General features: G+C 59.5%; 33 protein-coding genes. 17 read left to right on the forward strand and 16 right to left on the reverse strand.

The annotated features are described in order from the left end of the window. Positions 1-119: 119 nt before the first annotated feature. Entirely contained in the window at positions 120-560 is a 441-nt protein-coding gene (locus tag AC07Y2_RS25395) for a carboxymuconolactone decarboxylase family protein (protein ID WP_039773270.1), read from the reverse strand. Positions 561-870: 310 nt separating this feature from the next. Between AC07Y2_RS25395 and pdxR the strand changes: the two genes are divergently transcribed. The 5 genes from pdxR to AC07Y2_RS25420 all read left to right on the forward strand — a co-directional run bounded on the left by pdxR (position 871) and on the right by AC07Y2_RS25420 (position 5,777). Beyond that, positions 871-2,307, forward strand: coding sequence for a MocR-like pyridoxine biosynthesis transcription factor PdxR (pdxR, locus tag AC07Y2_RS25400; RefSeq protein ID WP_103387188.1), 1,437 nt, complete (start codon positions 871-873; stop codon positions 2,305-2,307). A gap of 120 nt (positions 2,308-2,427) precedes the next feature. After that, complete coding sequence (locus tag AC07Y2_RS25405; protein ID WP_039773274.1) at positions 2,428-2,721, forward strand: putative quinol monooxygenase; 294 nt, start codon at positions 2,428-2,430, stop codon at positions 2,719-2,721. Positions 2,722-2,924: 203 nt separating this feature from the next. Further along, the gene (locus AC07Y2_RS25410) at positions 2,925-3,347 is read left to right on the forward strand and encodes a cupin domain-containing protein (protein WP_103387187.1); all 423 of its coding nucleotides are present in this window, start codon (positions 2,925-2,927) and stop codon (positions 3,345-3,347) included. Between the two features lie 210 nt (positions 3,348-3,557). Then, a complete protein-coding gene (locus AC07Y2_RS25415) occupies positions 3,558-4,790 on the forward strand; it encodes a hypothetical protein (RefSeq protein WP_134333943.1) in 1,233 nt (410 codons plus the stop codon). Positions 4,791-5,063: 273 nt separating this feature from the next. Then, positions 5,064-5,777: an ATPase gene (locus AC07Y2_RS25420; protein WP_103387186.1), complete on the forward strand. Its 714-nt coding sequence runs from the start codon at positions 5,064-5,066 to the stop codon at positions 5,775-5,777. Positions 5,778-5,955: 178 nt separating this feature from the next. On the opposite strand, the gene AC07Y2_RS25425 is transcribed toward AC07Y2_RS25420, so the two are convergent. Continuing rightward, positions 5,956-10,842 carry an NAD-glutamate dehydrogenase gene (locus AC07Y2_RS25425; RefSeq protein WP_103387185.1) on the reverse strand — a complete coding sequence of 1,629 codons (4,887 nt, stop codon included), beginning with the start codon at positions 10,840-10,842 and terminating at the stop codon, positions 5,956-5,958. 516 nt (positions 10,843-11,358) lie between these two features. Between AC07Y2_RS25425 and AC07Y2_RS25430 the strand changes: the two genes are divergently transcribed. The 7 genes from AC07Y2_RS25430 (at position 11,359) to AC07Y2_RS25460 (ending at position 18,769) form a co-directional block, all read left to right on the forward strand. Further along, a complete protein-coding gene (locus tag AC07Y2_RS25430; protein WP_039766815.1) occupies positions 11,359-11,712 on the forward strand; it encodes a hypothetical protein in 354 nt (117 codons plus the stop codon). A gap of 211 nt (positions 11,713-11,923) precedes the next feature. After that, a complete protein-coding gene (locus AC07Y2_RS25435; protein WP_011334589.1) occupies positions 11,924-12,883 on the forward strand; it encodes an AAA family ATPase in 960 nt (319 codons plus the stop codon). 5 nt (positions 12,884-12,888) lie between these two features. Further along, complete coding sequence (locus AC07Y2_RS25440) at positions 12,889-13,833, forward strand: DUF58 domain-containing protein (protein WP_007959332.1); 945 nt, start codon at positions 12,889-12,891, stop codon at positions 13,831-13,833. Then, the gene (locus AC07Y2_RS25445) at positions 13,830-14,327 is read left to right on the forward strand and encodes a DUF4381 domain-containing protein (RefSeq protein WP_039766825.1); all 498 of its coding nucleotides are present in this window, start codon (positions 13,830-13,832) and stop codon (positions 14,325-14,327) included. Before AC07Y2_RS25440 ends, AC07Y2_RS25445 begins: the two co-directional genes overlap by 4 nt. Further along, on the forward strand, positions 14,320-15,399 hold the full coding sequence (locus AC07Y2_RS25450) for a vWA domain-containing protein (protein WP_085610528.1): 1,080 nt from the start codon (positions 14,320-14,322) through the stop codon (positions 15,397-15,399). The genes AC07Y2_RS25445 and AC07Y2_RS25450 overlap by 8 nt, the downstream gene beginning before the upstream one ends. Then, positions 15,396-17,132, forward strand: a complete 1,737-nt coding sequence (locus AC07Y2_RS25455; protein ID WP_103387184.1) for a vWA domain-containing protein — start codon at positions 15,396-15,398, stop codon at positions 17,130-17,132. The genes AC07Y2_RS25450 and AC07Y2_RS25455 overlap by 4 nt, the downstream gene beginning before the upstream one ends. Further along, entirely contained in the window at positions 17,129-18,769 is a 1,641-nt protein-coding gene (locus tag AC07Y2_RS25460; protein ID WP_103387183.1) for a BatD family protein, read from the forward strand. Before AC07Y2_RS25455 ends, AC07Y2_RS25460 begins: the two co-directional genes overlap by 4 nt. Before the next feature lie 114 nt (positions 18,770-18,883). Here AC07Y2_RS25460 and AC07Y2_RS25465 read toward each other — a convergent pair whose 3' ends face one another. From AC07Y2_RS25465 to AC07Y2_RS25490, 6 genes are all read right to left on the reverse strand, one after another. Continuing rightward, positions 18,884-19,432 carry an SMI1/KNR4 family protein gene (locus tag AC07Y2_RS25465; protein WP_219737006.1) on the reverse strand — a complete coding sequence of 183 codons (549 nt, stop codon included), beginning with the start codon at positions 19,430-19,432 and terminating at the stop codon, positions 18,884-18,886. A 131-nt stretch (positions 19,433-19,563) separates the two neighbouring features. Then, on the reverse strand, positions 19,564-19,926 hold the full coding sequence (cdiI, locus tag AC07Y2_RS25470; RefSeq protein WP_074688559.1) for a ribonuclease toxin immunity protein CdiI: 363 nt from the start codon (positions 19,924-19,926) through the stop codon (positions 19,564-19,566). A 557-nt stretch (positions 19,927-20,483) separates the two neighbouring features. Next, positions 20,484-20,930 carry a PM0498 family protein gene (locus tag AC07Y2_RS25475; RefSeq protein ID WP_064381157.1) on the reverse strand — a complete coding sequence of 149 codons (447 nt, stop codon included), beginning with the start codon at positions 20,928-20,930 and terminating at the stop codon, positions 20,484-20,486. 454 nt (positions 20,931-21,384) lie between these two features. Further along, positions 21,385-21,567 (reverse strand): hypothetical protein, encoded by a 183-nt coding sequence (locus AC07Y2_RS25480; RefSeq protein ID WP_103387182.1) that lies wholly within the window; start codon positions 21,565-21,567, stop codon positions 21,385-21,387. A 69-nt stretch (positions 21,568-21,636) separates the two neighbouring features. Beyond that, positions 21,637-22,167 carry a hypothetical protein gene (locus AC07Y2_RS25485; RefSeq protein WP_246883804.1) on the reverse strand — a complete coding sequence of 177 codons (531 nt, stop codon included), beginning with the start codon at positions 22,165-22,167 and terminating at the stop codon, positions 21,637-21,639. Positions 22,168-22,601: 434 nt separating this feature from the next. Then, positions 22,602-35,555, reverse strand: a complete 12,954-nt coding sequence (locus tag AC07Y2_RS25490; protein ID WP_103387181.1) for a hemagglutinin repeat-containing protein — start codon at positions 35,553-35,555, stop codon at positions 22,602-22,604. A 414-nt stretch (positions 35,556-35,969) separates the two neighbouring features. Between AC07Y2_RS25490 and AC07Y2_RS25495 the strand changes: the two genes are divergently transcribed. From AC07Y2_RS25495 to AC07Y2_RS25505, 3 genes are read left to right on the forward strand one after another with little or no spacing between them, the layout of a single operon-like run. Further along, positions 35,970-37,214, forward strand: coding sequence for an exonuclease SbcCD subunit D C-terminal domain-containing protein (locus AC07Y2_RS25495; protein WP_007959327.1), 1,245 nt, complete (start codon positions 35,970-35,972; stop codon positions 37,212-37,214). Beyond that, complete coding sequence (locus tag AC07Y2_RS25500) at positions 37,211-40,852, forward strand: AAA family ATPase (protein ID WP_103387180.1); 3,642 nt, start codon at positions 37,211-37,213, stop codon at positions 40,850-40,852. Before AC07Y2_RS25495 ends, AC07Y2_RS25500 begins: the two co-directional genes overlap by 4 nt. After that, positions 40,849-41,433, forward strand: coding sequence for a glutathione S-transferase (locus tag AC07Y2_RS25505; protein WP_103387179.1), 585 nt, complete (start codon positions 40,849-40,851; stop codon positions 41,431-41,433). The genes AC07Y2_RS25500 and AC07Y2_RS25505 overlap by 4 nt, the downstream gene beginning before the upstream one ends. A 5-nt stretch (positions 41,434-41,438) precedes the next feature. Here AC07Y2_RS25505 and AC07Y2_RS25510 read toward each other — a convergent pair whose 3' ends face one another. From AC07Y2_RS25510 to AC07Y2_RS25545, 8 genes are all read right to left on the reverse strand, one after another. Then, positions 41,439-41,696 (reverse strand): hypothetical protein, encoded by a 258-nt coding sequence (locus AC07Y2_RS25510; RefSeq protein WP_103387178.1) that lies wholly within the window; start codon positions 41,694-41,696, stop codon positions 41,439-41,441. Continuing rightward, a complete protein-coding gene (locus AC07Y2_RS25515; protein WP_064380404.1) occupies positions 41,693-41,905 on the reverse strand; it encodes a hypothetical protein in 213 nt (70 codons plus the stop codon). Before AC07Y2_RS25515 ends, AC07Y2_RS25510 begins: the two co-directional genes overlap by 4 nt. Positions 41,906-42,161: 256 nt before the next feature. Then, positions 42,162-42,341, reverse strand: a complete 180-nt coding sequence (locus AC07Y2_RS25520; protein WP_007941320.1) for a hypothetical protein — start codon at positions 42,339-42,341, stop codon at positions 42,162-42,164. A 156-nt stretch (positions 42,342-42,497) separates the two neighbouring features. Continuing rightward, entirely contained in the window at positions 42,498-43,673 is a 1,176-nt protein-coding gene (locus tag AC07Y2_RS25525; RefSeq protein WP_103387177.1) for a lactonase family protein, read from the reverse strand. Then, positions 43,670-43,978, reverse strand: a complete 309-nt coding sequence (locus AC07Y2_RS25530; protein WP_103387189.1) for a DUF5629 family protein — start codon at positions 43,976-43,978, stop codon at positions 43,670-43,672. The genes AC07Y2_RS25525 and AC07Y2_RS25530 overlap by 4 nt, the downstream gene beginning before the upstream one ends. A gap of 196 nt (positions 43,979-44,174) precedes the next feature. After that, positions 44,175-45,755, reverse strand: coding sequence for an aldehyde dehydrogenase (NADP(+)) (locus AC07Y2_RS25535; protein WP_103387176.1), 1,581 nt, complete (start codon positions 45,753-45,755; stop codon positions 44,175-44,177). A gap of 9 nt (positions 45,756-45,764) precedes the next feature. Continuing rightward, positions 45,765-46,757 carry an AraD1 family protein gene (araD1, locus tag AC07Y2_RS25540; RefSeq protein ID WP_039766864.1) on the reverse strand — a complete coding sequence of 331 codons (993 nt, stop codon included), beginning with the start codon at positions 46,755-46,757 and terminating at the stop codon, positions 45,765-45,767. A 35-nt stretch (positions 46,758-46,792) separates the two neighbouring features. Then, complete coding sequence (locus AC07Y2_RS25545; RefSeq protein WP_007957417.1) at positions 46,793-48,115, reverse strand: MFS transporter; 1,323 nt, start codon at positions 48,113-48,115, stop codon at positions 46,793-46,795. 193 nt (positions 48,116-48,308) lie between these two features. On the opposite strand from AC07Y2_RS25545, the gene AC07Y2_RS25550 reads away from it, so the two are divergent. Continuing rightward, complete coding sequence (locus tag AC07Y2_RS25550) at positions 48,309-50,045, forward strand: IlvD/Edd family dehydratase (protein ID WP_064380416.1); 1,737 nt, start codon at positions 48,309-48,311, stop codon at positions 50,043-50,045. Positions 50,046-50,259: 214 nt separating this feature from the next. Then, positions 50,260-50,979 carry a FadR/GntR family transcriptional regulator gene (locus tag AC07Y2_RS25555; RefSeq protein ID WP_011334609.1) on the forward strand — a complete coding sequence of 240 codons (720 nt, stop codon included), beginning with the start codon at positions 50,260-50,262 and terminating at the stop codon, positions 50,977-50,979. Positions 50,980-51,192 lie beyond the last annotated feature (213 nt).

Below are 51,192 nucleotides of genomic sequence, written 5' to 3' on the forward strand. Positions count from 1 at the left end.
GCAGTCCGTGACGCTCTGCGTCACTGGACGCGGAGCGTCCCCAGAGGCATTCCCACGCGGAGCATGGGAACGATCACTGTGTGGGGCGTGGGAGCGTGGGAACGATCGAGGTCTGGAGTTCAGTCGCTGGGAATCTGGCGGAAGCTCACCGCCAGGCGATTCCAGCTGTTGATGGTGCTGACGGCCATGGTCAGGTCCACCAGTTCGGTCTCGTTGAACTGTTCCCGCGCCTGCTGGTAAACATCGTCAGGCACCCGGCTGTCCGCCAGCAGCGTCACCGCCTCGGTCCAGGCCAGCGCCGCCCGCTCGCGCAGGCTGAAGAAGCCGCTGTCGCGCCAGACCGCGATGGCGTACAGCCGTCGATCCGTCTCCCCAGCCCGCCGCGCTTCCACCGAATGCATGTCGGTGCAGAATGCGCAGCCGTTGAGTTGCGAGGCGCGGATCTTGATCAGGTGCAGCAGCGGCGGTTCGATGCTCAGGTTGCTGGTCAGCGCTTCCAGGCCAATCATCGCTTTCATCGCTTTGGGCGATGCGCTGTAGTAATCCAGACGCGGGGACATGGGCGGGCCTCGGGCAGCAGAAGAGTGATTTCACGGTAAGCGCTGGTTGGGCAACGTTACAGCCCCAATTCCACGAAAAAATGGCAGACCACTGATTCAAGTAAAACAACATTCCTGTGGGAGCTGGCTTGCCAGCGATGGGGCAATCACATTCAACATAGATGTCAGCAGATACACCGCTATCGCTGGCAAGCCAGCTCCCACAGGGCCCTATGCCAATTTGCGGGATTTGCACTACGCAACTTCTGTCGATACTGCATTCGGGAGTAATCTGGCCGGCACACTCAATCGCCCGGAGCGCCCCGTCGGTATGGAACTGCATGTCGTGATCAATGGCCGCAAGGATCTGGCCGGTCAGTTGTACCAGCAACTGCGCGGCGCCATTGAATCCGGGCGTCTGGCCGCCGGCACCCAGTTACCGCCCAGCCGTTTGCTCGCCGAGCAACTGGGGATCTCGCGCAAGACCATTTCCGACACCTACGCGCAGCTCACTTACGAGAATTTCCTCACCGGCGTGATCGGCAAAGGCACTTACGTCAACGCGCGCCCGGCGACCATCGAGCGCAAGCAAAATCACAGTGACCTGGCGAGCGCCGAAGTGATCGAGAGCTGGCGCAATCTGCCGGTGTTCCTGCGCCACCCGACGCTCGAGGGCTCGCTGCGCTACGACTTCATCGGCGGCGCCACCAGCAAGGGCCAGTTTCCCCAGGATGACTGGCGCCGCTGCGTCGCTCACGCGCTGCGGCAGATGGCCAATTCCAAAGGCTTTTACAGCGTGCCGGAAGGACTGCCGGCGCTGCGCAATGCGATTGCTCGGCACATCGCGTTTTCCCGTGGCGTGAACTGTCAGGACGAAGACATCGTGGTGTGCAACGGCGCGCAGCAGGCGCTGGATCTGATCACCCGCGTGTTGATTCGCCCCGGCAGTCTGGTGGCGATGGAAGATCCCGGCTACCCGCCGGCGCGGCTGCTGTTCGGCACTCACGGGGCGACGGTGGTCGGTGTGCCGGTGGATGCCGAGGGCATTCAGGTCGAGCGGATTCCCGAGGGCACGCGGCTGATTTACGTAACGCCGTCGCACCAGTTTCCGCTGGGGATGCCGATGAGTCAGGCGCGGCGCGAAGCCCTGCTTGAGCGGGCCCATGAGTTGGGCGCGATCATCATTGAGGACGACTATGACAGCGAGTTCCGCTACGAGGGCCGCCCGACGGATTCGCTGCACAAGCTCGATCAGCGCGGCATCGTCGCCTACGTCGGCACCTTCTCGAAAACCCTGCTGCCAGAGCTGCGATTGGGCTACGCGATCCTGCCGCCGGCGATTCTCGAAGCGGTGATCCGCGCCAAGCAGCTCACCGACCTGCACGCCTCCACCCTGCCGCAATGGGCGCTGGCCAAGTTCATCGCCGAAGGCTGTCTGCTCAAGCACATCCGCCGCTGCCACACCATTTATGCCCAGCGCCGCGAGCGGATTCTGGCGCGCATGGCCACCGACCTGTCGCCGTGGCTGGAGGCCGTGCCACCCAGCGCGGGTTTTCACATGGCGGTGTTCTGCAAGGTGCCGATCGATTTGCCGCTGGTGATCGAACTGGCGAAAAAAGTCGAAGTCGGGCTGTATGCCATCGACGGCTTCTATTATCAGCAGCCGGCCAGAAGCGGGATGTACTTCGGTTTCGGTGCCATCGAGACGCTGGACATCGACATCGCGCTGGACCGCCTGCGCGACATTCTGCAACAGGTCGTTGATTAAATTGGCCTAAGCGATTAACCGCCGATTGGTTATTGGTGATCCGGGGGGGCAGGCCTATCCTGCACAAGCGTTATCCCTCAATGAGCAGGATTCGTCCGGCCTGATTCAGGAGTGTGAGCAATGTCCAACGAAGTGATCAACACCGTACAGGTGCAGGCTGCAGCCGGCCGATCGGAGGAGCTGGGCAAGCAGTTGCAGAAGATCGTCGAAACCCTGCGCCAGACGCCGGGCTGCGATTCCTACATGGTCGACCGCTGCCCCGAGGACAGCCACCGCTGGACGGTCAGCGCCCGCTGGCAATCGGAAGCGGCGATGCAGGCGCATTTCAATCGCCCGGAAGCCCAGGGCTTCATCGACCTGATCGACAGTCGTCTGGCCAATAGCGTGGATTTCAACTCTTTTCCGATCGTTTGACCTTAAAGACCCCATCGCGAGCAGGCTCGCTCCCACATTTGAATACGGTTGAATGTGGGAGCGAGCCTGCTCGCGATGGCGTACTCAAAAGCGCTGATATCCCCCAGATTGGTCACCCAAACTTCCCGAACATTGGCCGTTTGAATACCCCGGCCCGCGGACTACTGTGATCACCGACTCCCCCACTTCATCAGGTGATCACCATGAAAATCCTGCGCTTGCTTGCCGCCCCGCTCGCCGCTCTGGCCCTCACCATCAGCGCTTCGGCACTGGCCCACGGCACCGATTCGCCGTCCGAGAAAATCTCGGTGCTGCAGGATCAGATGCTGAAAAACGTCCCGGGCAAAAAAGCCATGATGATCGAAGTCGATTACAAACCCGGCCAGTCCTCGATCGCCCACAAACACGACGGCACCGCCATGGCGTACGTGCTCGAAGGCGAGATCGTTTCCCAGGTCAAGGGTGAACAACCGATCACCTACAAGAAAGGCCAATACTGGTACGAGCCGGCCGGTTCCGAGCATTTGATCTCGAAAAATGCCAGCAAGAGCAAGCCGGCCAGGTTGCTGGTGTTCATGGTGCTCTCGCCTGATGACAAAGTTCTGATTCCGCTGAAAAACGACTGAGACAGCACGAAAATTCAGAAGGGCCAATTGAACAGGGCCCTTCTTGCTTTCCGCTGCTACTCATTGGAATAAGGTTGATGGCGAATTCGAAGATAGCCATTGCGCCACCTTTAAATTAACGACCTTGTCTACTGTCAAGTCTTACAGTAGACAGCAATAGTGAAAAGCTAAATGATCCTCAGGAAGTTCCAAATCAATGAGGATCTGAAAATGTCCGGCAACCGCTCTCCCGCACATCTGGATGAAACTTTCGGCGAGAGGGGGAAAGTGACCATTCACATACCCGGCCCCAATAGCGGGCTATCGAGAATTCAGGGATTGGTCACTGACTCAAAAGACCGAACACTGTTGGTCAGCAGCACTGCTGATAACTTTGTATTGGGTCGCATTGCAGCCGATGGCACCACCGATGAAAGCTACGCAAATCATGGATTTGTACTGGACAAATTTGCCAACGAAGGAAAATCATCAGGATTAAGTATCAGGCTGCTGGAAGATGAAAGCATATTGCTTCATGGCTCACATCAGAACGACGGCCAGGCGATGGCCGCCCTTGCCTGCTTCAACAACCACGGAAATTACAAAACTGAGTTTGGCAAGAGTGGGAAGATCGTTATCCCGCTCCCCGTCTCTCCTGCGACGTCATCCCTGCCCGCACCATCATCGGAAGGTGGACACTCTTCAAGTGCGCCTATCGTATTTCCTGACGGAAAAATACTGTTCATCCACAACAACTACCTCATTCAAATTTTAAGCTCTGGTCAACCCGACAATGATTTCAACAATGGCAAGCCCTACATTGATATCAGGCACCCGGATTACCCAGCAAACATTTACAAAATTATTAAAGTTTCCGACAACCTGATCGGCGTAGCAGGCAACGCAAACGTCGACAACAGATGGGTGGGGTTAGTGGCCATGTATACGGCAGCCGGAGAACAAGTACGTAACTTTGCAGACAATGGATATCTGCTGCTCAAGCACTTAAACTTCCCAAACAATATTGTTTCCATTGCAAAGTCAAACTCGGGAACACTGCTCATTGCCGGTCAAAAAATGGGTTTCCCCAATAAAGGTTACATTACGAGCGTCACTCACTCGGGAGACATTGCGCAAGACTTCAATGAAGGTAAACCTGTTCTCACTCCTAACGACGAAAGCAGAAGTCTCTCTTGGCACGATAGCTTGATCGACCAACAGGGCAGGATTATCGCTACCGGTAATTCGATGGAATCGGGGACAGCGCCATCCTACCTTCCACTTGCCCGAATCCTGCAGAATGGCAAACCTGATTTGAGCTTTAACAAGGAGGGGTTGTTTACGCTGGATGACGTCCAGCTTTCGGAGGCAATTGCAATCGACAGTCAGGAACGGCTTCTGGTAGGCGCCATCATCAAGGTAAACTCGGAACTGAAACCGGTATTGATGCGAATTCTGGCTTAAGTCATCAAACGATGAACGCCCCTATTACTGAGCATTAACAATTCAATAGAAAAACTCGTTCATTCATAAGTAAAAAGCTCAAATCAGGATTTGAGCTTTTTTTATTTCCCGTCGCAATTAGAAAACCAAGAACACGCCAAACAAGACTATTGCCCTGCCAAACTTCACCTGGATCCCCATTTAATATAATTTTTGTCGGGGTAACATGAATCAGTGGCCGACAGCACGGCTGCCCAGGATTTTCTACTCAAGTTGTCTCACGGGAGAAACACCATGAAACCTGTGTTCGCCAGCATCTTGACCATTTCACTGCTGACACTGACTGCCTGCTCGATCCCCACCGCGCCCAAAGCGGTATCGTCACTCGACACCCTGCTGCCTCACCCGGTTGGCCGCAGCAGCATGACCACTGTGAAGGCCGGCCCGGCCGTGTCACTTGGTGTGATTTACAGCCCAAGCACCCAGACCAACCGCGACTACCTGCGCAACTACAAGGCCAACGCCGGCACCGGTTTCGGCCAGAGCCTGCTGGTGCAGCCGATCCACGACGCCTACGTCGCCACCTCGCAACCGGACATGGCGGTGGATTGGGTGAAAGCCTCGCTGCAACGCCAGTTCGGTTCGGTCACGGTGTATCCGGACATGCAAAGCCTGCGCGCGGCCAACCCGGATGTGGTGGCGATCGTCGACACTCACAGCCAGTTGATTACTTCACGCAGTTCGGACGTCAAGGCGGATGTGAGTGCTGATTTTTATGACGGGAAGTTCAACTATATCGGCACGGCCAAAGGGACGGATGCCAGAGCGCTGAGTCCGTTATGGGCGGATTACAAGCGTTCGGAAGATATCGTGGCGGATATTAATGAACAGCAGAACGTGCAAGTTCGGGCGCTGCATAAGTTTGACCAGTCGCTCAGTAATTTATTGACCAGATCGGCAGGTAATGTGTCGATGCTTGAGCGTAAACAAGTACTTAAATTGCAGTGACTCTAATACCGCTATCGCGAGCAGGCTCGCTCCCACAGGGAAATGCGTTCCAAGTGTGGGAGCGAGCTAGCTCCGGGCGGCGTTCCGACGAAAGGGCCGGAACAAACAACACGAATCCAACAGACATAAAAAAGCCCCGGCATCTCACAATGCAGGGGCTTTTTCATTCAACGGCTACTCAAGCAAGCTCAAGCTCCGCCGTCGCCGCAGCAGGCACGACCGCCTGACCGCTCAGCGCCACGTCGTTCAGCTCACGGTTGGCCACCGCGTACATGGCGTAGTCGGTGCCGCTGGCGGCACGGATTTCCACCAGCATGGCGCGCCAGCGCTGGATCATCGCGTCGTGTTGCGCCATCCACAGCGCCAGACGCTCTTCCACGTCCAGGTTACCGCCGCCCGCTTGCAGAACGGCGATGGTGATCGCGCGTTGCTGCCAGTCGACGTCGTCGCGGAACGCTTCACGGGCCAGGGCCTGCCAGTTGTTTTCAACCGGCAAGGCGCTGATCTGCGAAATGTACCAGGTGATGTCCAGCGCGCTGCCCACGGCGAAGTACGCCTTGGCCACTTCGGCTGGATCCTGACCGGTCACGTCGGCCGCTTCGATGATCGGCAGCAGCGTGTAGAGGTGGGTAGTCCCCGCCACCATACGCGCCAGCAGTTCCGGTACACCGGCGGCGACGTATGCCTGATAGCGCGCCTGCCAGTTTTCGCGGATTTCGCCGCTCAACAGTTCATCCAGCTTCAGGCCCAGCTCTTTGAGGTGCGGACCGAAATGCGCGACGTCACGGGCAGCGTTCTGCTCGTTGCGGCGGGCACGCAGGAACCAGCGCGTGGCGCGACGGCCCAGACGCATCAGCTCGTCCATCAGCTCCAGTTGCACGTCAGCGCTGACCTGGTAGTCCAGCGCTTCGATCTGACGGAACCAGTGCGGGAGGTGGAAGATGTCGCGCACGATCACGTAAGCGCCAGCCACGTTCGCCGGAGTCATGCCGGTGGACTCTTTGAGTCGCTGAACGAAGGTGATGCCCATGTGGTTGACCAGATCGTTGGCGATCTGGGTGCTGACGATCTCGCGCTTCAGGCGGTGACGACGCATGGCTTCGGAGAACTTGCTGACCAGGGTCGGCGGGAACGCCGTTTCCATGTCGCGGGTCAGGTAATCGTCGTCCGGCACCAGGGAGCCCAGCAGCTGCTCCTTGAGGTCGATCTTGCTGTACGAGATCAGCACCGACAGCTCAGGACGGGTCAGACCATGGCCTTCAGCAACGCGTTCGGCCAGTTGCTCTTCGGTCGGCAGGAACTCGATGGCGCGATCCAGCTTGCCACGGCCTTCCAGGTCGCTCATCAGACGCTTGTACTCAGCGATGCGCGCGTAAGCACGGCGGGCCGCCAGGGACAGAGCCTGTGTCTGCTTGTAGTTGTTGCCCAGCACCAGACCACCGACTTCGTCGGTCATGCTCGCCAGCAACTGGTTGCGTTGCTTGTCGGTCATGTCGCCGGCCTGAACCACTTCGTTCAGCAGGATCTTGATGTTCACTTCGTGGTCGGAGCAGTCCACGCCACCGGCGTTGTCGATGAAGTCGGTGTTGGAACCGCCGCCATTGAGACCGAACTCCACACGACCCAGTTGGGTCATGCCGAGGTTACCGCCCTCGCCCACGACTTTGCAGCGCAGCTCGTTGCCGTTCACACGCAGCGCATCGTTGGCCTTGTCGCCCACATCGGCGTGGTTCTCGGTGCTGGCTTTCACGTAAGTACCGATACCACCGTTCCACAGCAGATCCACCGGCGCCTTGAGCAAGGCGTTCAGCAGTTCGGTCGGGGTCAGCTTGTCGGCCTGGATGTCGAAGCGCTCTTTCATCTGTGGCGAGATGGCGATGCTCTTCGCGCTGCGCGAGAAGATGCCGCCGCCTTCGGACATGATGCTGGTGTCGTAGTCGGACCAGGCCGAACGCGGCAGATCGAACATGCGCTGACGCTCGGCGAAGCTGGTGGCCGGATCCGGATTCGGATCGATAAAGATGTGCATGTGGTTGAACGCGGCAACCAGTTGCAGCTTGTCGGACATCAACAGGCCGTTACCGAACACGTCACCGGCCATGTCACCCACGCCGACCACCGTGATGCTGTCTTCCTGGACATTGATGCCGCGCTCGCGGAAGTGGCGCTGTACGCCAACCCACGCGCCCTTGGCGGTGATGCCCATTTTCTTGTGGTCGTAACCGGCCGAACCACCGGACGCGAATGCGTCACCCAGCCAGAAGCCGTAGTCGATGGCGATGCCGTTGGCGATGTCGGAGAAGGTTGCAGTGCCCTTGTCCGCCGCGACCACCAGGTACGGGTCATCGTCGTCATGACGCACGACGTTGGCCGGCGGTACCAGTTTGCCGTCCTTCAGGTTGTCGGTGATGTCCAACAGGCCCGAGATGAAGATGCGGTAGCAGGCGATGCCCTCGGCCGCAATCTCGTCACGGCTGCCGCCCAGTGGCAGGCGACGCGGCAGGAAGCCGCCCTTCGCACCCACCGGCACGATGACCGAGTTCTTCACTTGCTGGGCTTTTACCAGACCGAGGACTTCGGTACGGAAGTCTTCTTCACGGTCGGACCAGCGCAGGCCACCGCGAGCGACGTTGCCGAAGCGCAGGTGCACGCCTTCGACGCGTGGCGAGTAAACGAAGATTTCGAACTTCGGCACCGGTTTCGGCAGCTCAGGGATCAAGTGCGGGTTGAACTTGAAGCTGAAGTACGACTTGTTCTGGCCGTTGGCGTCGGTCTGGTAGAAGTTGGTGCGCAGGGTCGCTTTGATCAGGTCCAGGTAACGACGCAGGATGCGGTCTTCGTTGAGGACCTGAACGTCGTCCAGCGCGGTCAGGATCGCCTGTTCCAGACGTTGTTGCTTGTCGTCCAGATCATCGCTGCCGAGCTTGCGGGCCAGGTAGAAACGGGTCTTGAACAACCGGGTCAGTTCGCGAGCGATGTCGGTGTGGTTGTTCAGGGTGCTGGCGATGTAGCCGAGGTCGAAGCCCAGGCGGATCTGCTTCAGGTAACGAGCATAAGCACGCAGCAGGGCCACGTCGCGCCATGGCAGGCCGGCGGTCAGCACCAGACGGTTGAACGCATCGTTCTCGGCATCGCCACGGACGATGTGGACGAACGCGTCCTGCAGGGTGTCGTTGAGTTGCTGGATGTCCAGGTCCAGGCCTTCGGCGGCGGTGAACGCGAAGTCGTGAATCCAGAACTCGCGGCCGTTGGTGTGGCGCAGACGGTACGGGAATTCACCGAGCACGCGCAGGCCGAGGTTTTCCAGGATCGGCAACACGTCGGACAGGGCCAGCGGGGTATCGGCGTGATACAGCTTGCAGTGCAGCTCGCGTGGGCCGGAGGCCAGCGGCTGGTAGAAGCTCATGGCCAGCGGCTTCTTCTCGCTCAGATTGAGCAAGTGCTGCATGTCGACCACGGCCGAATGCGCAGCGAAACGCTCGCGGTAGCCGGCCGGGAAGCCTTTCGGGAAGTCGGCCAGCACGTTGGTGCCGTTGGCTTCGCCGAAGGTTTCGACGGTCAGTGCAGCGTAGTCGTCCTGCCAGCTCCGGCAGGCCTGGATCACTTCGTTTTCCAGTTGCAGCGGGTCGATGTCGATGCGGTTTTTCGGGTCGACGCGCAGGATCAGTTGCACGCGGGCCAGCACGGACTCGGAGAAGAACGTCCAGAACTCGCAGTCGGAGGCTTTCAGGCGCTCCATCAGCACTTGCTGGATCTTCTGGCGAACTTCGGTGGAGTAGATGTCGCGCGGCACGTAGGCCAGGCAGTAGCAGAAACGGCCGTACGGGTCTTTGCGCAGGAACACGCGGATCTTGTTGCGTTCCTGGATCTGCACGATCGACATCACGGTGCTGAACAGTTCGTCGACCGGAGTCTGGAACAGGTCGTCACGCGGCAGCACTTCAAGAACCTGTGCCAGTTCCTTGCCCAGGTGAGCCTTGGACTGGAAGCCGGAACGGCGCTCGATTTCCTCGACCTTGCGACGGATGAAAGGAATCACACGTACGCTCTCGCCATACACCGACGAGGTGTACAGGCCCATGAAGCGGTGTTCCTTGATCACTTTGCCGTCGGCATCGATTTCGCGAATCGACACGTAGTCCGGGTAGGCCGGACGGTGCACGCGGCTCGGATGCGCGGCCTTGGCGAACGACAGCAGTGTCGCTTCGCGCAGGTAGTTCACGGCATAGTCTTCGATGTGGCGGTCTTCATTGGTCAGACCGGTACGCAGCATCTTGGTCAGGCCGAGGAAGGAGTTCTGGTCGTATTCGATATGGCCGCCATCGGCCTGATCGACAACGGTGAACTCTTCGTAGCCAAGGAAGGTGAAGTGGTTGCCCACCAGCCATTCCAGGAAGCTCTTGATTTCGGTCTTCTCGTCGGCATCGACGGGGAATGCGCTGTTATCGAGCTTGGTGAGGATTTCCTGCACCTTGGCCTTCATCGGCTCGAAATCGGCGACCGCGACGCGGACTTCACCCAGGACCTGTTCCAGTTCCTTGGACAGCACATTCAATTCGGCCGCGTTGGCGCAGCGGTCGATTTCCAGGTACATCAGCGACTCGTGCAGTACGCCTTCGCCGGTGGTGCCTTTTGGCAGGATTTCCAGCAACTCGCCCTTGCTGCCACGACGCACGCTGAGCACGGTGGTCTGCAGGGTGTGGATGCTGTAGCCGCGACGGTTCAGCTCGGTACGCACCGAGTCCACCAGGAACGGCAAGTCATGGTGCAGCACTTCGACCGCGGTGTGGGTCGACTGCCAGCCGTGACGTTCGTAATCGGGGTTGTAGACGCGCACTTGCGGTTGCGCGTGATCGAAGCGCTCAAGCAGGCGCCACGCAGAAAGAGTACAGCCAGCGAGGTCGGAGAGGCGACGTTGGGTCAGCTCGTCCAGGGAAATGATGCCGAAGAATTGTTCAGCGAACAGCGCCACTTGTGGCAGTGCCTGTTCACTGATGTGCTGCGCCAGTGCCGCTTGCAGTTGGTGCTGGAAGTCGGCTTTGCTGGCTGCGGTGAAGAACGCCATCTGTGGTACTCCGCTTGGGCTTGTTATTGATGGAAAGCGTCGCGTGCAAAACCCCTTTCGGGGCGTTCCGTCGCCCTGTTCCTGAATCTCGGGCAGAGGAAACAGGGTGACAGGTGGGTGAAGCTGGACGAGACACTCAGGTCACATTCACCTTCCATGAATGGGCATCTGCAAAAACGACTGCCCGGCGCCGCTCGCGGGGCCCTGGCAATGCCTTTACGGGTGCTCATCCGTTGCGCAGCTTAATGGGTGCGACAATGTGTCTGCTTGCGGTGCTGCGACATATTCGGTCATTGGCACGTAAACCAAGGCGTGCGCATCGGTAAACACTAGCATTCATGGGGCGAAACGCCGGTCTGAATCCCCGTTTTTACGGTACAGGCGTGCCAGGAATGACCATTGACCTGTGTCGCGTTCACGACACATGCTCTGACACTCTCACATGCAGAAATTCCCGGGGGCTGGCAGAATCGCGCCCAATTGCGACCAACACGCCCGCCGAGGCAGGAATTTCCCATGCAAATGACCACCGCCCTTTTGATCGTCAACCCGTGCGACGAAGAAGAAGACAACATGGCCATGCTCTGCTGCCACAGCGACAAGGGCGAAATGTTTCTGATGAGCCGCTATCCGGACGAGGATGAGCTGGAGATCACCCTGGATGGCGAGCCGTCGACCCTTGATGGCGTGAAAGTCACCCTGGCCAAAACCCTGCTGAAGATCGAAATCGCGGCCGCCGATGCCGATGCGTTGAATGGGGATGATGTGCTGGAAATCACCTTCAATCCGGACATGGTGGATCTGGCCGAGGTCGAGGAAACCCTGAAGAACATTCTTGATGGCACTGGCACCTATATCAGCCAGATTTGATGGCATCTGGGCCGGCCCTTTCGCGAGCGAAAGGGCCCGAAAGAACACCGCACCTACCCCACCCTACAAAATTCCAACAAATCCCCCGGTCATTTCCCGCACTTTGCGCAAAATGCCGTTAGTCGCCACCCCCTGCGATGGATTAAAGTAACGCCCCCAGCCCCGGCGTTATCCGAACGCCTGTGGCCTCCCTTTCCAGGAACAGTCATCGATGGAACATCGTGAAGCGCTGCTGGCGCTGCGAACCTTTCTTTCAACGCAGATTCTCGGCCAGGAAAAACTCATCGAGCGCTTGCTCATCGCCCTGCTCGCCGACGGCCACATGCTGGTCGAGGGTGCTCCGGGTCTGGCCAAGACCAAAGCGATCAAAGAGCTCGCCGAGGGCATCGAAGCCCAGTTCCATCGCATCCAGTTCACCCCGGACCTGCTGCCGGCCGACATCACCGGCACCGAGATCTATCGCCCGGAAACCGGCAGTTTCGTGTTTCAGCAAGGGCCGATCTTCCACAACCTGGTGCTGGCGGACGAAATCAACCGTGCCCCGGCCAAGGTTCAGTCGGCATTGCTCGAAGCCATGGCCGAGCGTCAGGTCAGTGTCGGGCGCAGCACTTACGAGTTGTCGCCGCTGTTTCTGGTGATGGCCACGCAGAACCCGATCGAGCAGGAAGGCACCTACCCGCTGCCCGAAGCGCAGCTCGACCGCTTCCTGATGCACGTGAAAATGGGTTTCCCGGACGCGGCCGTCGAACGCCGGATCCTGCAACAGGCCCGGGGCGAAGCCCTCAACGGCGAAACCAAGCCCGAACGCCGGGTCAGCCAGCAGGCGATCTTCGCCGCGCGCAAGGAAATCCTCGGGCTGTACATGGCGGACGCCGTGGAGGAATACCTGGTGCAACTGGTCATGGCCACGCGCAACCCGGCCAAGTTCGACCCGGAAATGGCCGAGTGGATCGCCTACGGCGCCAGCCCGCGCGGCTCGATCGCCCTCGACCGCTGCGCCCGCGCCCACGCCTGGCTGGCCGGTCGCGACTTCGTCAGCCCGGAAGACATCCAAGCGGTGCTGTTCGACGTGTTGCGTCACCGCATCATTCTGTCGTTCGAGGCCGAAGCCGCCGGCATCGACCAGGATCGGGTGGTGCAACGGATTCTCGACGTCGTAGCCGTCGCTTGACCCCGATGAACGCCTCCCTGCCGTCCGAACCGGGCATCCGCATCAGCCTCGCCGAGCTGATCGAGATGCGTCACCGCGTGCGCGAAGTGCAGCTGTTTTCCACGCCGAGCCAGCGCAGCCCGCTGATCGGCCTGCACCACTCGAAATTTCGTGGTCGTGGTGTGGACTTCGATCAGGTGCGGGTCTATCAGGCCGGCGACGACGTGCGCACCATCGACTGGCGCGTCACCGCGCGGACGCAGGAGCCGCACACCAAACTGTTCCATGAAGAACGCGAACGGCCGATTTTCATCATGGTCGAGCAAAGCACGCGGCTGTTTTTCGGCTCCGGGCTGATGTTCAAATCGGTGCTCGCAGCGCAGGCTGCGGCACTGATCGGCTGGGCTGCATTGGGTCATAACGATCGGGTTGGCGGGCTGGTGTTCGGCGACAACGAGCACTACGAAATCAAACCGCGCCGCAGCAAGCAGAGCCTGTTGCAACTGCTCAACCGGCTGGTGAAGGTCAATCAGTCGCTGCACAGCGAGCGGGAGCCGGATCGCGATGCGTTTGGCGTGGCGTTGCGCCGGGCCCGCGAGGTGCTGCGACCAGGCAGTCTGGTGATCGTGATCTGTGACGAGCGCGCACTGTCCGACAGCGCCGAGCAACAGTTGAGCCTGCTGTCGCGCCATTGCGACCTTTTGATGCTGCCGCTTTCCGATCCGCTGGACCACGCCCTGCCCGCCGCCGGGCTGCTGAGATTCGCCGAACGCGGTGCGCAACTGGAACTCGACACGCTGAATTTCGACCTGCGCCAGACCTACCGCGCCCAGGCCGAAGCGCGGATCGCTCGCTGGGAACTGCTCGCGCAGAAGCTGCGCGTGCTGCTGATGCCGCTGAGCACCCAGAGCGAAATGGTCGAGCAAATGCGCGAATTTCTTAACCCGCAACGCCCGGGGAAAGGTCGATGAACGGCCTCGAACAACTGCAACCGCTGATCTCCCCGCCACCGATCGCCTTCTGGCCACCGGCGCCGGGCTGGTGGCTGCTGCTTTTGCTGCTGCCGGTGATCGGCTTTGCGGTCTGGCGTCTGCGGCGTTTCATTCCGATCAAGAAAAAACCGGTCGTGCGCGCCGAACTGCCGCTCGATCCGGTGCGCATCGCTGCACTCGCCGAACTGGCGCAGATGCCCAAACCCTACGACGGCGCCCCGGCCGGAGCCTGGCTGCAGCAGCTCAACGGCCTGCTCAAGCGCCTGTGCCGCAACCATTACCCCTACAGCCAGAGCCATACCCTCAACGGCCGCAAATGGCTGGCGTTTCTCGACAACCGTTGCCCCGCCGCCGGCCTGACCCGCTGGATGGTGCTCGTCGAAGGCGCCTACAAACCCGAGTGCAAACTCGACGACAAAGCCATCGCCGGCCTGACCCAGGCAGTCGACACCTGGATCCGCAAACATGTTTGAGTTCGCCTGGCCGTGGATCTTTCTGCTGTTGCCGCTGCCGTGGCTGATGCGCCTCGTGCTGCCGGTGGCCGACAGCGGCGAGCCGGCGCTGAAAGTGAGTTTCCTGGGCGACCTCGAAGGTCTCGCCCGCCGTCGCGCCCGCGCCAACCTGCCGGCCTGGCGCCAGCAGGCGCCGTTTCTGTTGTTGTGGCTGATGTTGCTGACCGCTGCTGCCCGCCCGCAATGGCTCGGCGAACCGCTGCCGATTGCCGCCAGCGGCCGTGATCTGCTGGTGGCCGTGGACGTGTCCGGCTCGATGGATTTCCCGGACATGCAATGGAACGACGAAGACGTCAGTCGTCTGTCGCTGGTTCAGCATTTGCTCGGTGATTTTCTCGAAAGCCGCGATGGCGACCGCGTCGGTCTGATCCTGTTTGGCAGCCAGGCTTATCTGCAAGCACCCCTGACGTTTGACCGGCGCACCGTTCGGGTCTGGCTCGACGAAGCGCGGATCGGCATCGCCGGCAAGAACACCGCCATCGGCGACGCCATCGGCCTGGCCCTAAAGCGCCTGCGCATGCGTCCGGCCCAGAGCCGGGTGCTGATTCTGGTCACCGACGGCGCCAACAATGGGGGCGAAATCGATCCGCTGACCGCCGCAAAACTGGCCGCCAGCGAAGGCGTGAAAATCTACCCGATCGGCATCGGCGCCGATCCTGAAGAAAGCGGCGCCACGGCGTTGCTCGGCGGGAACCCGACCCTCGATCTCGACGAACCGGCGCTCAAGGCCATCGCCGAGGTCACCGGCGGGCGCTATTTCCGTGCCCGCGATGGCAGGGAGCTGCAAGCGATCAAGGACACCCTCGACCAGCTCGAACCGGTGACTCAGCAACCGACCCAGGCCCGCCCGGCACAGGCGTTGTATCAGTGGCCGCTGGCATTCGCGCTGCTGCTGAGCATTCTGCTGGTGGCCCGCGTGTTGTGGCCGGACAACCCGCTGCAACGGCTGTTCACCAAAGAGCTGTATCTGCAAAGCCCTCTGCCTGACTGGCGCGAGCGCCTCAAGCGCCTGCGTTTGCGGAGGCGTCGATGATCGCCCTCTGGCCGCACTGGTTCCGCCCCTGGTGGCTGTTGCTGCTGCCGGTGCTCGGCTGGCTGATCTGGCAGCTCTGGCACCGGCAGAAACGCGCCGGTCGCTGGCAGATGATTCTGCCGCCGGCCTTCCACGCCACGTTGCTCAGTGGCGGCAGCGGTCGCGACAGCAAGTTGCCTTGGGTCGCCCTGAGCGTGGCCTGGCTGCTGACGATTCTGGCGTTGCTCGGGCCGAGTTGGGAACGGGTCGAACAGACCAGCCAGAAACCCGCCGACCCGTTGGTGGTGGTGCTGGAGCTGACCCCGGAAATGCTCGCCACCGACTCGCCACCAACGCGACTGGAACAGGCCCGGCGCAAGCTGTTCGACCTGTTGCAGGTGCGCAGCGACGCCCAGACCGCCATCGTTGTTTACGCCGGCAGCGCCCATACGCTGGTGCCGCTGTCGGATGACCTGGCGACCAGCCGCAACCTGCTCGACGCGCTCAAGCCTTCGCTGATGCCGGAAAGCGGTCATCGCGCCGATCTGGCGGTGAGCAAGGCGCTGGCGCTGCTCAAGCAGGGTGCGTTGGGTCAGGGGCGGATTCTGCTGATCGGCTCTTCGCTGTCGGAAGAAGAACGCCAAGGCATTCGCAATGCGCTGAGCGGCCAATCGGCGCAGTTGTTGATGCTCGGTGTCGGCACCGCCGAGGGCGCGCCGATTGCTCAGGAAGACGGCAGTTTCCTCAAGGATACCCAGGGCGCGATCCGCGTACCGCAACTCGACAGCCCGGGTCTCGGTGCATTCCTCAACGCGGTCGGCGGCGAGTACCGCAGCGCACGGCTGGATGAATCCGATCTGGGCGACCTCGGCCTGCTCGATGGCCCGCGCAGCCTGCGCGACGATGGCCAGACCGTGCGCCTCGACACCTGGGCCGATCAGGGTTACTGGCTGCTGTTGCCGCTGTTGTTGCTTGCCGCGTGCGCCGGGCGGCGTGGCTGGCTGTTCTGCCTGCCGTTGCTGCTGGCATTGCCGCAACCGAGCTATGCCTTCGACTTCGAAGACCTGTGGCTGCGTCCCGATCAGCAAGGCCTGCACCTGCTCAAACAGAAGCGCCCGGCCGAGGCGGCGAAGCATTTCGAAGATCCGCAATGGCAAGGGGTGGCGTTGTACGAGGCCGGCGACTACAGTGGCGCCGCTCAGCGTTTCGCCGAGGGCAATGACGCCCACGCCCACTACAATCGTGGCAACGCCCTGGCCAGAAGCGGTGAGCTGGAAGCAGCGCTGGACGCCTACGAACAGGCCCTGGAACGCCAACCGGATCTGCGCCCGGCGCTGACCAACAAGGCGCTGGTGGAAAACCTGCTGAAACAGAAAAACGCCCCGCCGCCGGCCGAACCGCAAGACAAACCGGCGCAGCCAAACCTACCGGGCGATGAACCACCGCCAGCGACCGCTCCGCCGCCAGCGGTCAAAAGCGAAACCCAGAGCGAGCCGCAAACCGGTGAGTCCGTCAGCGAACCGCCGCCGACCACCCCGCCGCTGCCGGGTGCCAACGAGCTGCCGGACAGCGAACCGGACAAGGAACAGAACACCCCGCCGCTGCTGCGCCCCAATGAGGACACCCTCGAAGGCGAGCAACAGCAGGCGCTGGAACAATGGCTGGGCAAGATCCCGGATGATCCGGGCGAACTGCTGCGACGCAAATTCTGGTACGAACAGCAACAACATCAGGATCAGGAAAACATTCGATGACCCGTTTCACCGCTCTCTTGCTGCCCCTGCTGATCTGCACGGCCACCGCCCAGGCGGCCGAGCTGACGGCCAGTGTGGATCGCAGTCGCCTGAACTCCGGCGAGACGGTCGAACTCACCCTCGAATCCAACGATGTCACGCAGTTCGGCAAACCGGACCTGAGCCCGCTGGAGCCGCTGTTCGAAGTGCGCGGCACACGTCAGGTCAACCAGTTGAACACCCTCAACGATGACAACCGCGCCACCACTCGCTGGATCATTACCCTGCTGCCCAAGCAGAACGGCAGCGTTGAAATCCCATCGCTGAAACTGGGTGAAGCCGAGAGCCAGCCGATCACCGTGCAGGTGATTGAAAGCGACACCCGCGAAGACAGCAGCGCCCGCGAACCGGTGTTCATCGAAGCCAGCCTCGACCAAACCAGTGTCTACGTGCAGGCCCAGGCCATCCTGACGTTGCGCATCTACCATTCGGTGTCGCTGTACGACGACAGCAGCCTGACGCCGTTGCAGATCGCCGATGCGCGCATCGAGCAACTGGGCGACATGCGCACCTACGAAAAAGACATCAACGGTGTGCGCCATGGCGTGATCGAGATGCGCTACGCGATCTATCCGCAGCACAGCGGGTTGCTGAGCATCGCTCCGCAGACCTTCAGCGCCACTCTGGTCGATACCCAACCCTCACAGGACGCCACGGCGCAGGGGCCGAAGCCGGGCAAACTGATGCACATCAGCTCCGCCGCAACTTCGCTGACGGTCAAACCCAAACCGATGACCTACCCCAGCGATGCGCCGTGGCTGCCGGCCCGCAGCCTGAGCCTGAGCGAAAGCTGGAACCCGGAGCCGGAACACACCCAGGTCGGCGACTCCCTGACCCGCAGCCTGACCCTCAAGGTCGAAGGCCTGGCCAGCTCGCAACTGCCCGCCCTGCCCGCCACCGAAGCCAACGGCCTGCGCCGCTACCCGGATCAACCGGTGCTGAACAACCAGAGCAGCGACCGCGGCCTGATCGGCAGCCGTGAAGAACGTGAAGCGCTGGTGCCGAGCCGCAGTGGCTCGATCGAGTTGCCAACGGTGGACGTCGTCTGGTGGAACACCTTCGAAGATCACCTGGAACACACCAGCCTGCCGGCGCGCACCCTGCAAGTGGCGAACAACCCAAGCCTGCAAGTCGACACCCCGGCGGGCAACGCGCAACCGCTCAGCGCCGCCGACAGCGAAGCCTTGTGGCGGTGGAAACTCAGCACGTTCGTTCTCGCCTGCACCACCCTGCTCGGCTTCGGCCTCTGGTGGCGTGCCCGTTGGCAACCGGCGATCCTGCGCGCCGCACAAACCGGCCCGAGCCCGCGCACCCTGCTCGACGACATCAAACGCGCCAGCCAGGCCAACGACCCCCACGCCACCCGCCAGGCCCTCGACGCCTGGGCCCGCCAGCAGCCGGAAACCCTGGCGGACATGGCGGCGCGGTTTGTGCCGCTGTCGGATGCGCTCGATGGTTTGAACGGAGCGCTATACAGCGAGACCGGGCAGCATTGGCAGGGTGAGGATCTGTGGCGGGCGATCCGGACGATTCCGACGGCGGAGCGGGTGCAGGATCCGGTTGGGGACAGTGGGTTGCCGCCGCTTTATCCGAAGTAGGGTCTTCCCCGGGCGTCGATCAGTCGGTACCTGTCTTTGAAATACCCAACGCCCGATGCGATGCATCGGGCGTTGGGTGAAACAGGTGTAAACCTATTTCAGGACTAGAAACTATCAGTCAAGACTATATTTAACCTGAGTGCCGTTCGGCAAACTTTTAATCTTATCGGCTATATCGGCTCTGAGCCGCATTCCCTCTATAGCATTAACAACGTACAAATTATCCAAGGAAAACTCACCACCCATTACAAACGGAATCTTGGGCAACAAGCGCATCCCCGCAGCAATTGGACCGTTGCGCTTTTGCCATTGATGCGCTAACGGATATCCCGTCAACACCTCATAGTCGTTAAGAACCATTTGCGCCCAGCTTTCAATATCCGCAGCCAAGTACTCTAAAGACCCAGTTTCTGGATCAAATATATAGATCTTGTCGTCCTTGATACAAAACTGCCCACCAAAGATATCCTCAGCAAAAAAGACACCGCTATCGGCCAAGCCCTTATAACCACTGCGCCACAGATCGGTATGATTCCAATCAGAAAGCCCCGTTTCATTTTGACTCGACTCGCTTGGAAAGACATGCAATGCGCCTTCAAAAGCATAGAAGCCATTGCGCCGACGCAGCACGACCAGAATTTCCTCCGCCAAAATACCAGCCATGTTTCGCACTGGCTCAGTTATCTCTGGCTCGCGTTCACTCAAGGATGAACTTGCAATCGACAACAACTATCCACGGTACAAAGGGGACAGATTTATTTAATAAAATTAATCTGTCCCTTTTTTTCTTAAATTCAAAAAGAGACAACCCGTAAGAATTCTTCTATTTTCGCCTTATCTTCAGGATGACGCTGAAGGTACTTCTCACAAGCTAGCCGAAGATACTCAGTACAAACCGATTCGCTGACGACGATGGAGTCCTCATCACTCGGGGGATAGCCATAGGAAAATTCCACCCCTTCGAAGTGTTCTTCGTCGAACGGGCTGCTTTCATCAGGATAGTTACAGTATGCCCCATCCACACTGAACCCCCATCTTTTCACAAGATAGCCAACCGCCTCGATAAAACGGCCGTCAGTGTACATCCTGTCAAAATACCCTTTAACAATCCAAATAGGGTCTGACTGGCTATATGGCTGACCGAACAACTCTCTCATATGCACCTCAAATTTCTAATTCGTAAAAAAGGAGGACAGATTTATTTAATCAAATAATTCCGCCCCCCCTTTTCTTACCTCTTCTTAATTAACGTCCATCCGTAGCTCTTTTTATATAATCGAGATTTTTGCCCGCCCACCAAATAGACAAGAGCAACGTCAACGGCATACCAATCCACAGAAAGAGCACATTAAAATCAGGCTCGCAAAAAAATATAGAAAAAACATCAGCAACAAAACCATCACTAAGGAAATTATAAAACATACTGACAACACCATCCCAAGCAGGCCGCAAAAAATCATCACACGAGAGACGATATTATTTCTCACTGTTTGCTTCCTTATAAAACCCAAACGACTTATTAGCCACGCCACCCAAATAAAAAGCCAAATAGATTCTAAAAAGGACTAAAAAATGGGACAGATTTATTAATCAAATTAAAAAATGGGACAGATTTATTAATCAAATAAATCTGTCCCATTTTTTTCCGGGTGATACCTGCGCGGATGAGCCCAAGGTCTCCTGGGCCGAGCAAGTGAAAATCATTAGTCATTCATTAAAGCCTCTTGATACGGGCAAGAAATCCCATGTCGCCCGAGTTAACAGTAAGCACTGCTTGCTCATACCCCTCAAGGTCATCGCCCAACCAGGGCTCATCTGGGCGGAGCACATGAACCTTGACCGTTGCACCGAATTCGTCGCTTGAAACGCTCCCCTGAAGAACACCCGGCAGACCGGATTTATTCCATTGATCAAGTACCAAGGACAACCAGGAAATGGCGGTGGCTAATAAATCATCGCTGACATAATCATCAATATGAACCGAGTTCACGAAACACTCATAACCGGTTCTGTCAGGGAAGCTATCGAGGCCCATATGACTTTGAGGATTCAGAGCTGCGATAAAAATACAACCATCACGCTCGACAAAATCAGAACGTGCAATACGCTCAAGCTCACCCTCCATAACAACGTGCGGCAGGTCAGCCAGCAGCGATTCCATTGCCTTGTTTGCTTTCACAGCAATCCTCAAACATCAGCTCACATTCTCAGCGCTATGGCTAAAGCCAAGGCGTTCCTTGACAGCTCAGAATTCACATTTTAAACCGCCAGTGCAGACACGGCTCTACGGGCAAATACCCGCCACCCTTTACTCCGCCTTAACTACTGTGGCACCTATATTTTCTCCGAAATGATTTCCAACTCATCCCACAGATGGGACAGACCAATACTGCTCATATAAGTCATGTAATCCACAAATCCGGGAAACTTTATTTCGTCGATTGAGAACCACGCCGCTTCGCACTCAGGGCAAATAAAAATAATTGACTTATTCGCTTTTATCATCGCTTTGATAACGTCGTCCTACTGACATCTTGGGCAAATCATATACACCTCCCCAAATATACAAAGGCATACAAAGGGACATACAAAGGGGACAGATTTATTCAATCAAATTAATCTGTCCCCTTTTGTTTCACAAGCATCAGACGCGCCAACACCTCCAGGAAAACACCCGCTTTTTCTTCATCGCTTATCTTGAAGCTCGTAAGTTCTACGCTCAAATGCTGCCAGATCGCGCCCATTGAGAGACCAAATGAACTGCTTGAAATGGCAGAGTACAAAGCTCCGATATTCATCTAAATTTCATCTCACAAAAAAGGGGCAGTTTTATCGAATCAAATAAACCCGCCCCGTTCTCAGTAGCTCTATCTCGGAATAACGATAGGGATAATCATCGGCGCTGGCGGCGCAGGCGGATTGATCATCCCCTTGCTTTCCACCACGAGAACCCCCTTTTTCTTGATGGTATCGAACAACCGTTCAGTTGCTTCCGCATCAACGTAGCCACCCTCGTCAATCGACGCACTCAGAGCCAGTTGTCGCCGTTCCTCCGTTAACTGAAGCTGCTTGGTACGGAAGAATGTATGAAGCGACATCGCTTTGATGTTCGACAATTCGACGTGCACGACCTCGACATACTTCAACGCTTTCGCATCCCACCCCTGGACATAAAGCCCCTTGGCAGTCAGCGCAAAAGTACAAAATTGGTAGGTCCCCGTATTTGACCCCGGCGTGGAGATAATCAATGAGCAGCGGCCGTGCTGGAGAATCGGATCACTCATAGAAGGATCGTCTTTTACGATCTGCGAAGAAAATTGCGCCCGATCATAGTAAACAGTTGCTTTGTCTACTGGCGTGGTGTTGCAGCCTGACACCAGTAAGGTTACGCCCAGCAACAATGAGATTCCGAAACAGCGCATAGTCATCCTTCAAAGAGAAAGCCATTAAAACGTAAAAGACGGGGATAAAAATGCGACGAACCCGCTTAAACACCCCACCGGCCAATACCCCCGCCCCATTCCGTAGCCTTGACTAAAAGTAAAGGATGCAGATTTACTTAATTAAATAAATCTGCACTCTTTTGCTCTGACTTTACTACTCCGACACCTATATTTTCTCCGAAATAATTTCCAACTCATCCCACAGATGGGACAGACCAATACTCTTCATATAAGTCATGTAGTCCACAAATCCGGGAAACTTTATTTCGTCGATCGAGAACCACGTCGCTTCGCACTCAGGGCAAATAAAAATAATCGACTTATTCGCTTTTATCATCGCTTTGATAACGTCGTCCTGCTCACATCTTGGGCAAATCATATACACCTCTCTATGGAACTGGATAGGCAGTAAGTACTGTGTTGGTTCCTGGTATGACAACGACTTTTACATTAGTCTCTCCCGCGGTCCCCACCACTCGCCCCATCGGCACAATATAGGCCCCAGGATCGTTCGCCACTGGATTCCCTCTCTTCGTCCAGGCCTCGTCAACCACACCCAGTATCTCCTTTCTATCCATACTGAAAACAGTGTGGTTTTGCTTGTTCGGATTCGGCTTGGCGTGTTCCAGGACGTGATTGATTCTAGTGCCCTGCCTGGTTCCTCGACCATATTCCAAGCCTGCCGGCGTCGTCCAGATTCTGGTAGCTTTATCAAATGTTAACTGAAACCCGCTTGTGGAGGTTTTCGGCGGTGCTCCACTACCAGCATTAACTGACAGCACCCGGCTAACTTGCCGGATTCCAAGATTCTTGATTTCTCCCAACGCAGAGTCAATAAGAAACTCGGCAGCCTTCACATAAGGATCGCCTTTCAGAACACTATTGACGTCTTTTTTATCCGCGTCGTTAAATTCTTTCAGTGTCTTTGGATCACGATCAGTCAAGAAGGCAGCTAAATTGATCGCCGACTCTTCCTTTACCCTTTCATACTCAGGGCCAAACGCCTCCTTCAGGGCAGCCTGGGCAGCGAGGCTTACAACCAGTTTAAACGGCCCCATGATGGCCTGAATGGAAAGCCCGATAGCCTGAATCTGTTCCTTCGGAAGGTTATCCGCAAGTTTCAATGCTGAAACGAGCGGACTCAGCATCGCTTCACCTGCATTTCGCGGAAGGTTACTGGTCACCGTCACGCCGATTTCATACGGCATTCCCGGCTTCCAGCCATCAGGCCCCTTGACCGTACAAGTTTTATTTTCGATACAAGAGTTCAGATTGCCATCGAACACTGCCGCTTTATCGGCAAAGTCCACCAACGCTTTCAGGATATTAGGATCGAGAGATTCCAGCGCCTCAAGATCGCCACCAGCGCGAACGATATTTTTTGCAATCGCTAGAGCGCGTTCTTCTCCAAACTCTTTACTAATACTTTTCGGAACATCATTAATATCTACATGTTGCGACTGGATTTTATTCCAGTTGTTTTTTATAGCATCGTAAACCTGGGTCGCTTGTACCTTCTGATTTTCCGTAAAGTCGGTAACGCTGTTTTCCCATTTATCGAGCGTCTTTCCAGGATGGCTGATCGCGTCTATGGAACTGCTGCTGACATACAGATCCGTACGATGCTCTTCGTCCTTGGTAATCTCATACGCCCTGTTCACATCGCGATTGAGACCGCTCGTGGAGTCCTGCCCCGTGGTCTTGTCGTGCCGTACAACAATCTGCCCCGCCCCCACGGTGGCATTGAGCGTCTGCTGACGATCCTTGTCGTACTTGTAACCCTCAACTGCCCAACTGCTCTTGCTCTCTCCTTCCATCCCTTTGTTGGGTTTGTCGGCCTGAGCGCCACCACTGCCACCGTTGGCACTGGCTCCCGTGTAGCTACCACTTACGTTCAAGTAGTAGCCGTGCTCATTATCCTTGCCGGTAATGTTGCGGTAGCCGAGGGTGTCGGTGTCGAGCTTGAGGTTGCCGTTGTCGGCAGTGACCACCGAACCATCAAGTTGAGTATGTTTTTCGGTACGGATATCGACTTTGCTTTTGCCGCTGATAACCGTCTGGTTGTCGACCCAATTGGTTTTGCCGTTGGTTTCGCCGTAACCCAGCGAACCACTGACCGTTGCACCGATGCTGAACGCGACAGTCAGGCTGGCGTCGAACTCTTTGCCCTCGACCTTGCCGGTGTTCGGAACAGAGGACACGGTTAAGTTGCGTCCTACATCTCCAAGGACTTCATCACCGCGCAGAGTGGCGCCAGCAATCGTGGTGTCACGCTTGCTTTCGAAGTTCAGCTTGTTACCTGCATACAGGTACGCTTCCTGCTGCTTCACGCCCTCGCGGTTCAGATCGCCGATACCGACATTTGCCGAGCCATAAACGCCGAATCCATCCTGGCCGGCGATGATGCCGCCTTCGGCACCCCAGCTACGGCGATCGTGTGAACTCTCATAGGCGTTTTGCGCCGACAGAATGTTCAGATCGTTAGCGGCCTTGAGGGAAATGTCCCGCTCGGCAATCGCACGGGTGCCTATCAGGGTCAGATCGTTTTTGGCATCCAGGTTAATACTGCCGCCGGCATTCAGTTGAGTCGCCGTCGAAGTCCCTTGAGTCGATTTGTCCTCGGTACCCGCATTGCTGACACCCACACCCAGCTTGAAGCCACCGTTGGTACCGCCCTTCACACCGCCCTTGCTCTGAGTCGAATGTCCGGAGCTGTCTTGCGAGCCATGCGCGACATCGAAGGTGATGTCTTTGCCTTTGACGTTGATATCACGCCCGGCATTGAACCGGCTGCCGATGACATTGACGTTGTTTCCGGCGTCCAGCGAGATGTCATTGTCTGCCGAAAGTGTCGAAGGCCGTTGTGTCACGGAGGTCTGAGTGTTACTGGAACTGACACTGGATGCGCCAATGTGTCCGTCATACTTCGGCCCGCTGAAGAACTGATCAAGGGTATCAACCGCTTTCAGTACGCTTGAACCTTTGCTGACTCCGTCTTCGCCTTTGCCCGTCCCTTTGAGCCCATCGATCGTATTGCCGATGTTATAGGCGGTGCTCACCGTTATGCCGTTGCGTTTGATGCTGTCACGGATGGTGACTTCGCTAGCCTCTTCCTTGGCATCGATATTGATATTGCGTTCGGCCTTGAAGCGGATATTGTTCTCCGCCACCACGTCGGACCCTTGCAGGTTGATATCGCGACCGGCGTTTACATTGATGTTCATCCCGGCATCGATGGCGCTGCTCGCAGCGGTGTATCCCTTGCTATTGACGCCATGCTGTACGGTTTCACCGCCGACGAACGTCGTGAACGCGTTGCTGTCGATAGTCTGTTTGATACCAACGCTCTTGTCCGTCTCCCAGCTGTTGCTGCGCTGACTGTCAATCGAAGCAACCACATTGACATCGCGACCTGCATCGAGCGAAGCGTTGTTGACGGCACTGATCCCGCTGCCAATGACGTTAATATCGTGAGCCGCATTGAGAAACGCATCGTTGCCGGCACTGACCTGACTTCCGACACTCACAGCACTGACAACTTCACGTCCCCTATTGTGAGAAGTTGCGAATGTCATGTCGGCACCGAACCCAGGCGTTCCGGCAGCCCACCCAATAGCGTCCCTCAACGAAAGACCGACTTTTTTCTTGTATTCCTCTGCACGGCTGTAGGCCTGATCATCTGCGGACGACAGGGTGATATCGCCCTCCTTGTCTACCAGACCGGCATGCAATTCGGCGTCGTTTTTGGCGCTGATTTCACTGGCGTTCAGACGAACATCTCGCCCCCCCAGAATCACCGCATCATGTCCGGCATCCAATTGACTACCGACCTGTGTCACAGCGGTCTGCAACTGGCTGCTGCCACTTTTCGACATACCGAACAGCCCGGTCTTGGTCTTCTTGCTGTAGGAGCCAGATTCTTCGGTGGCGGAAAGTACCGCCACATCCTGAGTTGCCCCCACCACCAGGTCATTACCGGCCTTCAACTGGCTGCCGATGATGGTGACGTTGCGTCCACCATCGAGACTGACCGAGCCATCCTCATCCTTGGAGGTGTTAACGGTGAGGTCGCGGCCCGCCTCGATCACCGAGGCGACATTCTCGCTTTCATAGCTTTGGCGCTCGGTCGTCTTGCTGCGCCCGAACGAGCCGTTTTTCTTCTTGTAGTAGTAGGACGAACTCTCGTCCTTGGCGGAAGCAACCGTGATGTCCTGATCCGCATCCAGGCTGACGTTTTCCTCTGCCTTGATACGACTGGCAATGATGCCCAGGTCGTTGCCCGCCTTCAGTGCAACGTCCCGCCCGGCGTTCAGTACGGATGCTTGTTGAGTGATGCTGTGGGTTTCGTTGGCGAACCTCTTGCCACGCGCAACGTAGTCGCTTTCATTGGCCGCCGAGGTGATGATGATGTCGTTACCGGAATCGATACTCAGATCCCGCTTCGCATCCAGCCGACTACCCACAACCGCCACATCACGATCGGCACTGATCGTCAGATCCCGCCCGGACTTCACCTCAGCCCCGTGCTGGGTAATCGTCTGATTGAGGAAGTTGCTGCCCCGCCCCGTGGTGCTGCGATCCTGCACCGAGGTGATGTTGACGTCGCGATCGGCGTCGAGCGTCATGTCACGGCCGCTTTGCAGCACACCGCCGATGTTGTTGATGTCTTTGCCGGATTTGATCGTCAGGTCATTGGCTGCTTCGATTCGAGAGGCGTTGTCCAGTACATCGCGGTGGAACAGGTTGCCGCCACGGTTGCCGTCGATGCTGAACACATCGCGCTGGTTGATCACGCTGCCGTTGGTGGCGGTCAGGCTGACATCCTTGCCGGAGATGATGCCGCCGGACTTGTTGATGATGTCGTTGCCGGCCTTGAGGGTCAGTCGTTCGCCCGCTTCGATCAGGCCGGTGTTGGTGAGGTTGTTGCCGGCCTCGGCCGACAAATTGTTGGAGGCACGCAAGGTGCCGGCGTTGTTCAGGTCGCCGCCTGCGATCAGGGTCACGTCACCGCCCTGGATCAGCGCGCCGTTCGGCGCCAGGCGGTTGTTGGCCTGGGCCAGGTACAGCACCGGCACCAGGACTTTTTCGCCGTTCACTTCGTGCTCTTCGAGCCAGACGATGTCATGGGTCAGTGCCGCCACTTGCTGGGCGGTCAGCGTCACGCCGAGCGACAGGTTGAGCTGATCCTTGCTGGCGACCGCGTTGTTCATGAGGTACTTGAACATCGCTTCGTCGGAGGTCTGGCCGTCGATGAAACGCTGTCCGGTGCGAGCGACAACGGCTTGCTGCACCATGCGCTGTTCGAACAGGCCGTCACCCAGGCGTTTGGCGCTGGTGTCCGGGTCGTAGCCGAGCTTGCCCAGCAGGTAGTCCGAACTCATGAACTGCTTGAGGTTGGTCAGCGCCGGGTTGGTCTCGATCAGGTATTTGTGCGGGTTGGAGCGCACGCTGGTGTCGGGCAGGCCCTGTACGCGTGGTACGTCGAACGAAACCTGGCCACGGTTGGGCGCCAGTACGCCGACCGGCCCGTCGCCGGCCACCGGGCCCACGTTGAACTGTGCGGTCTTGTCGTTGAGGTTCAGCGAGGGAACGCCGCTCAAGGCCAGGTCGCGTTTTTTCTTCGAGACCGGGTCGTTCTGGTCGAACTGCAACGCGGTCGCCGAGCGTGCGGGCATGCCGTCCGAACGCTGGGTGGCGCTGGCGGCAATGGTGCCGATGGTCCAGTCGCGATTGGCTACCAGGTCTTGTTCGCTACCGCCCTTGTGGCTGAGACGGAACAGACCGTTCTCGCCGGTTGGCAGAGTGAAGCCCGGCAAGGACAGCGGGTTGACCTGTTGTTGCGCAAGGTCCGGCGGCAGCTGGGAATTGATGCGGATGACCGGAATTGTCGCTCCGGCATTCGGCCCCGTTTGCGGTGCATTCTTCGCAACGGGGGCGAAGTTTGTATAGGCCTGCAAGGTGCCGTTTTTGATGGTCGTCTTAGCATTGACCTCCACAGCCTGGCCGGCCTGGATGATCGCGGAGGCTCCACCCTTGCTCGTGTAAGTGATACCACCACCCGGTTTTTGCGCGTATTCCAGTAGTTTCGCCGGAACTGGAACGTCAGGGCCTTGGCCGAAATAAGGGTTGAGCGTTGTTTTTGTCTGTCTGTTGAGGGGAATGCTGCCTAGGCTGCAGCCCTGCCAATCCTGTCCGCCGCATGAATAGAACGAATATTCGTGTTCGTATTTCGAATTTTTTCGCGCATAAGCCGTGATCAGGCCGGTGGTATCGTCAAAAAACGCATCAAAATCACGGTTTCTGCCTGAATAGATAAGAGTTTTTGTATAGCTTCCAGATTCCAGCCCTGTGTTATCAAATGTGTCGACGTCAAGCTTGATATTTTTTCCCGCAGAGAATATCGAAGCGAAATTGGAAAAATTGCCGACGGTTGCGTTTACATTTCCGCCAACGGACACAACTGCCTGCTCGCCACTGATGATGGACTCAGACTCGTAATGTTCCTCGACAAAGAAATCGAGCCACTTGCATTCGCCGCCAATACATTGATAGGTGATATCACCTGAAACGAGCTTCTCCTGCCCAAGGACGCCTTCGGTCTTGTTGCTGAAGTTGTTGGCAGACAGCGAAAAGTCACCGTCCACATTGATCGTGGCAGCGCGGTTGTTAACGTTATTCGCCCGACCGCCGTCCATGCCGGTGATCGTCAGATTGCCGAGACTGTAGACATTGCCGTTCTGGTTAGTGAAGTCATTGAGCAGCAAGTTCATGTTGCTGCCACTGAAGAGCAGACCTCGCTCGTTCACAAGGCTTCCCGTCCTGATCTTCAGATTCTGCGCAGCACCCAAGGTACCGGTGTTGCTCACGCCACCGGCGTTGATCGTCATCGCACCGTTGGACGTCAGTCGTCCGCCAGCATTGTTCAGCAGGCCACCAATGCTGAATGTGCCCTGACCGCCACTGCCAATACTCGAAGCGCTGGTCAGGCCCAGTTGCGCTGCTGTGAAGATCATGTCTCCCAGGCTGCTGACCCGACCATTGCCGCCATAAGCGCCGCCGATCTGGAAGTCCATACTGCCATCACTGGCAATCAACCCGTCGTTGGTCCAGTTACCGCCGCGCGCCACCAACTGGTTCGAAGCCAGCAACTGACCGCTCGCGGTTTGTACGAAATTGCCGACATTTACCGTCAGCCGCCCGGCCTGAATCACGCTGCTGTTGATCCAACTGTCCGCGTTCAGCGTCAGACCGCCACGAGTCACCAGCGAGCCGCCGGCGTTCATCACGTTAGCCGTGGAGATACCGAACTCGCCCAATCCGACATGTGTCACCGAACCGCCGGCATTGAGGAAGCTTGGTGCGGCCAGAGTGAAATGAGTGTTGGCGGTTTCTACCAGGCCGTTGCGGTTGTCGAACTGGCTGCCGATCTGGAAGTCAGTCTTGCCGCTGGTGCCCAGGGCACGCAGCTTGCCGCTCTGGTTGTCGAGGTTGGTGGCACGCACAGCAAGGGTGCCGGCGCTTTCGATCAGACCACCACGGTTGCTCAGACCTGTCCCGGCACCAAGGTCGATAACGCTGCCGCTGACCTGGCCGGCGTTGTTGTTCATCGAGCCGGCGCTGACTTTCACCTGGCCTTTGGCGTAGATGCCGCCAGCGCTGTTGTCGAGCGCATTGGCGCCGGCATCCAGCAGGATGTCGCCGGTGTTGGCAGCAATACGGCCGCCGTCGCTATAGATGCCGCCGAGGGCGCGCAGGTCGAGGCGGCTGCCTTCGATCTTGCCGCCCTGGCCGTTGCGCAATACACCGGTCAGACGGGTTTGCAGCAAGCCCTTGAGGCTGGACAGCACCCCGCCCCGGCTGTCGAGGCTGGCGGCGGTGATGTTCAGGTCACCGGTCTGGGCGATGAGTTTACCGCCCTGGTTGTCGATGGCCCCGGTGCCGGTGTTCACGGTCATGGAGGTGAAACTCTGCACCGCGCCCTTGCCGTTGTTCAGCGCGGCGGCGGTCAGGTTGGCGGCGCCATCGCGGCTGGAGATCAGGCCGTCGGCGTTGTTGTGCAGGGTGCCGTCGGCCTTGAGGTCGAGTTGGCCGTTGGCCGAAATCGTGCCGCCCGCGCTGTTGTTCAGGTCACCGTGGGTCAACAGGTCGAGCAGGCTCTGGCTGAGCAACTGGCCGCCGCGGTTGTCGACGCTGGCCGAGCGTTTGATAACCAGCGGCCCGGTGCTGCCGAGCGCACCGTTGACGTTGGTCAGGGCGCCCAGCAGGTCGAGGGTGACGCTGTCCTTGCCGACCAGGCTGCCGCCGCTGTTGTCCAGTTGCGTACCGGTGAAGGTCAGCGCTTTGCTGGCCGTGATCCGGCCACCGGCGTTGTTCAGGGTGGCCGCGTGGACATCGAGGGTGTCGCCGCTTTCAATGAAACCACCGGCGCCGTTGCTGATCGTGCCGCCGGTGAAGGTCAGGGTCTGTTTGCCACCGCTGGTGACGGTGCCACTGGTGTTGTCCAGGCGGGTGGCCTTGATGGTCACCTCGCCGATGCCGCCCAGCCCGCCGTTGCTGTGGTTGATCAACGCACCGCTGAGGTCGATGTTCAGGTTGCCGAGCAGGCTGGAGACGCTGCCTTCCTGACTGTTGTCGAGGGTGCCACCATTGACGGTCACGCCCTTCCAGCCAGAGATCAGACCGCCCTGGTTTTTCAGCTCGGGCGCAGTGAGGGTCAGTTGATCGTTGCTGATCAGGTTGCCGCCACGGTTGTCCAGGCTGTTACCGGTGAGGCTGAAACTGTTGACGCTGGAGATTTCACCTTTCTGGTTATTCAGGGCACGCAGCGTGGCAATGCTCAGCACGCCCTTGCTGTTGATCACACCGCTCTGATTATTGAGGTCACGCAAGTTGGCAATGCTCAGCGGACCTGTGCTGCTGATCATGCCGTCCTGGTTGTTCAGGTCTTGAGCGGTAGTGCCCAGATCAATGGCCAGACCGGCAATGCCCACCAGCGTGCCACCCTGGTTGTCCAGACCGGTACTGTTAAGGGTCAACTGCTGCGCCGCCTTGATGCTACCTTTGTTGCGGTTGCTCAAGAGGCCGTCGACGGTCACCTCGAGATCGCTGTCGCTCAGCAACACGCCGCCATCGCTGTTATCCAGGCTCGCCGCCCGGATCTGCAACGCGGCGGCGGCGATCTTGCCCTTGATCGAGGTCAGGGCCTTGTCGATGGTCAAGGTGAGTTTCTGATTGCTCAGCACCTGGCCGCCGCTGTTGTCCAGCGACGCGGCGATCAGGTCAAAGGCCTGCTCGCTGGAAATATCGCCGCCACGGTTGTTCACGTCACCGAGGTTTTTCAGCAGCAATTGACCTGGCGCCGTGACGAAGCCGTCCTGGTTGTTCAGCGCACCGCCTTTCAGATCAAGACTCAGATTGCCGGTACTGAACAGCTTGCCGCCCTGCTGATCGAGCCCCTTGAGGTTGGCTACCAGAGCATTGGCCGCACCGATGCTACCGCCGGTGTTGGTCACTTGACCTGCGTTCAACTCCAGTTGATCGGCCGAGTAAAGGCTGCCCTGGCTGTTGTTGAAGTCACCGGTGTTGATGTTCAGGCCGGTCTTGCTGCTGATGACACCCTTTTGCTGGTTATCCAGCGCACTGCTGTTGATCGTCAGCGCGGTGTCGGTGAGCAGTTTGCCGCCCTGGTTGCTGACGGCGCCTCGGGTGTCGACCGTGAGGTTTTTGGCGCTGGAGAGCGTGCCGCCGTTGTTGCTTAGGCTTTGGGCATTGATCGCCAGTGCGCCTTCGCTGATCAGGCTGCCCTGATTGTTGTTCAGGTCCGATGACAGGGTGATCGCCAGGTCTTTGCCGCTGCTCAGACGACCGCTGTTTTCCAGGGTCTGCCCGGTCAGTGTGAGACCGCTGTCGCCGCTCATCAGGCCCTTGTTGTGGTTGATGACCTGGCCCACCGTCAGCGCCAGATTGCCGCCGGCAGCGATGTAGCCGCTGTCGCTGTTGTCGAGCCAGGCGCCGATCAGGCTCACACCGGCCTTGCTCGACAGCTCACCGCTGCGGTTGTCGACGCGGTCAACGGTGAGTGTCAGCGCTTTTGTGGACCCCACCAGACCTTCCTGACGGTTGTCCAGACGGGCGGCCGTGACGCGCAGGCCATCGTCGGCGATGACTACGCCGGCCTGGTTGTCGAACAGGTCGGTCACGGTCAGGTCGACCTCGCCGCGCCCACGGATTTCGCCGCCGGTGTTGTCCAGGCTGGCACTGCGGCTGTCGAGGCCGGCAGAGGCAATCAGGCCCTTGATGTTGCTCAAGGCCTGATCGACAACCAGGGTCAGCTTTTGGTTGCTCAGCAACTTGCCGCCGTCGTTGTTCAGGCTTTGCGCATTCAGGCTCCAGGCGTTCGCACCAGAGATTTCACCTGCGCTGTTGTTCACCCCGGCAAGGTTTTTCAGCAGCAGCTGACCCGGCGTATGCAGGTTGCCGCGCTGGTTGTTCAACAAGCCGTGGTTCATGTCCAGCGTCAGGTCGGCGTTGCTGAACAGCTCGCCGCCATCCTGCTCCAGCGAAGTGACCGAGACGTCGAGTTGCTGCTGGCTGCCGATGCGCCCGCCGGAGTTGTCCAGGTGGGCGGCTTTCAACTGCAGGGTGCCGTCGGTGGCTACGCTGCCTTCGTGACGGTTCTTGAACTCACCGGTGGTCAGCGTCGAATCAGCCTTGGCGCTGATGATGCCTTGGTCGCTGTTGTCGAGACTGCCACTGGTGAACACCAGGCCTTTTTGCGAAGCGATCAGACCGCCCTGGTTCATCACTGCGCCGGTCGAGGTCAATGCCATCGCCTCAAGGCTCGACAGTTTGCCCAGACGATTGTCGAGGCTGCCGGTCTTGAGGGTCAGCCGCCCTTCGCTGCTGATCAGACCACCCTGGTTGTCCATGGCCTCATCGAGGGTCAGTTGCACATCCGCCTGGCTGACGATCCGTCCGCCGACGTTGCTCAAACCAATGCCACTGAGGGTGCTCGCACCCTTGCTGAAAATCAGGCCGTTGGTGGCGTTGATGATCTGCGCGACCTTCAGGCCCAGCGTGGTGTCGGACAACACCTTGCCGCCTTCACTGTTATCCAGACGCGCACCGTTGACCAACAGCGCTTGCTGGCTGGACAGCGAACCGCCGCGGTTGTCGATCTGCTCGACATTCACGGTCAGGTTTTTCAGCGATCCAACCAGGCCGTCCTGGCGGTTGTCGAGGTTTTTGCCGGTCAGCAGCAAATTGCCTTCGGCGACCAGTTCACCGCCCTGCTGGTTCAGGGTGTCGATGTTGGCGTCGATATCAGCCTTGCCGGAAATTCGCCCAGCGGCGTTGTTCACTTCGCCGGCCTTGAGCGTCATCAGCCCGGTCGAGGTCAGCAGGCCGCCATTGCGGTTATCCAGTTTTTGGCCTTCAAAAGTCAGTGCCGCTTTGCTTTCGAGTCGGCCCTTGTCGCGGTTGTCCAGCTCGCCGACCAGCGCCTTCAACGCCTTGTCCGAACGAATCACCCCGCCCCGGTTATCCGTGTTGGCACTGCTGACTATCAGGTTGTCGAGGCCGGAAATCTTGCCGGCGCGGTTGTCCAGGCGAGTGGCCTGCACGTCCATGGCACCGTTCGCCTGAATCAGGCCCTTGTTCTGGTTGTTCAACTGACCGCTGATGCGGGTGGTCAGCGTGCCTTCGCTGATCAACTGGCCTTGCTGGCTGTTGTCGAGATTTTGCGCGTGCACGTTCAGGGCAGTCTTGCCACCGAGTTTGCCGGTGGTGTTGTTGATCGCTCCCGACGCCGTGATGTCCAGCATCCGCCCGGCCATCATCAGGCCGGCGACGTTATCCAGCGACGTGACCGTCAACACGGTATCGGCCTGACTGCTCAGTTCACCGTTGCGATTGATGAGCTGTCCGACCGTGCCGGTCAGGTTGCCCGCGCTGTTGATGACGCCTTGGGTGTTGAGCACCTGACCGGCGTTGAGGTACAGAGAAGCGCTGCCCAGCACGCGGCCGGCATTACGGTTGTCCAGCGTGCCGGCGGTAACACTAGTGTTCTGGCCGCTGAGTGTGCCGCTCTGGTTATTCAGAGTCTGTGCGGCGTTGACAGTCAGGTTGCGGCTCGCGACCAGGCCTTTGCCGTGGTTGTCTATGGCTTGCGCACTCAGGCTCAGATCACCATTGGCATTGCGACTACCGTCAGCATTAACCCCGGCTTCGATCGCCCCGGCGTTGGTCAATTGACCACCCGCACTGAGACTGATGCTGTCCCGCGCCGCGAGGGTCTGTCGGTTGGTCAGGTCGCCCTGGGTCTGTACGTTCAGCGAGGTGCCGGCGTACACCGCAGACCGGGTCTCCAGGCCGGCGGCCTTGACGTTGACCGCGCCGGTAGCCGAGGTCTCGGCCAGGCTCAACTGGCCGTTGGCGTCGAGCTGGATGTCGCCGCCGCTGGCGATCAGTTTGCCGTCGAGCTTCACCCCGACCCCGGCCTCGGTGCCGACCAGTTTGATCGCCCCGGCGTACATGCCGCCCAGCGCCGAAGAGTCGATGGCCAGTTGCGGCTTGGTGCTACCGTCGTCGGCGCGGGCCGTAGCATTGAGGTTGTCGGCGTTGACGTCGTTGCGCCCGGCAACGATGGTCAGGTTTTTCGCCTGAATCTCGGCGTTGATCTTTGCGCTGCGGGTGATGATTTCGAAGCGGTCGACATTGGTTGCGTTAAGCCCGGCGCCTTCGATCGCGACGCTGCCCTGATCGACCTGGAAACGGTCCAGGCGACCGCTGCCATCCAGCACCGGTTTGCCGGTGGTCAGCGTGACCCGTGGCGAATTGATGAAACCGCAGCCATTGCACGTGATGCCGTACGGGTTGGCGACGATCACCCGCGCCGACTGCCCCGCCACTTCGGTGTAGCCGCGCAACTGGCTCGGGCTGCCACCGATGACTTCGTTGAGGATCGCCTGTGCCGAACCACTGTTTTTCAGGTGCGGGTTGTCAACGATGTACCCACCCAGCTGGGTTGACGAAGCCTGGTTGGAGCCGTTGTTGAGGATGACGCCCTGCGCGCCGACGTTGTAGTCATGAAACTGGTTGTGCGACAGACCCGCCCCGTTGGGCGTGGCGATGTTGATGATCTGCACGCCGTTGCCGGCGCGGTCGAGGGTGGTGCCAGGATTGGCCACCACAATGCCGTCGGCCTGTGCCCACATCGGCTGCCAGAACATGACGTTGGCCAGCAAAAACGCCAGCCCGCGCTTGGGCATGCCCCAGAACTGATCACGGCTTTTTACGGCAGCAGATGGCAGGCGAGCAAGAAAGGCGTACTGACGAACGTCCATGTAAAAGTCTCAATGCAACAGGCAGGATGGGCGATTTGAAGGCAGGCGCGACAGGGCCAACGGGCGCACGGTCAGCGCCAGTCAGAGCGAAAAGGGATAGGGAGAAAGTTGCGCAAGGCAATCCAGCGTCGCTCAGTCGATCACGGCAAAAGCCATGAACGCCTGTTCGTTCCCTCGTAGCGGCACACTGATATCAAATTAGTGGCGCGATATTAGATGGCCACTATTTTGACGTCAATTATTGAATGCGACAGCGGTGCGTTGCCGATGAACGGTCATGGCCAAGCTGAGCGTCAATAAGACCGTCGTCCCGGCCACGGTCAGACCTCCCGTCGCAATAATCTGTAAACTCTCCCCTCTTTAGCCGCCCTCTCATCCCGGCGGCCATCACCTCTTTATATTGCGGAGTCAGCCTTGCGTCTGTTTCACACCTCCGACTGGCACCTTGGGCAGAACCTGCACGGCCAGGAGCGCGATTTCGAGCACGCCTGTTTTCTCGAGTGGCTGCTGCGCCAATTGAAGTTGGCGCAGCCGGACGTGCTGCTGATCGCCGGCGACATCTTCGACACGGTCAATCCGCCGGTCAAAGCCCAGGAACGCCTCTACGATTTCATCGTCAGCGCCCACGAACAGCAACCGTTGCTGACCATCGTGATGATCGCCGGCAACCACGATTCCGGTTCGCGGATCGAGCTGCCCGCGCCGTTGATGCGGCGTTTGCGCACCCATGCGTTGGGTCGGGTACTGTGGCTGGATGACGGACAACTGGATGCAGAACGTCTGCTGTTGCCGTTGCCGAATGCGTCCGGCGAGATCGCCGCGTGGTGCCTGGCGCTGCCGTTCCTTCGGCCTGCCGAGGTCACCGGCGCGCATCTGGGCGACAACTATTTGCGCGGCATCGGCCAAGTGCATGAATGGCTGATCGAAGCGGCCAATGCCAAACGCCAACCGGGCCAGGCGCTGGTCGCCATCAGCCATGCGCACATGGCCGGCGGCTCGGTGTCGGAAGACTCCGAACGCAGCCTGATCATCGGCAACGCCGAAGCGCTGCCCGCCAGCCTGTTCGGGCCGAGCATCAGTTATGTCGCGCTCGGCCACTTGCACAAGCCGCAGAAGGTCAACGGCGAAGAGCGGATTCGCTACAGCGGCTCGCCGATCCCGTTGTCGTTTTCGGAAATCAGTTATCAGCACCAGGTGCTCGACGTCGTTCTGGACGGCGAAACCCTGGTCAGCGTCGAGCCAATGCTGATCCCCCGCTCCGTCAATCTGCAACGCCTCGGTCCTGCACCGCTGGCGGAAATCCTGCTGCAACTGGCGGACCTGCCGAACATCGACCTGCTGGCCGAAACCCAGCGCCAGCCTTGGCTGGAAGTGCGGGTGCGCCTCGACGAGCCACAACCAGACTTGCGCCATCAGGTCGAAAGCGCCCTGCAAGGCAAGGCTGTGCGACTGGTGCGGATCGCCGCCGAATACGCCGGCAACCGTGGCGCTGATGGTGCCGAGGACGGCAGCGCGCTGATTGAACTGGACCAGCTCACGCCGCAGGAATTGTTCAGCCGCGCCTGGCTCGACAACTACGGCAGCGAAGTCGACGAGCAAACCCTCAAGGACTTCGCCGAACTGCTGCAAGACGTACAGATGGAGGGCGAGCAGCCATGAAGATTCTCGCCATTCGTTTGAAGAACCTCGCGTCGCTGGCCGGCCCGTTCGAGATCGACTTTACCGCCGAACCGCTGGCCAGCGCTGGCCTGTTCGCCATCACCGGCCCGACCGGCGCCGGTAAAAGTACTTTGCTCGATGCGCTGTGCCTGGCGTTGTTTGGCTCTGTGCCGCGCTTGAACAACACTAGCCGTGACGCCAAGGTGCCGGACGCCGACGGCGAAATCGCCACCGGCGACCCGCGCACCCTGCTGCGTCGCGGCACCGGTGAAGGCTTTGCCGAAGTGGATTTTGTCGGCGTCGATGGCCGCAGGTATCGCGCGCGCTGGGAAGCCAACCGCGCCCGGGAAAAGGCCGGCGGCAAGTTGCAGGCGAGCCGTCAGAGCCTGCGCGACATCGATCAGGATCAACTGCTCGCCAGCCAGAAAGGCGAGTACAAGACTCAGCTCGAGGCCGCGCTGGGCCTGAACTTCGAACAGTTCACCCGCGCCGTGCTGCTGGCCCAGAGCGAATTCAGTGCGTTTCTCAAGGCCGATGACAACGACCGCAGCGAACTGCTGGAAAAGCTCACCGACACCGCGCTCTACACCCGCCTCGGCCGCCGCGCGTTCGACAAGACCAAAGAGGCCCGCGAAGCCCACAAGCAGTTGCAGGATCAGGCCACCGGCGTAACTCCGCTGGCCCCCGAGGCCCGCGCGGAACTGGACGAGCGCTTCAATGCCGCCCAGCAACAACTGAAGTTGCAGCAGGCGCAGCTCAAGCAGATCGAGCAACAGCACGACTGGCTCAAGGAGCTGCTGCGGCTGCAAGACTCGCAACAAGCCGCTGCCGAGCAACTGCGCAGCGCCGAGCACGAGCGAGAGTCGCTGGCCGGCGAGCGCCTGAAGCTCACCCGCCTGGAACAACTTGCCCCGCAACGGCACCAGTTCGCCCGCAAGACCGAACTCGATGCACAGCTGACGCCGCTGGCCGCACAGATCCACGCGCACACCCGGCAACATGGCGAGCTGACCGAGCGCCAGACACGACTGGAACAGGATCTCGCCGCAGCGCAGATCGCCCTGACCCAGGCGCAAACGCAACTGAGCGAAAGCGCGCCGCTGTTGCGTCAGGCCTTCGAGGAGCAGAGCACCCTCGCCCGCCTCGCCAAGGACGTTGCGTCCGGCACCGAAGCGAAGCAAGCCGCTGAGCAAGCCTGTGCCCAGGGCCAGAGCGCGATCCAGACCCTGCTCGATCAGCAAAAACAGGTCGCCGAACGCTTGCAGCGCATTGCCGCCGATCTTGAGCAAAGCGCTCACTTGGCACCGTTGAGCGAAGCGTGGAATGCCTACCGCGACCGCTTGCAGCAACTGATGCTGATCGGCAATCGGTTGAACAAGGGCCAAAGCGAACTCGCCTCCCTCGAAGAAAACGCCGCCCGCGCCAGCGAAGCGCTCGCCACGCAGAAGCAACAGCTGGAAGTGCTGTTCAAGGAAGCCGGCGCCGAGCCGGACGCCGTCGCCGAGCAGATCGGCATCCTCGGCACTCTGTTGCAGGACAACCGCAAGCAATTGCGCGCCGTCGAGGACCTGACGCGCCTGTGGGCCAGTCAGCAGGAGCTGGACAAACGCAGTGCCGAGCTGCAACAGCGTCAGCTCGATGCGCAACAGGAACGCGAGCGCCTGACCCAGGACGGGGTGAAGACCAAGTCCGAGCTGACCGTCGCCGAACAGACCCTCAACGTCACCCGTGAACTGCTCGAGCGTCAGCGTCTGGCCCGCAGTGCCAGTGTCGAAGAGCTGCGCGCGCAGTTGCAGGACGACCAGCCGTGCCCGGTCTGCGGCAGCAACGAGCATCCGTACCACCAGCCGGAAGCCTTGCTGCAAAGCCTCGGCCGTCACGATGAAAACGAGCAGGCCAGCGCGCAGCAAGCAGTCGATCAACTGAAGGAAAAACTCACCGAGCTGCGTGCCGATGTCGGTGGGGTGATTGCTCGGCAAAAGGAACTGCTGCAACAGCAGGAACAACTGGCCGCCCAGCAGCAGGCGCTGACGCCGAGCATCGAGGCACATCCGCTGGCGGCATCGTTGCTGAATCAGGACAGTGACAAGCGCGCAGCGTGGCTGACTCGCCAGAATGAACAGCTGAACCAGAGCATCACCCAGGACGAACAGCGCCAGACCGCCCTGCTCACGCTGCAACAGGACGCGGCGCGCCTGACCCAGCAATTGCGTCAGGCCGAGACGGCGCACCAGCAAGCGGCCCAACACCTGAGCAATCAGCAACGCGAGCTGGGCGCTGACCGCCAGCGCCTGGACGAAGAACTGGCGGCCTTCGCCACACTGCTGCCGAGCGACACCCTCGAAGCCCTGCGCGCCGAACCGGCGGCGACCTTCATGCAGCTTGACCGGCAGATCGCCGAACGTCTGGCGCAAGTCGATCAGCAGAAGGAAGAGCTGGCCGAACAGCAACAACGCCAGCAGACGCTCGAGAAAGAACAGGACCGCCAACAGGGCCGTGTGCAGCAGCTGCAAAACGCTGAGCAGCAACTCAACGCGCTGACCGGGCAACAACAGACCAGCCAAGAGAAGCTTGCGCAATTGCTGGGCGATCACACCTGCGCCGAGCATTGGCAGCAGCAACTGGAACAGGCCGTGGAACAGGCACGCAACGCCGAATCCACCACGACTCAGGCGCTGCAGGACGCGCGTACGCAGCTCGTGCAAATCGCCGCCGAGCTGAAAGCGCAGCAGGAACGTCTGCAAGCGCTGGAAACCGAAGATCGTGATCTGGCCGGCAAGATTGCCGACTGGCGCGCCCGTCATCCGGAGCTGGATGACGGTGGCCTCGAAGACCTGCTGCGGATTGATGACGCGCAAGTTGATGAGCTGCGCCAGCGCTTGCAGCGCAACGAAAAAGCCGTTGAACAGGCCACGGTGTTGGTGCAGGAACGCGATCAGCGTCTGCTCGAACATCAGGGCCAACACAACGGCAACCTGGACGCCGAACAACTCGCCAGCGCCCTCGCCGACCTGCAAAACCAGTGCACGGCCAGCGAACAGCAATGCGCCGAACTGCGCGCCGAGCAGGCCGAAGACCAGCGCCGCCAGAACGCCAATCAAGCGCTCGCGCAGCAGATCGCCGATGCCTATGCCGAATATCAGCGCTGGGCGCGGCTCAATGCGCTGATCGGCTCGGCCACTGGCGACACCTTCCGCAAGATCGCCCAGGCTTACAACCTCGACCTGCTGGTGCATCACGCCAACGTGCAGCTGCGGCAACTGGTCAAGCGCTACCGCCTCAAGCGCGGCGGCAGCATGCTCGGCCTGCTGGTGATGGACACGGAGATGGGCGACGAACTGCGCTCGGTGCATTCGCTGTCCGGCGGCGAAACGTTTCTGGTGTCGCTGGCCCTTGCCTTGGGTCTGGCCTCGATGGCGTCGAGTACGTTGAAGATCGAATCGCTGTTCATCGACGAAGGCTTCGGCAGTCTCGATCCGGAATCCCTGCAACTGGCCATGGACGCCCTCGACGGCTTGCAGGCTCAAGGGCGCAAGGTTGCGGTGATTTCCCACGTACAGGAAATGCACGAACGGATTCCGGTACAGATTCAGGTGCAGCGACAAGGCAACGGTTTGAGCACGCTGGAGGTGAAATGAACACGCTGTATTCCTTCCGCCGCTGCCCGTACGCGATGCGGGCACGGATGGCCCTGCGTTATTCGGGCGTGCCGGTGGAGATCGTCGAAGTCAGCCTCAAGGCCAAACCGGCCCAGATGCTGGCGATCTCGCCCAAGGGCACGGTGCCGGTGCTGGATGCGGACGGTCAGGTGATCGATGAGAGCCTGGAAATCATGCACTGGGCGCTGGCGCAGAACGATCCGGATAACTGGTTGCTGGGTGGCGATTCAAGGATCGCCGAGTTGATCGAGGCCAACGATCAAGTGTTCAAGGTGCACTTGAATCGCTACAAGTACGCCGAACGTTATCCGGAACAGCCGATGGAGGTTTATCGGGCGGAAGGTGCTCTGTTCTTGCAGAAACTGGATGAGTTGCTCGAGGGTCGCGATTACTTGCTGGCCGGGCATCCGAGCCTTGCCGATATCGCGCTGTTGCCGTTCGTTCGCCAGTTTGCTCACGTTGATCGAGACTGGTTTGCGCAGACGCCTTACGTGCGGTTGCAGGCCTGGTTGCAGCGGTTTCTGGAGTCGGAACTGTTCACCGGCATCATGAAAAAGTAGGCGCGTTACGCCAACACTTCACACATGCCGATGGCCGAGCAATCCACTTCGAACGGGCCGAGAAAACCGCTGGCGGTTTTCGCTGGCGGATTGCCGGCCAGCAGCCCCAGCGCATTGGCCCGTTCGATGTTGTGCGCGATGTTGTGGTTGGCCTCTATGGCCCTGGCCAGCCCGCCGACCGAGCCCTGGCCGAATCCCAACAGGGAAGCGCCGTTGGTCAAGAACGCCAGTCCGGCAATGACCCAAAGTCTGTAGCCTTTCATGCTCCGCCGACTCCCGCGAGTTCAGCTGAACCGACCGCCGCGTTTTGCGAGCGAAGTTCGAACTGGATGCCGGGATGGGCGACGTCGATCGGTGCTTCGAAGCTGTGTTGCGACTGCGACGCCAGACTGACAAACAGCACCATGACCAGGTACAGACCGATGGCCACGTAGGCGCCGCGTTTGGCGGAAGTGATGATTGAACTGGCCATGATGTGTGCTCCGTGGACAATGTTTCGAGGTCCACAGAATCGATCAAAAAAGCCGGAGTATCCACTCAGGGTTTTCCATAGTAACCATCACCTTCGTTGATTATTTAGCCGATCTATCTCGTCGTTTAAAAATAGCTATCGTCGGTCGTTGCGCAGGCAAAAAACTGCCCAAGGCTGCGATCTTTTGATTTTGCTTTTTCAGGAAACAAGATCAAAGGATCGCAGCCTTGGGCAGTTCCAGGGCGTAACGGAAATTTCAGTGTTGAGCTTTGTGATCCAGCGCGGCGTAGAAGTTGGCGCTTTGTTGCAGGTATTTCTGGGTGTAGCTCTGGGTGTGGGATTTTTTGTCGCTGATTTCAACGTTGGCACTGGCTGGCAGAGCCACGGTGGCGGAGATGGCGGAAGCGGCAATTACGGAGAAGAGATTGAAGTTCATGGCGGTAACCCTCGTGTTCAGTTGGCTTGCTTGCCCGGTTGGGCCGTGGAGCAAACTTAACGCTCGAGGGTTGATCGCTTGAAATGCTTTGCAACATTACCTGTTATCAGCAGGATTAATACATAGCTTCAGGCCCCCTAGAACGGGGCCTGCGGCTTATTGACGCATGAGGAACTTGATATCGCTCGGGGCGTCCATCGGCAGTTTTTGTACGGTTTTGCCCAGCAGACCGGTCTTGCTGTCGCGCTCGACCACGACAATCTGATTGCTTTTCTGATTGGCGATCAGCAGGAATTTGCCGCTTGGATCGAGGCTGAACTCACGGGGGTGATCACCTTCCACCGAACGTCGCTGCAACTCTTTGAGCTGACCGGACGCCGGATCGATTGCAAACACCAGCAACTGATTGGCGGTGCCACGGTTGCTGACATAGAGGAATTTGCCGTCGGCGGACGCGTGCAACGCGGCGGCAGCCTTGTCCGAGGTCGGTTGACCGGCCGCCAGATCGACCAGTTGCGTCTGGGTCAGCACGCCGTCGTGGTAATCGAACACCGCAACCTGGGCGCTCATTTCCATGGTCAGCCAGGCGTGTTTGCCGTCGGCGCTGAACAACAGATGACGCGGGCCGCTGCCGGCGGGCAAAGGCACAGAAGCGGTCATCGCCGGCGTCAATGGCAAGTCCGGGTTGGCCTTGGGATCGAACAGGTAGACAAAGACCTTGTCCGCGCCCAGGTCATTGGAGAACACATAACGACCGTCCGGCGAGGAAACCGTCGAGTGCACGTGGTTCGAGGCCTGACGCTCGAGATTGATCCGGCTCGCCGGGTGCGCGCTCATCTGCACCACCGGTTTGAGCTTGCCGTCGCTGCCCACCGGCAATACCGCAAGGGTGCCGCCCGGATCTTCCATCACCGAATAGTTGCTGACGAACAGATGGCTGGCGTCGCCGCTGAGGCTGGAATGGGTCGGCTCGTTGCCCAGGCTCTGGACCTGATTGATCAGGGTCAGTGCGTGGGTCTTCGGATCGATGGAATAACTGCTGACGCGACCGACCGGGTCTTTCTGCCCAGGGCCGTTTTCGTTGACCACAAACAGCCGACGCTGATCCTTCGACAGGGTCAGCCATGACGGGTTTTCACTCTTGATCACTTGCAGCGGCTTGGCGTCGATCTGGCCGGTAGCGCTGTTGAAGTTCATCCGGTAAATGCCTTCGCTGGTATCGGCGGTGTAGGAGCCCACCAAAAACTGGAAGCTCTCGGCCGAGGCACTGGAAAGGCCCATCGCGCCGACGCTGCCGGCTATCAGCAATGGCCAGAATTTACGCATGTTCATTCAGTTTCGTCCTCGTCGTCGGCACTGCTCAGTACATCACCGAGGCACACCAGACGGTGCTCGCCGACGGTTTTGGTGTCGCTGGCAAAACCGACGATCAGCCAACTCTGCAAACCTTGATCAAACGTCGCCGCTGCCACCTGCGCCGGGGTGAACTCCCAATGCTTGGCTGCCCGGCCATCGATGCATTCGATGTGCAGGTTGTCGTCTTCGTCGAGGGCGAATTCGAAAGCGTGCAGGCCGTCGATTTCGACCATACCGCAGTGTTCGAGGGCGTTGAGAAGGGTGTCGGTTACGGCAGTCATGGCAATCATGTCTTTCAGGGGGAAAGGGGCAATGATAGCTCAAAGCCCCTGCTCTTGATCGTTCCCACGCTCTGCGTGGGAATGCCTCAAGGGACGCTCCGCGTTCCAGCTCTCGAATGGGACGCGGAGCGTCCCGGGCTGCATTCCCACGCGGACGGTTCGACGCCTCGACGTGGGAACGATCATGGTGTGTGAGTTAAAGGGCTTCGCGCGATGGCTTGCCATCGACCAGCCGCTGTATGCGCAACGGGTTGGCGTTTTTCAGCGGTTCCGGCAGCAGACTGTCGGGGTAGTTCTGGAAGCACACCGGACGCAGGAATCGATCGATCGCCAGCGTGCCCACCGAAGTGCCACGGGCATCGGACGTCGCCGGATAAGGCCCGCCGTGCACCATCGAATCGCACACTTCGACACCGGTCGGATAACCATTGAGCAGGATCCGTCCGACCTTCTGTTCCAGCAACGGCGTCAGCTCCGGGAAGTGCTCGAAATCCGTCTGCTCGCCGATGATGGTCGCCGTCAGTTGCCCGTGCAGGCCCTGCAACGCCGCGCTCAACTGCGCCTTGTCGGCCACTTCGACAATCACCGTGGTCGGGCCGAACACTTCTTCCTGCAGCACTTCATCGCCATCGATCAGCAGGCTGACATCGGCCTTGAACAACTGCGGCTGCGCCTGATTGCCCTGCTGCGGATTGCCCGCCAGGTGCTCGATGCCGGCGTGCGCCAGGAGTTTTTCCAGGCCTTTGCCGTAGCTGCCGAGGGTGCCGGCATTGAGCATGGTTTGCGCCGGTTGATCGCCGATCAGCGCCGCGACTTGCTCGACGAACGCGGTGAATTGCGGTGAGCGAATGCCGATCACCAGGCCCGGATTGGTACAGAACTGACCACAGCCCTGTACCACCGACGCGGTCAGATCGCGGGCGACGGTTTCCGAACGTACGGCCAGTGCCTGGGGCAACACGATCACCGGGTTGATGCTCGACATCTCGGCAAAAACCGGGATTGGCTGAGGCCGCGCGGCCGCCATATCACACAGCGCCCGTCCGCCCCGCAGCGAACCGGTGAAACCCACGGCCAGAATCGCAGGATGCTTGACCAGCCATTCGCCGACGCCACCGCCGTAGATCATGTTGAACACACCGGCCGGCATAGCGGTTTTTTCTGCTGCACGAATCAGCGCATCGGCGACAAGCTCGGCCGTGGCCATATGACCGCTGTGGGCCTTGAACACCACCGGGCAACCGGCCGCCAGCGCCGACGCGGTATCGCCGCCAGCAGTAGAGAACGCCAGCGGAAAATTGCTAGCGCCGAACACCGCCACCGGCCCCAGGCCGATACGGTACTGGCGCAGATCCGGACGCGGCAACGGCTGACGATCCGGCAACGGCAGGTCGATCCGCGCACCGTAGAAATCACCGCGCCGCAGGACTTTGGCGAACAAGCGCATCTGGCCGCTGGTGCGCCCTCTTTCGCCTTGAATCCGCCCGGCCGGCAGCGCGGTTTCGCGACAGACCACGGCGACGAAATCATCACCCAGTGCGTCCAGCTCATCGGCAATTGCATCGAGAAACTGCGCGCGGCGTTCGGCGCTGAGGCTGCGATACGCCGGATACGCCGCCGCAGCGGCTTTGGCGGCGGCGTCTACTTCCGCTTCCGTGGCCTGAATGAAATCGTGGGGCAGTGCTTCGCCCGTGGTGGCGTCGACGCTCTGCAGCTTGACGTTGCCCGCCGCGCTGCGACGACCGCCGATGTAGTTGTGACCGAGAATCTGAGTCATGGGATCTCCTTAAAGGGTGCCAATGCTGTCCGGTTCGAATGCCGCTGCGACCGGGGCGATGCCGTTGACCAGCGGCGCGCCGAATTCGGCCTGGCTGATTTCGAACACGTCGCCCGGCTGAGTGCGGATGCCATCGGCGAACGACAGGGTCGCGGTGCCGAAAAAGTGAATGTGCACGTCGCCAGGACGCAGGAACTGGCGGTACTTGAAGTGGTGGTATTCGAGGTTCGCCAGGCTGTGGCACATATTGGCCTCGCCGCTGAGGAACTCGTTCTGCCACAGCACTTCGCCGTCGCGCAGGATGCGACTGGTGCCCGCCAGGTGTTGAGGCAATTCACCCGTGCGAAGTTCCGGGCCGTAGCTGCAACTGCGCAGTTTCGAGTGGGCCAGGTACAGGTAATTCTTGCGTTCCATAACGTGATCGGAGAACTCGTTGCCCACCGCAAAACCGAGGCGATACGGCTTGCCGTCGTGGCCGATGATGTAGAGGCCGGCCATTTCCGGTTCCTCGCCAGCGTCTTCGGCAAACGGCGGCAGCGGGAACGGCTGACCGGGACGCACGACAATGCTGCCGTCGCCCTTGTAGAACCATTCCGGCTGCACGCCCGCCTGCCCCGCCGCCGGTTTGCCGCCCTCCACGCCCCACTTGAAGATGCGCATGGTGTCGGTCATCGCCGCTTCGTCGCCGGCCTGCTGGTGCATCTTGTCCCGGGCCGACGCGCTGCCGAGGTGCGTGAGGCCGGTGCCGCTGACCAGCAGGTGCGCCGGGTCCGGGTGATCCAGTGGCGGCAGGATGCGCAGTTGGGCCAGCAACTCGGCGTAATCATGGCTGATGCCCAGGCCGAGGGTCTGCACTTGCTGCGCGAGCGTGTTGCCGGCCTCGATTGCCGCCAAGGCAAGATCACGAACCGTGCGCGCATCCTGCACTTCACGCACCAGACCGCCCTCGACCACCCCGACACGGCGCTCGCCGTTACTCAATTCGAATTGAACCAGATGCATGATGTTCTCCTGTTAAAACAAATCCCGGATCGAAATCAGGTGCGCGTCGCACCGCGTGCGCTCGCTGCAAATTGCTCGACTGGCAGCACATGTTTGCGCTCCAGCAAGCGATAAACGACGCCCGTCAGAATCAGCCCGAACACCATCACCCCGGACAGGAAGTACAGGCCCGAAGCGAGGTTGCCGGTGTATTCCTTCAGCGCGCCGATCACGAAAGGGCCGATGTAGCCGCCGAGGTTGCCCACCGAGTTGATCAAGGCGATCCCGGCCGCCGCGCTGGCACCGGCAAAGAATCGGCCCGGCAGCGTCCAGAACACCGCCGTGCAGGAAAACAACGCAAACGCCACCAGACACAACGCCGCCAGTTGCGCCACCGGCAAGGACAGCCAGGCGCTGAGGAACAGGCCGATGGCACCCAGCACATAGAGCACCGCCAGATGGCCGTAGCGGTCGTTCAAGCGGTCGGAACTGCGCGGAATGATCAGCAGGCCGATGATCCCGAAGATGTACGGCACCGAGGACACGAAACCGGTGACCAGATCACTGCCGCCAAACTGTTTGATCAGGGTCGGCAACCACAGACCCAGGCCATAGATGCTCAGGGTCACCGGCAGGTAGAACAGCGCCAGCAGCAACACGCGTTTGTCCTTGAGCGCATGCAACGGATTGCCGTGGCGGGTCTGGCCGTATTCCTGCAGGTCCTTTTTCAGCTCGCCGGTCAGCCAGTCCTTCTCGGCCTGGTCCATCCATTTCACTTGCTGCGGGCCGTCCGGCAGCCAGCGCAATACCGGCCAGGTCAGCAGGATCGCCGGGGTGCCGATAACGATGAACAACCACTGCCAGCCGTGCAGGCCGAGGATGCCGTCCATGCCCAGCAGGCCGCCGGACACGGGGCCGGTGATCATCATCGCGATGGGTTGGGAAAGGATGAACAGCCCGAGGATCTTACCGCGATGGCGCACCGGGAACCATTGGGTGATGTAGTACAGAACGCCGGGAAAGAACCCCGCCTCCGCCGCGCCGAGCAGAAAGCGCATCACGTAGAAACTGTGCGGGCCCTGGACGAAGGCCATGCCGATGGTGATCGCGCCCCAGGTGATCATGATCCGCGCAAACCAGCGCCGCGCGCCGAAGCGTTCGAGCATCAGGTTGCTGGGGATTTCAAACAGAAAGTAGCCGATGAAAAACAGCCCGGCGCCGAGGCCGTAGGCGGCATCGCCGATACCGATGTCGGCGCCCATGTGCAGCTTGGCGAAGCCGACGGCGGAGCGATCCACATAGGCGATCAGGTACAGCAGGATCAGGAAGGGAATCAGTTTCAGCGTGATGCGCCGGACAAGCCGCAGTTCCTGGCTCATGAGATCGGTCTCCGATTGTTGTTTTTATGGAACCTCGGGGGACGCCTCTCGCGGAAAACCGCCAGGGCCATCCCTCCGTCGAAAACGACTATATAGTAATACTAATTACGCAACAACACTTCCAAACCGGCGATTTTGCGCTTATGTTTAGCCAAAGCTCGCAAACAATAGTCTTACAATAAGAGAATCGATCATGTCTGATAAGAAACCCACCCTGCGCTCCGCCCAATGGTTTGGCACGGCCGACAAGAACGGCTTCATGTACCGCAGCTGGATGAAGAATCAGGGCATCGCCGACCATCAGTTTCACGGCAAGCCGATCATCGGCATCTGCAACACCTGGTCGGAACTGACCCCGTGCAACGCGCACTTCCGCCAGATCGCGGAACACGTCAAACGCGGGGTGATCGAGGCTGGCGGCTTCCCGGTGGAATTCCCGGTGTTCTCCAATGGCGAATCGAACCTGCGCCCGACCGCCATGCTCACCCGCAACCTGGCGAGCATGGACGTCGAGGAAGCGATTCGCGGCAACCCGATTGACGGCGTGGTGCTGCTGACCGGTTGCGACAAGACCACCCCGGCCCTGCTGATGGGCGCGGCCAGTTGCGACGTACCGGCGATTGTCGTCACCGGCGGGCCGATGCTCAACGGCAAGCACAAGGGCAAGGACATCGGCTCCGGCACCGTGGTCTGGCAGCTCAGCGAACAGGTCAAGGCCGGCACCATCACGATTGACGATTTCCTCGCGGCCGAGGGCGGCATGTCTCGCTCGGCCGGCACCTGCAACACCATGGGCACCGCGTCGACCATGGCTTGCATGGCCGAAGCACTGGGCACGTCCCTGCCGCACAACGCGGCGATTCCGGCAGTGGATGCGCGGCGTTATGTGTTGGCGCACATGTCCGGCATGCGCGCGGTAGAGATGGTTCGTGAGGATCTCAAACTGTCGAAGATCCTGACCAAGGAAGCCTTCGAAAACGCGATCCGGGTCAACGCGGCGATTGGCGGTTCGACCAACGCGGTGATCCACCTCAAAGCCATCGCCGGGCGCATCGGCGTCGAGCTGGATCTGGACGACTGGACGCGCATCGGTCGCGGCATGCCGACCATCGTCGACCTGCAACCGTCCGGGCGTTTCCTGATGGAGGAGTTCTACTACGCGGGCGGTTTGCCGGCCGTGCTGCGGCGTCTTGGCGAGGCCAATCTGATTCCCAACCCGAACGCTTTGACCGTCAACGGCAAATCCATCGGCGAGAACACCAAGGATGCACCGATCTACGGTGAAGACGAAGTGATCCGCACCCTCGACAACCCGATCCGCGCCGACGGCGGCATCTGCGTGTTGCGCGGTAACCTGGCGCCGCTGGGTGCGGTGCTCAAACCGTCAGCTGCCACACCGGAACTGATGCAGCACCGTGGCCGCGCCGTCGTTTTCGAGAACTTTGACATGTACAAGGCGCGGATCAACGACCCGGAACTGGACGTCGATGCGGACTCGATTCTGGTGATGAAAAATTGCGGGCCGAAGGGTTATCCGGGCATGGCCGAAGTCGGCAACATGGGTTTGCCGGCCAAGCTGCTGGCGCAGGGCGTGACTGACATGGTGCGCATCTCCGACGCACGGATGAGCGGCACTGCGTATGGCACCGTTGTCTTGCACGTAGCTCCGGAAGCGGCGGCCGGCGGGCCTTTGGCGGCGGTGAAGGAAGGTGACTGGATCGAACTGGACTGCGCCAGCGGGCGTTTGCATCTGGATATTCCGGACGCTGAACTGGCGGCGCGGATGGCGGATCTGCAACCGCCGCAGCAGCTGTTGGTAGGTGGGTATCGTCAGTTGTACATCGACCATGTGCTGCAGGCGGATCAGGGTTGCGATTTCGACTTCCTCGTCGGTTGCCGAGGGGCTGAAGTCCCGCGCCATTCCCACTAAAACCGCCGACTGATCGTTCCCACGCTCCGCGTGGGAATGCAGCCCGGGACGCTCTGCGTCCCATTCGAGAGCTGGAACGCAGAGCGTCCCTTCAGGCATTCCCACGCAGACGGTTCGACGCCTCGACGTGGGAACGATCATTGCCTCGCTCCAGATTACGCCGTGCCTGCTATGATGCGCGGCATCTCCATCGCTCAGGATCGCGTCACTCCCCATGGATTACCGCAAACCTTCCGACCGTAAAAGCATGCACTCGCGCATCGTCCAGGAACTGGGCATGCAGATTGTTTCCGGACGCTTTCTGCCCTGCGACAAGCTGCCCGCCGAAGCCTTGCTCTGCGAGGAGTACGCGGTCAGCCGGCCGGTGTTGCGCGAAGCCACCCGAGTGCTGGTCGCCAAGGGTCTGGTGTATTCCAAGCCGCGCGTCGGCACCGTGGTCAAACCACGCCGCGAATGGCACATGCTCGACCCGGACGTGCTGCACTGGCTGATGCAAAGCAGCCCGCAGAACGAGTTCTTCAATGTTCTGACCAGCGTGCGCAGCATCATCGAACCGGCCGCCGCCGCCCTCGCCGCCCAGCACGCCACCGATGCCGACATTGCGTCGATTGCCGAGGCTTACCAGCGCATGGAAGCAGCGCCAACGCCTGAGGCCTTGCTGCAACCGGATCTGGACTTTCACAGCCGGATTGCCGACGCGACCCACAACGATTTGCTGGCCAACCTGTGCAACATGCTTGCGGTGGCGATTGCCGAGGCGTTGAAGCATTCGAACCAGCGGCCGAATCTGCATGAACTGGCGTTGCCTCGGCACAAGGCGATTTTGACGGCTATCGAGAATCGGGATGCGTTGGGGGCGAGGCATGCGACGTTGGTGCAGTTGGATGATGCGCGCAGTGCCTTGAGTGTTGTGCTGGGGGCGGATCTTTCGTAAGCCTTGAGACCGCCTGCCCTCACCCTAGCCCTCTCCCTGTATGTACCTGAGACATGGTGAACACATGTTCGGAGACATTGCGGTCGGTCCCCTCTCCCATGGGAGAGGGCAAGGGTGAGGGGGCTTTTGATCTCACTGTCTAGTCCTGAAATAGGTTTACACCTGTCTCATCCTAACGCCCGATGCACTGCATCGGGCGTTTTGTATTTTAAG

This window comes from Pseudomonas sp. GW456-12-1-14-TSB6, from assembly GCF_059424205.1.

Coding starts and splice junctions, on each gene's coding strand:
- AC07Y2_RS25460 (WP_103387183.1), top strand. CDS start 17,129: ATGACCCGTTTCACCGCTCTCTTGCTGCCCCTGCTGATCTGCACGGCC.
- AC07Y2_RS25440 (WP_007959332.1), top strand. CDS start 12,889: ATGAACGCCTCCCTGCCGTCCGAACCGGGCATCCGCATCAGCCTCGCC.
- AC07Y2_RS25455 (WP_103387184.1), top strand. CDS start 15,396: ATGATCGCCCTCTGGCCGCACTGGTTCCGCCCCTGGTGGCTGTTGCTG.
- cdiI (WP_074688559.1), bottom strand. CDS start 19,926: ATGAGAGAGTTGTTCGGTCAGCCATATAGCCAGTCAGACCCTATTTGG.
- AC07Y2_RS25555 (WP_011334609.1), top strand. CDS start 50,260: ATGGATTACCGCAAACCTTCCGACCGTAAAAGCATGCACTCGCGCATC.
- AC07Y2_RS25475 (WP_064381157.1), bottom strand. CDS start 20,930: ATGGAATCGCTGCTGGCTGACCTGCCGCACGTTGTTATGGAGGGTGAG.
- AC07Y2_RS25525 (WP_103387177.1), bottom strand. CDS start 43,673: ATGAACATGCGTAAATTCTGGCCATTGCTGATAGCCGGCAGCGTCGGC.
- AC07Y2_RS25530 (WP_103387189.1), bottom strand. CDS start 43,978: ATGACTGCCGTAACCGACACCCTTCTCAACGCCCTCGAACACTGCGGT.
- AC07Y2_RS25490 (WP_103387181.1), bottom strand. CDS start 35,555: ATGGACGTTCGTCAGTACGCCTTTCTTGCTCGCCTGCCATCTGCTGCC.
- araD1 (WP_039766864.1), bottom strand. CDS start 46,757: ATGCATCTGGTTCAATTCGAATTGAGTAACGGCGAGCGCCGTGTCGGG.
- AC07Y2_RS25450 (WP_085610528.1), top strand. CDS start 14,320: ATGTTTGAGTTCGCCTGGCCGTGGATCTTTCTGCTGTTGCCGCTGCCG.
- AC07Y2_RS25515 (WP_064380404.1), bottom strand. CDS start 41,905: ATGGCCAGTTCAATCATCACTTCCGCCAAACGCGGCGCCTACGTGGCC.
- AC07Y2_RS25505 (WP_103387179.1), top strand. CDS start 40,849: ATGAACACGCTGTATTCCTTCCGCCGCTGCCCGTACGCGATGCGGGCA.
- AC07Y2_RS25465 (WP_219737006.1), bottom strand. CDS start 19,432: ATGGCTGGTATTTTGGCGGAGGAAATTCTGGTCGTGCTGCGTCGGCGC.
- AC07Y2_RS25435 (WP_011334589.1), top strand. CDS start 11,924: ATGGAACATCGTGAAGCGCTGCTGGCGCTGCGAACCTTTCTTTCAACG.
- AC07Y2_RS25480 (WP_103387182.1), bottom strand. CDS start 21,567: ATGAATATCGGAGCTTTGTACTCTGCCATTTCAAGCAGTTCATTTGGT.
- AC07Y2_RS25415 (WP_134333943.1), top strand. CDS start 3,558: ATGTCCGGCAACCGCTCTCCCGCACATCTGGATGAAACTTTCGGCGAG.
- AC07Y2_RS25535 (WP_103387176.1), bottom strand. CDS start 45,755: ATGACTCAGATTCTCGGTCACAACTACATCGGCGGTCGTCGCAGCGCG.
- AC07Y2_RS25510 (WP_103387178.1), bottom strand. CDS start 41,696: ATGAAAGGCTACAGACTTTGGGTCATTGCCGGACTGGCGTTCTTGACC.
- AC07Y2_RS25425 (WP_103387185.1), bottom strand. CDS start 10,842: ATGGCGTTCTTCACCGCAGCCAGCAAAGCCGACTTCCAGCACCAACTG.
- AC07Y2_RS25410 (WP_103387187.1), top strand. CDS start 2,925: ATGAAAATCCTGCGCTTGCTTGCCGCCCCGCTCGCCGCTCTGGCCCTC.
- AC07Y2_RS25500 (WP_103387180.1), top strand. CDS start 37,211: ATGAAGATTCTCGCCATTCGTTTGAAGAACCTCGCGTCGCTGGCCGGC.
- pdxR (WP_103387188.1), top strand. CDS start 871: ATGGAACTGCATGTCGTGATCAATGGCCGCAAGGATCTGGCCGGTCAG.
- AC07Y2_RS25405 (WP_039773274.1), top strand. CDS start 2,428: ATGTCCAACGAAGTGATCAACACCGTACAGGTGCAGGCTGCAGCCGGC.
- AC07Y2_RS25420 (WP_103387186.1), top strand. CDS start 5,064: ATGAAACCTGTGTTCGCCAGCATCTTGACCATTTCACTGCTGACACTG.
- AC07Y2_RS25520 (WP_007941320.1), bottom strand. CDS start 42,341: ATGAACTTCAATCTCTTCTCCGTAATTGCCGCTTCCGCCATCTCCGCC.
- AC07Y2_RS25545 (WP_007957417.1), bottom strand. CDS start 48,115: ATGAGCCAGGAACTGCGGCTTGTCCGGCGCATCACGCTGAAACTGATT.
- AC07Y2_RS25445 (WP_039766825.1), top strand. CDS start 13,830: ATGAACGGCCTCGAACAACTGCAACCGCTGATCTCCCCGCCACCGATC.
- AC07Y2_RS25430 (WP_039766815.1), top strand. CDS start 11,359: ATGCAAATGACCACCGCCCTTTTGATCGTCAACCCGTGCGACGAAGAA.
- AC07Y2_RS25550 (WP_064380416.1), top strand. CDS start 48,309: ATGTCTGATAAGAAACCCACCCTGCGCTCCGCCCAATGGTTTGGCACG.
- AC07Y2_RS25395 (WP_039773270.1), bottom strand. CDS start 560: ATGTCCCCGCGTCTGGATTACTACAGCGCATCGCCCAAAGCGATGAAA.